The sequence below is a fragment of the Salinisphaera orenii subsp. halophila YIM 95161 genome, from assembly GCF_003732545.1.
GTDB classification, from domain to species: Bacteria; Pseudomonadota; Gammaproteobacteria; order Nevskiales; family Salinisphaeraceae; genus Salinisphaera; species Salinisphaera orenii_A.
Genome location: NZ_AYKF01000072.1, coordinates 1 through 52,687 on the forward strand (window position 1 = coordinate 1; position 52,687 = coordinate 52,687).

Below are 52,687 nucleotides of genomic sequence, written 5' to 3' on the forward strand. Positions count from 1 at the left end.
GCGCGATTTGAGGCCCAACCCTTCGGGACAAGCGCTGTGGTGCGGCAATCCAGTGCTGTCGCACGTTGACGCAGAATGACTGCGCGGCGCGTACGACGCCTCGTCTTGCCGCACCACAGCGCTTGGCGCGGGCTCGTGTGAGGTGTTGACAGGCCCTAGCACGCCGCTCGCAACACCGGCGCGGATCGCGGATATCGCGGCGTCGGGTATCCGCGGCCGCCCGAACACGCCCTCGCGCAGGCAAGCGGCCGGGCGGCCGCTCGCTTGCGTCTTTCGACCGCCACAGGGGCACATCATGCAACGTCGTCACTTTGTTCAGGGGGTTGCCGCACTCGGCCTGCTGTCGCCGTCGCGGCTGCTCGCGGCCGCCGCCGAATCCGGCGGTCCGGGCCCGGTCGGCGCGGATGCGCTGCCCGAGCTGGCGGGCCCGTTGACCGTCTATCTCGGTCGCGGCGAAGGCGGGCTCTACGACGACGTCGTCGCCGCGATCGAAAAGCGCAATCCTGCGCTCAAGCTCAAGATCCGGCGTGCGCCCTCCGCGGCGCTGGCCAACACCCTGCTCGCCGAATCCCGCGCCGGGGTCAAGCGCGCGGATTTGTTCTGGTCGATCGACGCCAGCTCGCTCGGCGCGGTCGCCGGCGCCGGTCTCGGCCGGCCGGTGCCGGACGATATCCAGGGCCAGATCAAGCCGGATTTCCGCTACGACGCGTGGGCCGCGGTGTCGGGCCGGCTGCGCACGGTGCCCTACAATCCGACACGCGTGTCGCGCGAGGCGATACCGGACGACATCATGGCGTTCGCCGACAGCGACCTGCGCATCGGCTGGGCACCGGCCTACGGCGCCTTCCAGTCCTTCGTGACCGCCATGCGCCTGCTGGCCGGCGAAGGCCCCACACGCAGCTGGCTGACCGGCGTCAACCGACACGCCAAGACCTACGCCGGGGAACTCGGCGTGGCCATGGGCGTGGCCCGCGGCGAGGTGGATGTGGGTTTCGCCAACCACTACTACACGCTGCGCCTGAAGAAGGGCCAGCCCGACGCCGACCTGGCTCTGGCCCTGACCGCAGGTGATGCGGGCAGCCTGGTCAACTCGTCGGGCGTGGTCCTGCTCGACGACAATCCGCTGGCGGCGAATTTCCTGCGTTATCTGCTGAGCCGCGAGGTCCAGTCCTATCTGGCCCGGGAGGCCTTCGAGATCCCGATGATCGCCGGCGTACCGGGGCCCGCGGGCCTGCCGACGCCGATCGAGCCCCCGGCCATCAATCTCACCCGGCTCGACGATCTCCAGCCCACGCTGGAACTGCTGCGGGAGACCGGCGTGCTATGAGGCGGACACGCGCCTCGCTGCTCGCGAGCCTCGCCGTCGCGACGGCAGCGCTCGCTCCCATCGCCGCGATCGCGACGCTCGCGCTGGGCGCCGACGTCGCCTTCGACATCCGCAGTCTCGGCATTCTGACGCATACCGTGCTGCTGGCCGGCCTGTCGGTCGCCGGCGCCGTGCTGCTCGGCGTGCCGCTGGCGGTGCTCACGACCTACGCTGATCTGCCGCTGCGCCGGCTCTGGGTCGCGGCCCTGGCCGCGCCGCTGGCCATCCCCAGCTATATCGGCGCCTTCGCCTATTTCGCGGCCTTCGGACCCGGCGGCGAGCTGGATCGTCTCATCGGGCTGCCCTCGCCGCGGATCGAGGGCCTGGCCGGATCCGCGCTCATCATGAGCCTCTACACCTATCCCTTCGTGCTGCTGTCCACGCGGGCCGCGCTGCAGAGCCTGGACGGCAGCGTGGTCGACGCCGCGCGGACGCTGGGCCTGTCGCTGCCGGCCGCGCTCTGGCACGTGGTGCTGCCCCGCGCACGCAACGGCATCGCCGCCGGCGCCCTGCTGGTCGCGCTCTACGCCCTGTCGGACTTCGCGACCCCCGCGATCATGGGGCTCGACACCTTCACACGCATGATCTACGTGGAGTACAACGCCTTCGGCCTCGATCGTGCCGCGATGATGTCACTGCAATTGCTTGCGCTGGTGGTCATCGTGCTGTGGCTGGAGGCCCGCGTGCGGGTGCGCCGCGAGCGCTTCGGCCGGCGCGTGCACCTGCCCCTGTCGACGGGCGCGCGGCGGCTCGCGCTGGCGGTGGCCGCGGCGGTGGTCATGGCCACCGTCGTCGTTCCGCTCGCCGTTTTCGGGCTGTGGCTCGCACGAGAGGGCGCGATAGGCTTCGAGGCGTCGTTCGCATTCAACTCCGCCTACGCCGCAGGTCTTGCCGCCGCGGTCACCCTCGTCGTGGCCGTGCCGGTGGCCCATGCCGCGACCACTGGCGGCCTCGGGCGTCTGTGCGAGCGCATCACTTATCTCGGCTTCGGGGTGCCGGGTATCGTCATGGGGACCGCACTTGTCTACATCGGCCTGCGGCTGCCGCTGCTCTACCAGACACTGGCGCTGCTGGTGCTGGCGTATGTCCTGCGCTTTCTGCCGCTGGCGGTCGGCGCCGTACGCGCCAGCAGCGATCGGGTGGAAGACAGCATGGTCGGCGCGGCGCGCAGCCTGGGCGCCGGCCCCGCCGAGGCCTTTCGACGGGTCAGCCTGCCGCTGATCCTGCCGGGGGTGATCGCGGCGGCTGCGCTGGTCTTTCTGGAGGCGATGCGCGAACTGCCGGCCACCCTGCTCCTGCGCCCGACCGGGTTCGACACCCTGGCCACCTATCTCTGGCGGGTCTACGATGCCGGACAGCTGGGCCGCGGCGCGGTGCCGGCGCTGGCGCTGGTGGCCATTTCCGCGGCGGCGCTGGCGATCATGCTCGCCGGCGAGTCGCGTCGCCGGCGGCTCACGCCACTCTAGACAGCCCCCCGGCCAATACACCGGGCCCGCGAGGAAGACCGCATCATGCTCGAGACACGTCGTCTGACCGTCCGGTACGGCCGCACCACCGCCGTCGACGCGCTGGATCTGGCGCTGGCGGACGACGAGATCGTGACCCTCGTCGGCCCGACCGGCTGCGGCAAGACGAGCGTGCTGCGCGCCGTCGCCGGTCTCCTGCCGCCGAGCGACGGCGAGATCCGGCTCGGCGCGCTCCGCATCGATGCCCGCCACGACGTGCCGCCGGAAAAACGCGGCGTCGGGCTGGTGTTCCAGGATTTCGCCCTGTTCCCGCATCTGAACGTTGCCGACAACGTCGCCTTTCGTCTGCGCGACCGCGGGCCCGCCGAGCACTGGATCGAGCGCCTCGGACTGGCGGCCCATCGGCAGGCCATGCCGGACACGCTCTCCGGGGGCCAGAAACAGCGCGTCGCCCTGGCCCGCGCGCTGGCCCACGCGCCCGCGCTGATGCTGCTCGACGAACCCCTCGCCAGCCTGGATGCCGCACTCAAGGCCGAACTGCGCTGGGAGATTCGCGACGTCCTGAAGGCCGCCGGCACACCGGCGCTGTGGGTCACCCACGATCAGACCGAGGCGCTGTCGGTCGGTGATCGCATGGGTGTCATGCACACGGGCCGGCTGGAGCAGATCGACACCCCGGACGTGTGTTTCCGGCTGCCGGCGACACGCTTCGTGGCCCGGTTTCTCGGCGATGCGGCCTTCGTGCCCGGGCGGCTGGAAGCCGACCGGCTGGTGACCGCCATCGGCCACGCCCCGGCGCCGCGCGACTGCACCGGCGAGCGGGTCGACGTGCTGGTGCGGCCCGATGATCTCTCGCTGCAGCCGGCCGCGGGCGGCGACGGCGGCAACGGCCATGTCGCCTGGGCCCGCTACGAAGGCGAGACCCGGCTCTACGGGATCGGCCTGGATCACGGCGAAACGCTGCGCGTGCGCACCAACCACGAGCACGACTACGCCCGCGGCATGCGTGTCGCCGCCCGGATCTGCGCCGGACATCCGCTAGCCGCGTTCCCACCGGGCGACTGACGCGCTCGCGGCGCGCCCGCCGCCACGGATCGGCAGACGCCCGCCACGCCCCCACCGGCGGTGGCCGCTCCGGCCAAGCCGGACGCCCCGGAGGCCCGACCCATCACCATGAGCGACGCGCTTCGCGCTGCCGCCAGCCGAATGGCGTTGACTCGGGGTTCGAAGACATACGCAGCGCCTCCGAACCGCGTTCGCGATAGCGATTCGCGATCGCGGCACGGGCGTTGCGTAGCCGGCCGCACGCCGCCGCTACCGCTGGCGAATCGGTCGCCAATCCGCGGATACCGAACCCCGGCCGCGGTCGCCCGTGTCTATCCACAGACTTGTGCACGGCAACTGGGGATAACACCGGCCAGCAGTCGACGCTGCCGGCCGGCGCCGACGTTTTCATCGCCGTGTCACCGGTCCGTCATCGGTGCGTCGCATGCGCGGACTAGCCTTGCCGCGATTCACGCAACGGGGGAACCGATGACTTCAAAGACACGCCGCGCGGGCCGGCTGCGCCCGCTTCTCATACTCGCGCTGCTCGCGGCCCTGGTCGGCTGCTCCGACAGCAACGACGACGCCGACATCGATCGTGACGAGGCCCCCGTCGGGGACGCGAGCTATCAACTGCAGCTGCTGCATTTCGCCGACATGGACGGCGCGACCGCCGCGCTCGATAACGTCTCCAACTTCTCGTCCCTGATCAACGCTTTCCGCGACGTGGACGAGCTGGGCGGCAACACTCTGGTGGTCAGCTCCGGCGACAACTACATTCCGGGACCACGTTTCTTCGCCGCCGGCGTGGACACCGAGCAGACCCGCGAGGCACTCGGCGTCCCCGGCAACGGCCGGGGCGACATCGTCTTCACCAACGCCTTCGGCACCGCCGCTTCCGCGGTCGGCAACCACGATCTCGATCAGGGCACCGAAACGTTCGCGGGGCTGATCGCCGCCGACGGCGACTATCCGGGCGCCGCCTTCCCGTACCTGTCGACCAATCTCGATTTTTCCACCGATTCGAATCTGGCGGATCAAGTCGTCGACGACGGCCAGAACCAAGAGGCCGGCGCCGGCGGACTGGCCGGCAGCACCACCGTCGAGGTCGGCGGCGAGACGATCGGTCTGGTCGGCGCGAGTACCCCGGCACTGGCCAGCATCACGTCGACGGGTGGGATCACGATCGCACCGTCCGAATTCGCGATGGACGAAGCCGGCTACGACGCCCTGGCCGCCGAGATCCAGCCCGCGGTCGACGCCCTGGTCGACGCCGGCATCGACAAGATCGTGGTGTTGGCGCACATGCAGCAGATCGCCATCGAGAAGGCACTGGCCGAGCGGCTCGCGAACGTCGACATCATCGTCGCCGGCGGCTCCAACACCCTCCTTGCCGACAGCGACGACGTGCTGCGCGACGGCGACAGCGCCGCCGACGACTATCCGCTCGCCTTCACCGGGCCTGACGGCTCGCCCACGCTGGTGGTCAACGTCGACGGCGACTACAAGTACCTCGGCCGGCTGGTCGTCGATTTCGACGACGCCGGCGTGCTGATCACCGACAGCCTGGACAGCAGCGACAACGGCGCCTGGGCCTCGACGGACGCGGTGCTCGAGATGCTCGCCAACCGGGGCCTCGACACGGCCGCCGACGGCACCGTGCTGGCGGTGCAGTCGGCGCTGCAGGACGTTCTGGCCGACCAGGACGGCAACGTTCAGGGCATCACCGACGTCTATCTGGACGGCCGTCGCGGCCAGGTGCGCACGGAAGAGACCAACCTCGGCAACCTCACCGCCGACGCCAACCTGTTCTACGCCCGCCGGGTCGAGCCGGACGTGCAGGTCTCGCTGAAGAACGGCGGCGGCATCCGCGATGCGATCGGTCAGGTGATCGTGCCGCCGGGCAGCACGGGCGATCCCGAACTCCGCCCGCCGCAGGCCAACGCATCCATCGGCAAGCCGGCCGGCGGCGTCTCCCAGTTCGACATCGCCGGCGCGCTGCGCTTCAACAACAGCCTGACGCTGATCACGGTCACCGCCGCGGAGCTGCGCGACATCATGGAGCACGCGGTGGCGGCCACGACCGACGGCGCCACGCCCGGTCAGTTTCCCCAGATCGGCGGGCTGCGTATCGCCTTCGACCCCGACCGCACCGCGCGCAGCGGCGGCCAGATGAACATGGGTTCGGCGACCAGCGGCAACCGCATCCGCGCCATGGTGCTCATCGACGACGCCGGCAACGAGACGACCCCCCTGGTGACCGACGGCTCGTTCGTGGTCGATCCCGACATGCCGATCCGAATGGTGCTGCTGGCCTTCACCGCGGCCTGCGTGCCCGGCGACAACTACGACGCGGGATCGCAGGAATGCGGCGACGCCTATCCGCTGACGGGGCTATCGGATCCGCAACGCCTCGACCTGGATCCGGCGACCGTCGAAGACCCCGACGCCGTGGACACGGCCTACGATCCCGGCCGCGCGGGCTTCGCCGCCACCGGCACCGAACAGGACGCCTTCGCCGAGTATCTTCAGGCGCGCTACAACCCCGCCAACGGCGGCAGCGCGTTCGCGATGCCGGAGACCGTGCCAGCCGATGACACGCGCATCGTCAATCTCGCCGCACGCCGGGCTGCGCAATAGCGCGGCGCCACTCGGCCGATTGGCGGGATAAGGCATCCCGACAAAAAAAGGCCCGGCGGGCGCAAAGCCTGCCGGGCCTTTATCTTGTTCGGTGGTGGAGCCGGGCGGAATCGAACCGCCGACCTTCGCATTGCGAACGCGACGCTCTCCCAACTGAGCTACGGCCCCTTTTTCTGGCTCACCTCCCGGCGAGCGAGCGGCGTATGATAGCAGCCTTATGTCTGTTGCCAACCCCTTGCCCGCCGATTCGCGGCAAACGATCGCGCCGGCCGAGGTGGCGATCGTCGTCTTCGCCAGAGCCCCGCGCCCCGGCCGCTGCAAGACCCGGCTCGCCGCCGCCGTCGGCGCACGCCGGGCGGCACGCATCTACCACGCGCTGCTGAGCCGGGCCGTGGCCGCGGCAAGCGAAACCGCGGCCGACCATGTCTATCTGGCCTGTGCGCCGGACACGCGGGATGCCCGCCTGCACGCCCTGGCGCATCGGCACGGCGCCACCCGTCTCCGCCAGCCGGACGGCGACCTGGGCGAGCGTATGCACGCGGCGGCCGGGCACGTTCTGCGTCGCCATGCCGCGGTGGTGCTCCTTGGAAGCGACCAGCCGATACTGGACGACGGCTGGTTCGCCGATGCCGTCGCCGCCCTGCAGCGGCCGGGACGCGCGTGGCTTGCGCCCACGTGCGACGGCGGCTACTGGGCGCTGGGCCTGCGGCACGCCGAAGCACGGCCGTTCCGAGGACCGGCGTGGAGCACGTCTCGGGTGGCGGCCCAGACCGAGCGACGCCTGCGCCGCTGCGGCTGGGCTGTCGATCGATACCCGCAGCGGCGCGACATCGACCACGGCCGCGACTGGCATCGGCTGTCCGGCCCGACGAAACACCTGCTGGCGCGTCGGGCCGTCCGCCCGCGGGCCGAGGAGGTCAGCCGGCGTCGTTCGAATCCGCGGCGTTGTCAGCGCGCGCCTGGCGAACGCTGCTGAAGTAGCGATCCAGCCAGCCGTTGAGATCGCGCCACATGCGTTCGAGCTCGGCATCGCCGGGCGGCTTGCGCGCGTGATCGAGCTCGACGGTGATGACCGGAATGCTGTTCATACGGGCGCCGAAGTTGCCGAGCGAGCCCGGATACACACCCAGCTGGTTGAGATCGAGCTGGCCGAGTTTGCGTGGCGCGGGAAAATCGCCGTCATAGTCGAGTACCCCGTACGGCGCATGCAGCGAGATGATCACGTCCGGGCGGAACGAGCGGATCTGCTCGACCAGCCACTCGTTCTCGGGCTCGCCGCCCGGATCCTCGCCGGGATAACGCCGTTTCTCGAACCCCACGCGACGCCAGTAGGCGCGTGATTTCTCGCTCCAGTCCGGGGTCGGCAGGTTTCGATTGAGGTCGACGCCGTTGGCATTGAGACGCGTGGCCGGCTCGTGAAAGACGCCATCCGGATTGAGCGTCGGTGCGACGCGCCAGTCGTAACGGGTGCCCTCTTCCGCCATCAGCTCCATCCAGCCGAACACCGTACCGATCGAACTGGGCTCGTCGCCGTGCGTGGCACTGATGAGCAGGACCCGACCGGCAGCCGGCCCCGAGCTGGCTGCGATCTCGCGCATGATCAGCGGACGGCCCTCGACCGAGCGACCACCAGTGTCACGATAGGCATCGCTCATGCATTCGGGCGACGATACGCCGACCACCCGCGCCTCAAGCTGCTTGCACCAATCCACGACCGCCTGGCTGCGCGGCCGCGGCGACAGCCGGGCGGTCTCCACCAGGCCGAGGGCGCCCTCGCGCGAGAGTGCGTTCACGAGATCGCCACTGCCTTGCCGGCCGCCGTCGCTGGATGTCGCCTCATCGTTCCCGTCGGCCGGGTCCGCCGGAATGATCCTTGGGGCCCCGCCCTCGCCCGACTCGGCGACGCGCCGATCACTCGTCTCATCTGAGTCATCGCCGCCGTCGCGCGCCGATTCGGCCCGGCCATCCCCTGTCGGGGCGCCTGCCGTCCCGGCCGAGGCCGGCGCCTCGACGATCCGCGTGTCCGCGGATTCCACCGCGGGCGCGTCACGCTCGGCGTCGGCGGACGACGCCGCCCCGCCGGTCTGCTCCGAGGCCGGAGTCCGCTGCGCATCGGCAACCCGGTCATCCCCGGCATCACCGCCCGACGGCGTCGACCAGCGCTCGGTCAGCATCACCGCGAACGCAGCGACAAGCACCAGGCTCGCGAGCCAGCCGAGCGCGAGCAGGCCCGGCCGTCGTCCCATGCCATGCATGCTCTTGATCTCGTTCCCCGTACGAAACCACCGCTTTCCCATGTCGCCCCTGTCGTATCTCTAGCCGTGGCGTTGCTGCGCCCGGGCCGTGCTCTCGTCAAGCGCATCGGTCAGGAACCGGTACGCCTCGTCGACCGTGTCCGCGCAATAGAACAGGTCCAGATCTGTATCGGCAATCAGACCGAGTTCCACAAACACGTCGAAATTGATCAGGCGCTGCCAGAAGTCGCGACCGTAGAGCACCACCGGGATCCGAGGCTGTTTGCCGGTCTGGATGAGCGTGAGCATTTCGAACAGCTCGTCCATGGTGCCGAAACCGCCGGGAAAGATGATCAGCCCCTTGGCGATGTTCATGAACCAGAACTTGCGCATGAAGAAATACTTGAACTCGAAGTTCAGCTGGTCGCTGACATAGGGGTTCGCCCCCTGTTCGTGCGGCAGTTCAATGTTGTAGCCCATCGACAGGTCGCGATCGACATCCGCCGCGCCACGATTGGCGGCCTCCATGATGCCGGGCCCGCCGCCCGTGCAGATGTAGTAGTGGTCGCACGGGGCGTGGGTGTCCTTGGTCCAGCGCGCCATGCGCGCGGCAAGGGACCGCGCCTCGCTGTAGAAATCGACCGACTCGGCCACCGGGTCCTTGTCGTGCGGGCGCAGACGCGCCGACCCCCAGAAGATCAGCGCCCGGTTGACCTCGAGCTTCGCCAGCCGGGTCCGGGGTTCGAGATATTCCGAGAGCACGCGTATCGGGCGTGCCTCGTCGCTGAGCATGAACTCGGCATCGTTGTAGGCCTTGGTCATCGAAGCCCCTGGAATCGAAAAGATGGAGTGTCGAAAGCGTCGCTCGCGCGAGTATATCAGCGCGTTCAGAGGCCTCGGGGCGCGTCGCGTATTGTATGTTTCAAACAGTGGTTGAAATGTCGCCCGGCGGACCTATTCATCAGGTCAAGCGATACGCGGCACGAAAGGACAGGCCGCGACCGAACAGGAGAGATCCAGAATGCGAATGGACAAGCTGACCAGCAAACTGCAGTCGGCGCTCGGCGAGGCCCAGAGCCTGGCGGTGGGCCGCGACCACAACGAAATACAGCCACAGCATCTGCTGACGGCCCTGCTCGACGCCGAGGGCGGCACCGTGCGGCCGCTGCTCGACGGCGCCGGGCTCGACGTACGGGCGATCCGCAATCAGTTGCTCAAGAGCCTCGACGATCTGCCGACCGTGGCGGATGCCAGCGGCGACGTCAGCCCCGGCCAGGCGCTGATGCGGGTGCTGAACCTGGCCGACAAGTTCGCCCAGAAGCGCGGCGATGCCTTCATCTCGAGCGAACTGGTGGTTCTGGCCATGCTCGAGGACAAGTCGGATACCGGCCGGATCCTCAAGAACGCCGGCGCGACCCGCGACGCCCTCGATGCCCAGATCGAGACCATGCGCGGCGGCGAGAACGTCAACGACGCCAACGCCGAGGAACAGCGCGGCGCGCTCGACAAGTACACCACCGATCTCACCGAGCGCGCCGAGCAGGGCAAGCTCGACCCGGTGATCGGGCGCGACGAGGAGATTCGCCGCGTCATTCAAGTGCTCTCGCGCCGGACCAAGAACAACCCCACCCTGGTCGGCGAACCCGGCGTGGGCAAGACCGCGATCGTGGAAGGCCTGGCCCAGCGCATCGTCAACGGCGAGGTGCCCGAGTCGCTGCGCGACAAGCGGGTGCTGGTACTCGACCTGGCCGCCATGATCGCGGGCGCCAAATACCGCGGCGAGTTCGAGGACCGCCTGAAGGGCGTGCTCTCGGATCTGGCCAAACAGGAAGGCCGCATCATCCTGTTCATCGACGAGATCCACACGCTGGTCGGCGCCGGCAAGGCCGAGGGCGCGATGGACGCGGGCAACATGCTCAAGCCGGCGCTCGCCCGCGGCGAACTGCACTGCATCGGGGCAACCACGCTCAACGAGTATCGCGAGAACATCGAGAAGGATGCCGCGCTCGAGCGCCGCTTCCAGAAGGTCATGGTCGACGAGCCGGACCTGGAGGACACGATCGCGATCCTGCGCGGGCTCAAGGAACGCTATGAAGTCCACCACGGCGTGGATATCACCGACGGCGCGATCATCGCCGCGGCCAAGCTCTCGCAGCGCTACATCACCGACCGCAAGCTGCCGGACAAGGCGATCGACCTGATCGACGAGGCCGCCTCCAAGATCCGGATCGAGATCGACTCCAAGCCGGAGGAACTCGATCGACTCGACCGGCGGCTGATCCAACTCAAGATCGAGAAACAGGCGCTGTCGAAGGAGTCGGACGACGGATCAAGGGCGCGGCTGGAGAAACTCGACGAGGAGATCGCCGATCTGGAACGCGAATACTCCGACCTCGAGGAAATCTGGAAGGCCGAGAAGGCCAGCGTCGCCGGGGCCGCGAACAAGCGCGAGGAACTTGACCAAGCCAAGCGCGATCTGGAAGCCGCGCAGCGCGCCGGCGACTACGAGCGTATGGCCGAACTGCAGTACGGCAAGATCCCGCAGATCCAACGCGAACTCGAGGAAGCCCAGGCCGCCGAAGAAAAGCCGACCGACCACAAGTTGCTACGCAACAACGTCACCGACGAGGAAGTCGCCGAGATCGTGTCTCGCTGGACCGGCATTCCGGTCAATCGCATGCTCGAGGCCGAGCGCGACAAGCTGCTGCGCATGGAGGATTCGCTGCACGAACGCGTGATCGGTCAGAACCAGGCCGTGACCGCCGTTTCGGACGCGATCCGGCGCTCGCGGTCCGGTCTGTCCGACCCGAATCGGCCGATCGGCTCGTTTCTGTTCCTCGGCCCGACCGGCGTGGGCAAGACCGAGTTGTGCAAGGCGATCGCGAACTTCCTGTTCGACACCGAGTCCGCGATGGTGCGCATCGACATGTCCGAGTTCATGGAGAAACACTCCGTGGCCCGGTTGATCGGCGCCCCGCCAGGCTATGTCGGCTACGAACAGGGTGGCTATCTGACCGAGGCGGTGCGGCGCAAGCCCTACTCGGTGATCCTGCTCGACGAGGTCGAAAAGGCCCATCACGACGTGTTCAACGTACTGCTGCAGGTGCTCGACGACGGCCGCCTGACCGATGGTCAGGGGCGCACGGTGGACTTCCGCAACACCGTTATCGTGATGACATCGAATCTGGGCAGTCAGCTCATCCAGGAACTGTCCGATTCGGGCTACGAGACGATGAGGGAATCGGTGATGGAGGTCGTCGCGCAGCATTTCCGGCCCGAGTTCATCAATCGCATCGACGAGTCGGTCGTGTTCCATCCGCTGGAGCAGAACGAGATCCGCAAGATCGCGCGCATCCAGATGCGTGAACTCGAAGCCCGGCTGGCCGAGCGGGAACTCACGCTGGATATCAGCGATGCGGCCCTGGACCGGCTCGCCGAGGCCGGCTTCGACCCGGTCTACGGCGCCCGCCCGCTCAAGCGCTCGATCCAGACGCTGGTGGAGAATCCGCTGGCCCGACGGATCCTCGCGGGCGATTTCGTGGCCGGCGACACCGTGCACGTGGATCTCGGCGACGGGGACGCGCAGGGCCTGGCCTTCGACAAGGCGGCCTGAGCGCGTCGCCGAACGGCGCTGTCCGAGTCGTCACGCCCGCGGCACCCGCCGCGGGCTTTTTCGTGCGCACCGGCGCCACCTGACGCGCGGCGTTTCGACCGTTGCCATCACGGCGTCGGCCTCGAGCCGCGCGCTCACCCGAGACGCCGGGAGTGTCTCAGCCGACACCGGCGGCCAACAGGCCGCGGCGTCGACGTCGCTCGATCGGCTCTGCCGACACGGTGGCGACGGCGAGCGCGCCGCGAGGGCGCGTCGTAATGACGCGCCCCTCCCCGGCGGCCGCGGGCTGACAGTCGCGCCGCGGATCGGCCCGGGCGCAGCGCCGCCCGCCGTTTTTCGCTACATTCGCCGAAGCCAGACAACGATCGTCCGCGTCTGCGTCGTCGCAGCCGCTCAACAGGAGGGAAAACGCCGTGACTCGCTTCAACTACGGTCGCCGCAGAATCGTCCGGGCCGGGTTCGGCCTGGCGCTGGCCGGGGCGCTGCCACTCACCGGCTTCGCCCGCGCGGCCGATGACGCGCCCGAAATCCGCGTCTACAAGGATCCGGACTGCGGCTGCTGCAGCGCCTGGATCGATCATCTGAACGCCAGCGGTTTCGCGGCGACCGGCGAGAACCGGTCCGACATGGCCGCTATCAAGGCACGCTTCGGCGTACCGCCGACGTTGCGCGCCTGCCACACCGCGGTCGTCGACGAATACGTCGTCGAGGGCCACGTGCCCGCCGCCGACATACGCCGCCTGCTCGCCGAGCGACCGCGCGCACGCGGTCTGGCCGTACCCGGCATGCCACTCGGCTCGCCGGGCATGGAGGCCGGCGGTCGACGCGAGGCCTTCAGAACCTGGCTGCTCGGCGCCGATGGCGCGACCGTATTCGAGGAGCATCCCGCCTAGCCGACGCCTGAATCGTCCGCCCCGACCGGCCCGCCCGATGCCCAGCCGCGCCGCTGGCATGCGCGGGACGCCGGGCGTCGACTAGAGATCCCGGATCGTATCGCGCATGCGCTTGCGCATCGCGGCATCCGGCAGCGCGCCGTAGCCGGCGTGCATGTTGTCGACCAGATGCTCCGGATCGCTGGTTGCCGGAATCACCGCCGTGACTGCCTCGTTCGCCAGCACGTATTTGAGCGCGAACTGGGCCCAGGAATTGCAATCGAACTCGCGTGCATAAGCGGGCAGCTCCTGATCGCCGACCCGACCGAAGATCGCGCCGTCATTGAAGGCACGGTTAACCAGCACGGCGATGCCGCGATCGGCGGCCAGCGGCAACAGCCGCTCCTCGGCCTCGGGCGTCATGATCGAATAGTTGAACTGGACAAAGTCCATGTCCTTGCTCGACATCTGGTGCTCGAGTTCATCGAACGCGCTGGTCAGGTAATGGGTGAGGCCGATGTAGCGCACCCGACCCTCGTCCTTGAGCTGCTTGAGCGTTTTCCACTGACTCTCGAGGCCGATGAAGTTGTGGATCTGGAGCAGATCGATCGGTTCGCCGAGCTTGTCGATCGACGCCCGGAACTGGTCCAGCGTCTGCTCGCGGCTATCCTTGCGCACCTTGGTGGCCATGAACAGCTCGTCGCGCACGCCAGTCTCGCGCGCTACCTCGCCGATGTGGGTCTCGGCCCGGCCGTACGACGGCGACGTGTCCACGAGCGTGCCGCCCATGGCCACGAACTGCTTCATCACCGTGCGCAGCGCCTCGGCGTTGTCGGAGGTCATCCGCTCGTAGGAGCCGGACGAGCCCATGCCCACGACCGGCACCTGCTCGCCGGTCGCAGGAATGGCGCGCTGGCGCATGCGCTGCTCGGCGTTGTCATCGCCCGCACCGGCGGCCAGCGATAGCTGCCAGGGCGCCAGCGCCAGGCCGGCGCCGGCGGCGCCGGCCTGCAGCACGCGGCGGCGCGTGACATATCGGTCCGCAGTCGTTTGGTTGTCCGTCATGGTGTCGTCCCTCCGCAGGGTGTTGGCTTCAGTCCGCCGTGTTCTCACCCAGCCCGTCCTCGCGGCGCCGGCGGGCGCGGCCGAGTGCGAGTCCGAGCACGGCCCAGAGCCCGGCCAGCGGCACGGCCGTGAAGGCCAGTGCGGACAGTCCGAGCCCGATCGCCGAGAGGCCGGTGAACAGCCAGCCGGACGCCGCGTCGCCGCCGCGATAGACCACTGTGTCGATGAAGTTCTTGGCCTTGTACTTGTCCTCGGGGCTGACCACGGAGAACAGCATCTCGCGCGCCGGCTTGGTGATCGCGTAGTTGCCCGCGCGCCGCACCACCTGAAACACGACGAGCACCGCCAGTGTCGGCGCGAGCCCCAGCATGCCGAAACCCGCGGCCACGGCCAGCGGAATCAGCGCGAGCGCCACCGGCAGGCCCAGCCAGGCGACCAGGCGCGCGGTGGCGAAGAACTGCAGCCCGAGTGTGAGCGCGTTGGTGATCAGATCCATCACCGCGAACACCTGGGTGCGCTGACCGCTGTCGGCGAAGGCGTCCTCCACGATTCGCGCCTGCTCGAAATAAAGGAACGTGGACAGCGTCGAATACAGGACGATGAAGCCGCAGATGCCCAGGAGATACGGCGACCGCGCGACGTGGGTCGCTCCCGCCCAGACGCTCTCGCGCACGCGATCGGCACGGGCGCGCACGCCGCCGGTTCCGGCCCAGTGCATGATCACCAGCGCACAGACCACGGCCGCGCCCAGCAGCACCGCCGAAAGCGGCAGCAGGTTGGTCGGGCCGACGCGCTCGGCCAGCACCGCGGTCAGCCCCGGCCCGACGATCGCCCCGAGGCTGCCGCCGGCGGCGATCAGGCCGAACAGCCGCAGGGCCTGCGTCTGCGAGAACACGTCGTTCATCACGCTCCAGAACAGCGAGATGACGAACAGATTGAACACGCTGACCCAGATGAAGAACGCCCGCGCGGTCCACTCCGGCGCCACGCCGGCCCGCAGCAGCGCGAAGAAGACCAGTAGATTGACGATGAAGAAGCCGTAGCTCGCGATCACCAGCCCCCGGCGCGAGAAACGTCCGACCGCCCAGCCGAAGGCCGGCACCACCGCCAGCATGAGCACGAAGGTGCCGGTGAAGACCCACGCCAGCGCGTCCACGCCGCCCTGAATCCCCATTTCATCGCGCACCGGTCGCAACACGTAATAGCCGGACAGCAGAAAGAAGAAATACGCGAACGACCAGACTACGGGCGTGAGCTCGCCCGGCTCCAGTTTCAGCGCCGTCGCCATGCGTCCCGCTACCGCCATGGTGTCTCCGTGTCGACGGTCATCCGGACCGCATCGACGAATCGTTGAATCGTTGAATCGCCAGTAACAGACCTTACCTAAAACACCGTGTCCTCACAGGAGCAGACGATGCAGTACGTCAACGCCAACGGCGCGACGATTCCGGCGCTCGGTTTCGACACCTTCGAACTCGCCCCGGCCGACGCCGAAGCGATGGTCGCGCACGCACTCGGGGCCGGTTATCGCCATATCGACACCGCCCAGATGTACAACAACGAGGAAGCGGTCGGCCGCGGTCTCAAGGCCGGCGGCGTCGAACGCGGCGACCTCTTCCTGACCACCAAGGTCTGGACCGATCGCTTCAACGACGGCGACCTGCAGGCCTCGGTGCGCGAAAGCCTGGCCCGACTCGACACCGATTACGTCGACCTGCTGCTGCTGCACTGGCCCAATCCGGACGTCGCGCTCGACGAGACCATCGCCGCGCTCAACGACGTCCGCGCCCAGGGTCTGGCCCGGCACATCGGCGTGAGCAACTTCACCACGCCGCTGATCGACGCGGCCGTGACCCATTCGAGCGCGCCGCTGGTCACCGATCAGGTCGAGTACCATCCCTTTCTCGATCAGCGCCCGGTGCTGGACCGGCTGGCCCACCACGGCATGGCACTGACCGCCTATTGCCCGCTGGCGCAGGGCCGCGTCTTCCGCGAGCCGACGCTGGAGCGGATCGGTCGGGCGCACGGCAAGAACGGCGGCCAAGTCGCCCTGCGCTGGCTGCTCCAGCACGATGACGTCGTCGCGATCCCACGCTCAACCCGGCCGGCGCATATCGAGAACAACTTCGAGGTCTTCGACTTCGAGCTCACCGAAGAGCAGATGCGCGAGATCGCCGGCCTGCACACCGCCGATGGCCGCATCATCGATCCCTCGTTCGCCCCGGACTGGGACACCGCGGCCTGAAGGCCGCGTTCGGCGCCCGCCCCGGGGGCGTGTCACCCCGGGGCGGCGGATCCGTGGACATCTACCGCCCCGCGGCGATGCGCTCGCGCGCAATCCGCAACGCCGTGGCCGCCGGCGTCTCGCCGTGTGCAGCGGCCTCGGCGAAGATCGTGTTGAGCGTGCTCTCGATCCCGGCGACACGAAAGCGGACTCGCTCGACGCTGTAGCCGTCCGGATCCAGCTCGTCGCTGACGTTGATCAGACCGCCCGCATTGATGACGAAATCGGGCGCGTAGACGATGCCGCGCTCGGCCAGACGCCGGCCGTCGCTGTCGGTGGCGAGCTGATTGTTGGCGGCGCCGGCCACGATCGGGCACGCAAGCGACGGTATGGTGTCGACGTTAAGCACGCCGCCGACACCGCAGGGAGCGAGGATGTCGACCGGCTCGCGCAGGATCGCCTCGTTGTCCACGATCGTGGCCCCCGCCGCGCTCGCCCGCTCGCAGGGCTCGGCGGCGATGTCGGAGGCGACAACGCTCGCGCCCGCCGCGAGCAGCCGTTCGATCACCGCGAGGCCGACGCTGCCGGCACCCTGCACCGCCACTCTCAGACCGTCGAACGCCGGCTCGCGTCCGGCCGCGCGCAATGCCGCGCGCATGCCCGCGATCACGCCGTCGGCCGTATACGGCGACGGATCGCCGGAACCGCCGGCCGTCAGACTCCGGCCGACCGCGTGCCGGGTCACCTCGTTGAGCAGCGCGATATCGGATTCGCCCATGCCCATGTCCTCGGTGGCCACGTAGCGCCCGCCCAGGCTCTCCACCGTCCGCGCCAGCGCGTGCATGCCGGCGGTCCGATCCGCCGGAAACGGCGCCATCACGACCGCCTTGGCGCCACCGCAGTGCAGCCCGGCACAGGCGGCCTTGTAGCTCATCGCCTCCGAGAGCCGCAGCACGTCGGCCAGCGCCGCCTCCTCGTCATCGTAGGCGCGGATGCGCACGCCGCCGACGCCGGGCCCGCGCGCCGTGGAGTGGACCGCCACGATCGCCCGCAGGCCGGTATCGGCATCGAAATAGTGGCAGACCTGCTCGTGGCCGGGCGCGGCCATGGACGCAAAAACGCTCATTCGGAGACTCCAGCAACATTGTAGGGACCGACGCTCGGCGCGATTCTCGCCCCCGCACCGGACGCTGTCGACCGCAGAAAAGGCGCGGCGCTTGCGCGACATGGCAGGGGCCGCAATACTGTAGGCATAACTATAGAAAGAATTTCCAGCGACTCACGCCCGGCCGCGCCGGGCTGCGGGGGGCCGCGATGCCGCAGACACGGGACACACTATGCTGACACGCGCAACGGTCGCGGCGCTCGGACTGTTTCTGGCCGCAAGCGCCATGGCCCAGACCGACAGCGATTCGAGTCCGGACCAGGATGCGCGTGCCGCCGCGGCGTCCGACCCCACCTCGATGTCGCGGGACAGCGACGAGGCGTCACCGCCGGACGATGAGCCGAGCGGCGGCGTCCGCGCGGCGCGGTCGGCGGGCGGCATCGAGGTCGAGCTCAACAAGCTCGAGCCGGTCGATGGCGCCTGTCGCGCCTACCTCGTGACGCAGAACCTCACGGAGTCGCGTTTCGAAAGCGTGTCGCTGGATGTCGTCATGTTCGACAACGACGGCATTGTCGCTCGCCGGTTGGCCGTTCAGATCGCGCCGATGCCGCCGACCAAGACCGGCCTCAAGGTCTTCGACATTCAGGACCTGGCCTGCGACGACATCGGTCAGCTGCTGCTCAACAACGTGATCGAGTGCCGCACCGATACCGGCGGCCGCGACGACTGCCTGTCGTTGCTGTCGGTGTCGCAGCGGGGCTCGGTCCCCTTCATCAAGTAGGCCCGTCATGTCGCGCCCGCCGATTCCCCCAGGCCCGCACCATGCGACCGAGTCCACGTCGCCGGGATCGCCGCGATGAGCGGCCTACTGGAAACGCTCGGCGGGCTGTTCTCGGGCCTCAACCGCACGCTGGCGCTCGGCGGCCCGGTGGTGCTCATCCTGATCGCCATGTCGATCCTGGCGCTGACGATCGTGGTGGCCAAGCTGCTGCAGTTTCGCCGCGTGCGCATCAACGATCGGCGCACCGCGCGCAGCGCGCTCGGCGTCTATCGCTCCGGCAATGCGGCCGGCGCCGTAACCATGGCGCGACGCTCGCCCAACCCCGCGGCCCGCGTACTGGCCCGCGCGATTCAACTGCGCAGCCGCCAGAACGCACCGGAACCGATACTGCGCGAGGAGATCCTCCAGTACGGCGGCGACATGCTCGAGTCGCTGCGCAGCCATCTGCGCCCGCTCGAGGTCATCGCCGCGCTCGCGCCCCTGCTCGGCCTGTTCGGCACCGTGCTCGGCATGATCGAGGCGTTTCGCGATCTGGAGACCGCCGGCAGCCAGGTGAACCCGGCTTTGCTGTCGGGCGGCATCTGGCAGGCCCTGCTGACCACCGCGGTCGGTCTGGCGGTCGCCATGCCCGTCATCGTCGCCCTGAACTGGCTGGAGCGCACCATCGACCGCGCTGCGCACGAAATGGACAGCGTGGTCACTCGCGTATTCACGGTCGATCTCTCGCGCTCGCCGAGCGCGGCGCTGGGCAACGATGACGACGAGTCGGACCACAGCACCCCGTTCATTTAGCGACCACGGCAGCGCCCGCCGGCGCCGCTCGCTCGTCAGCCTGACGCCACTGATTGATGTGGTGTTCATCCTGCTGCTGTTCTTCATGCTGGCTTCGAGCTTTGTCGACCTGCGCTCGATCACACTCGATACGCCCGCCGCGGGCGGGGGCGCACCGTCGATCGAGGGCGCGCTGCTGATCGAGGTGCGCGTCGACGGCGTGCGTTTTGCCGGTCGCTATCTCTCGCTCGACGACCTCGCGGCACGCATCCGCGGCCAGCTCGCCCGTCAGCCCGACCGGCGTGTTCTGGTCCAGCCGGCGGCCGGGGTGGATCTGCAGGCCACGGTGCGGGTTCTGGATCGGCTGTCGAACGCGGGGGTCCGCAACCTCTCGCTGATGGACCAGGGCGCGAGCGGCGGCGGCGGAGGCTGATCCATGCACTTTCCCCGCAACCGCCGCCGGGCCAGCAACGACGAAGCGATCCTGCCGCTGACCAACGTCGTGTTCCTGCTGCTCATCTTCTTCATGCTGGCCGGCCGGCTGGTCACACCCGAGCCGTTCGACATCGATCCGCCAGCCTCCCAGAGCGAGACGAACGCGCGCGCGGACGGCCTGGAGATTCAACTGGCCGCCGACGGCCGCCTCGCCCTCGACGGCGAGACGGTCACCCTCGACGCCCTGGTGGAGGCCGTGCGCGCCAGACTCGAGGCGCGGCCCGGGATGCCGATTCGTCTGCGTGCCGACGGCGCCGGCGATGCGACACGCGTCGTGGCGATCATGCGCCGTCTGCATGACGCGGGGGCGGAGCGACTGCGCCTGATCACGGTTGCACCGCAGCGCTGATGGGCATCTCCTCCCGGCAATGGCTGCTCGCGATCGCGGCCGCCGTGGTCGCGCATCTGCTCCTGCTGGCCGGACTCTGGCTCGGCGACACGGCCAACGACAGGCCTGCCGAGACGCCGCGGGGCGTGATGGTGTCGCTCGAGGAGCTTGACGCCGGTCCGCCTCCGGCACCGACGACGCCCAGCCAGCCAGTCGAGGCGCCCGAGCCGGCCAGTGCCGCGGCTCCCGCTCCTGCACCGTCGGCTGCGGAGGTGCCGGCCGTCGAGGACAGCGCGCCGACGCCGGCGCCCGCGGCCGAAGCCCAGCCGGCGCCCGTGCTGGCGGACGCGATCGAACCCGCGCAATCGCAGGGCCCGGCCATCGCCGAGGCGGCGGAGATCGCCCCGGCGACCGCCGCGGAACCGTCACAGGCGGCACCGGTCGAGATCGGCCCCGGCGACAGCCTCGAATCCGTGTCTCCGAGCGAGCGCGTGACCGCGCATACGCCGGAGCTGGATACGCCGGCGGCGCGAACGGACGAAACACCCGGCAACGGAGCCGGCGGGACGAGCGACCAGGCGACGGACGACTATATCGTGCGGCTGCGCGCCTGGCTGTCGCGCCACAAGCAGTATCCACAACAGGCGCGCAACGACGACATCGAGGGGACGGTACGGCTCTATATCGTCGTGGACCAGGATGGCCAGGTGATCAGCCACCACATCGAGCGCAGTTCGGGTTCAGCCGTGCTCGACGCCGCCGCAGAGCAGATGCTGCGTCAGGCCCAGCCGTTGCCGAGCATGCCGCAGCGCATGCGGCGCAACCGGCTCGAGCTGATCGTGCCGGTGGTATTCTCATTGCGCTAGCCGGATGGCCGGGCGCGACGCGACCTGTTTGTCCGGGCACAGAACTGCCGGCGCAAGCGGTTCCGGTGTACAAGGTCCCTTCCGCGAGCGGCCGACACGGGCAAGGGTGCATCACCCGTGCGGCGCGGACTATTCGAACGAATCGCCCCGACGCGCGCTGACACGGCCCGGCGACGCGACGTCGCGGCCTACCAGGCGACCAGCTCCACGCGGCGATTCTTGGCCTGCCCTATATCGCTTTCGTTACTCGCCCGCGGCGCGGTGTAGCCCACGCCCCACGGCTTGAGCCGATCCGGATCGACCCCGTAGCGGGCGGTCAAGGCCTCCACGACCGCCTCGGCCCGCCGCTTGGACAGATCGATGTTGTAATCGAAACCGCCGCGGCTGTCGGTGTGGCCGACCACGAGCAGACGCCGATCCGGCTGTTCCGCCATGAGTTTGGCGATCTCGCCGAGCGTGGACTGAGACTCGGACTTGATCTGCGCACTGTCGGTATTGAAGAAGATGCCGTAGAGCGCCACCCGGCCCTTGGTGTCCAACTCATCGGCCATCTCGGCGGCGTTGACCGAGATGGCGCCGATCTCACGGGCCTGCACCTGCAGCGTATCCAGCTGAACGGCGACGACGCCGTTGCCGATCGGCGTCACCTGGACGGCCGCATAGACGTCGCCGCCACCGGCTGAGCGCCGGACCGCGCGATAGTACGACCCGCTACGGCGAGAAAAGAGATCGGCGGCGGCGCGGGCGCCCGGCGAGGCGCGCTCGAACATCGGCCCGCAGGCCTCGGCTTCGCACGCGTAGAGCGTGTCGAAACCGGCGCGGGCGAGACGCGTCGCGTAGCCCTCGGCGATCGATTCCGCATCCGCGGCCTCGGCCAGCCGATAGGTACGGCGCGCGAGCGCGCCCTCGACCGTGCGTGTCGCCGATATATTGCCCTGAATACCGCCGCGTTGAACGATACGATCGGTGATCAACGGGTAGGTGGCGAACGCTTCCCGGGACTCGCCCACGATTTCGGCGCCCTCGGGCGGCGAGACGGCCGGCGCCACGTTCTGTGCAACGGCGGCCGGCGCCGCCATCAGCAACAGCAAAGACAGAAACCAACCGAGTCGGACAACGCATCGCATGCCGCGATAGTAACCGCGTCACCGCCTGCTGTCAGCGTTTACCGCGGGCAATCGATTGTCCCGCAAGACAAAGCGGGGCCGGCGACAGGCCGGCCCCGGAACGACTCGCGAGCGAGCGGCGAGCGCTCAGTCGACGCGTTCGATCACCGTGGCGATGCCCTGTCCCATGCCGATGCACATGGTCGCCAGGCCGAGCGTGGCGTCCTTGTCCTCGAGGATGTGCGTCAGCGCGCCGGTGATGCGCGCCCCCGAGGTGCCCAGCGGATGGCCCAGTGCGATCGCGCCGCCGCGGATGTTGATCGAGTCCTGGCGGTCCTCGATGCCCAGCTCCCTGAGCACGGCGAGGCTCTGGGCGGCAAAGGCCTCGTTGAGCTCGATATAGTCGATATCCGAGAGACTTACGCCTGCTCGTTCGAGTGCTTTCTTGCTCGCCGGCACGGGGCCGCGCCCCATCACCGACGGATCGCAGCCGGCCACGGCCATGCCGCGAATGCGGGCCATCGGCTCAAGGCCCAGCGCCTTGGCCTTGTCGGCGGACATGACGAGCACGGCGGCCGCGCCGTCGGAGATGGCCGACGAATTGCCGGCCGTGACCGTGCCACCGCGCGGGTTGAAGGCCGGACGCAGCGCGCCGAGGCCTTCCATGCTCGCGTCGCCGCGCACGACTTCGTCGAAGTCGCACATGCGGGCATGGCCCTTCGCGTCGTGGCCCTTGACGGGCACGATCTCCTCGGCGAACTCGCCGTCGACGTTGGCGCGGTGCGCGCGCTGATGCGAGGCCAGCGCGAACTTGTCCTGGGCTTCACGATCGATGCCGTGGATGTTCGACAGCATCTCGGCGGTGAGGCCCATCATCGCCGCGGGCTTGGCGACGTATTTCGACAGCTGCGGGGCGATATCCACGTTGTAGTCCATCGGCACGTGGCCCATGTGCTCGACGCCGCCGCAGATGAAGACGCCGTCGATACCGGCCGCGATCTGGCCGACCGCGGTATGGATCGACTGCATGGACGAGCCGCACAGGCGGTTCACGGTCTGGCCGGCGACCGCATGCGGCAGGCCGGCGATCAGCGCGGCGTTGCGGCCGATGTTGAGCCCCTGTTCCTTGGTCTGCTGCACGCAGCCCCAGATCACGTCCTCGATGGTCTCGGGGTCGATCGCGGCATTGCGCTCCAGCAGCGCTCTCATCAGGGCCGCGGACAACTCTTCGGCGCGGGTGTTACGAAACATGCCGCCCTTCGAGCGGCCCATGGCGGTACGTACCGCGTCAACTATCACGACTTCGTTATTGTCGTTGGCTTGCATGATGTTCTCCGAAAGATCGGTGAGCCGATCGGTGGTCGCCGGCCCGCGCGGTCGCGCGCCGGCCGGCCATTCGCACCGATCGCCTTACTGTGCGTAGTAGGTTTCGCCGTTGGCGGCCATGTCGCGCATGCGCGCGGTGGGCTCATAGAGCGTGCCGAGATGGCTGTACCGGTCGGCCTTGTCGCAGACCGTGGCCAGCCCCTGCGCATCGGCGTACTTGAGCGCGCCGCCGCGGAACGGTGGAAAGCCCAGACCCATGATCAGGCCCATGTCGACCTCGTTGGGCGTTTCGGCGATGCCTTCCTCGAGCGCGCGCGCCGCTTCGATGATCATCGGGATCATCATGCGGTCGACGATCTCGTCGCCGTCGAAGTCCTTCTGGCCGTCCTTCTGGACCGTGGCCACGAGCTCGTAGGCCTTGTCGTCCTGCGTCTTGTTGGGACGGCCTTTCTTGTCCTTTTCGTACTTGTAGTAGCCGGCACCGGACTTCTGACCGAGACGGTCGTTCTCAACCATCACATCCAGCGAGGACTTGCCTTCGGTCGACATGCGGTCGGGATAGCCCTCGGCGAGCACTTCCTCCACGTGCTGCGAGGTGTCCATGCCGACCACGTCCGACAGATAGGCCGGGCCCATCGGCCAGCCGAACTTCTCCATGACCTTGTCGATCTTGGCGAAGTCGGCGCCGTCGGTGATCAGCTGCTGGAATCCGAAGAAATACGGGAACAGGATCCGGTTGACCAGAAAGCCGGGGCAGTCGTTGACCACGATCGGTGTCTTGCCCAACCGATGGGCGTAATCGACGATGGTGGCGATCGCCTCTTCGGAGCTCTTCTCGCCCTTGATCACTTCCACCAGCGGCATCTTGTGCACGGGGTTGAAGAAGTGCATGCCGAGAAAATTCTGCGGGCGCTTGAGATCCGCGGCCAGCGTATCGATCGAGATGCTGGAGGTGTTCGAGGCCAGGATCGTGTCCTCGGACACCGCCTCTTCGGTCTCGGCGAGGACCGCCTTCTTGACCTTGGGATTCTCGACCACGGCCTCGATCACGGCGTCGACGTTGCCGAAGTCGCCGTAGTTCAACGTCGGGCGGATGCGCGACAGCCCTTCGGCCATCTTGCGCGCGTCCAGCTTGCCGCGCTCGACGCCCTTGGCGAAGTGCTTGGAGGCTTCGTCCAGCCCCTGCTCGATGGCCTCGTCCTTGATGTCCTTCATCAGGATGGGCACGCCCTTGGAGGCCGACTGGTAGGCGATACCGCCGCCCATGATGCCGGCGCCGAGCACGGCCGCCTGCTCGATGGTGTGGGCGATCTTGCCGTACTTCTTGCCCTTCTTCTTGATCAGCTGATCGTTGAGGAAGATCTGGATCAGCGCACGCGCCTCGGAGGTCTTGGCCAACTTGATGAAGCCTTCGGTCTCCTCGGCGATGGCCGCGTCACGTCCCATGCCGGCGGCCTTGGCCATGCGCTCGATGGCCTCGATCGGCGCCGGGTACTGGCCCTTGGTCTGGCCGAGCACATAGCCCTTCGACGTCTCGAAGGTCATCGCCGCTTCGGTCTGGTTGAGCTTGAGCGGCGCCGTCTTCTCGGCCTTGCGCGCCTTCCAGTCGAACTCCCCGGCGATGGCGCGATCAAGCAGATCGCGTGCGGCCGCCTCGAGTTCGTCTTCGGCCACGACCGCATCGACCATGCCTACTGCGAACGCCTTGTCGGCGCGACGCGGCTTGCCGTCGGCGATCCACTCGATGGCGTTGTCCGCCCCGATCAGGCGCGGCGCGCGCACGGTGCCGCCGAAGCCGGGATAGATGCCCAGCTGCGTCTCGGGGAAACCGATCTGGGCCTTCTCGCCCATCACGCGGTAATCGGTGGCCAGGCACATTTCGAGGCCACCGCCGAGCGCCATGCCGTTGATCGCGGTCACACTCGGAAAATCGAGATCCTCGATGGTGGAGAACATGCGGTTGGCATCGGCCATCCACCGCTTCATCTCGTCTTCGGGCGCCTTGAAGCGCTCGCCGAATTCCATGATGTCGGCGCCGACGATGAACGCCGGCTTGGCGGACTTGACCAGCAGGCCCTTCACATCGCTCGCCTCGGCCAGCGCTTTCGCAGCGGCGTTGAGATCGTCGATGGTGGCCTGGTCGAACTTGTTGACCGATCCGTCCCGTGCATCGAAGCACAGCACGGCTATCCCGTCGGTCACTTCGACCGACAGCCTGGATCCCTCATAAAGCATGGACGAACTCCACTGACATTGAATGATGCGCCCGGCCACGACGGCCGGGGCAGTAAACTCGGCGCACAGTACGGTAGCGTACTGTGCAGGCCCGAACAACGCGGCAAAGGCCCGCGGCACGGGCGCTCGGCGAAAATGATGCAGCGCAGCGCGCGAAGGCCGTTTTCACACACACCGTGTTTTGACAGCCCTCGGCGTGCATGGTTTTCTAACCCCACTGTTTCCGCACCGCGTGAATCCCATGACGAAATCGGACAATCGCATCACCCGGATCCGCAAGGACATCGACAAGCTCCGCCGCAATTACACCGGCGCCTTCGCGTCCGCCAACCGCGCGGTGTACGACGGCATCGAACAGCTCGCCGAGCACGAACTCGCCGCCATACGAACGCACTATGAAGAAGCGCTCGAGAATCTCAAGCAGCTGCGCCGGGGCGGCTCGCCGCGCGATCTCGCGGCCAGCCAGCTCGAACTGCTGCAGCAGACGGTCGACCGCATCCTCGACAACGCCCGCGAGAGCCTGACGATCCTCGATCAGACCCGGCGCCAGATCAGCGTCGAGATCCGGCAGAACCTGGACGGCAGCGAGGCCGCGATGACGGATGCGGGCGAACAGACCGAGGCCGCGGCGCGCACCGCGGCCGGCAAGGCCCGCGACGAGGCCGAGCGCCGGGCCGGGGACGTCGAAGCCGAGACCCGGGCGGCCACACGCGAGGCACGCGACCGGGCCAAGGACGTCGCCGCGGAAACGGCCGACACGGTTGCGGCCGCGGCCGACACCACCGCCCGCAAGGCCGAGGCGGCCTCCCCACGCCCGGCCTCGTCGACCTCCACGACCGCCAAACGCCGCAGCACGTCGGGCCGCAGTTCGGGGAGCACTTCGAAACAGTCGAAGGCGAGCGGCTCGAAGGCGAGCGGCTCGAAGTCGGCCGGAAAGAGCGGCGGCGGGACGGGCGGTGGCAAGACCGCCAGTACGGCCAGGTCCAAGAGCTCGACCCGGACGAAACGAGCGAGCAGCGCCAAGAAGTCGGCGACGAACGGCCGTTCGACCGCCAAGTCGAGCACGACAGGCAAGTCCGGCGGCACGACGAAGTCGACGACCAATCGCGCGGCCTCTGCCAGCAGCGGAGGCGCCAAGAAGACGTCGGGCACGAAGAAATCCGGGTCGGGCAGCTCGACAGGCCGATCCGGGACCAAGGCGTCTTCTTCGGGCAGCGGCAGGTCCGGCGGCTCGAGCGCCGGCAAGCGCAGGGGCTCGGGGACGTCGGAAACCTCGTCCGCGCGCGGATCGGGCAAGACCGGCAGCGACTCGGATAGCTGAATAGGCTATCCTGTGCCCCAGCCGCTCGGGAACGGGCGGCTTTTTCGTTGGTGCAGCGCGGGTCCGAGGGCCGGCGCGTCGGTTTCTCGTTTCGAACCTGCATGCTCGACCTCGCCGCCAGCACCCAGATACTGCGACTGCTCGCCGAACCCACCCGGCTGCGGCTGCTCCTGCTGTTGATCGACGAACCCCTGACGGTCGCGGAGCTGACGGCCGTCACCGGCCTCATCCAGAGCCGCGTATCCAGCCACCTCGGGCGTCTGCGCGAGGCCGGCCTGGTACAGGACCGCGCCGCGGGCAACGCCAACTACTACGCCGTGGACACCGCCCGCTGGCAGCGCGACATCCAGCCGCTGTGGGGCGCGCTGATCGACCAGCTCGACGATACCCGCGTCCACCGCGACCGCGAGCGGGCCGCGGAGATCGTGCGCCGGCGCAGCACGCGCGGGGGCTGGGCGGAGTCGGTGGCCGGACGCATGGAGCGCCAGTATTCCCCCGGACGCACGTGGGAGGCCATGAGCCGTTCGCTCATCGAACTGCTGGACCTCGGCGACGTGCTGGATGTGGCCTCCGGCGACGGCGTGCTCGCCGAGCTGCTGTGCCGGCGCGCGCACAGCGTGACCTGCCTGGACATCAGCACACGGGTGCTCGAAGCGGCGCGCAGCCGCCTGAGCAGTCAGGACAACATCTTCTACAAGAACGGTGACATGCATGCCCTGCCCTTCGAGTCCAACGCCTTCGATCAGGTGTTCGTGCTGCACGCACTGAGCTACACGCGGACACCGGAGGCGGTGCTGGCCGAAAGCGCGCGGGTGCTGCGTTCCGGCGGCCGCCTGATCGTGGCGACCATCGCCCGGCACGACCACGAGGCGACCGTCGCCGCCTACGATCACGTCAACCTCGGCTTCGAGGTCGAGCAGATCGCGGCCTGGCTGCGCGAATCGGAGCTTTCGGTGGCCGATTGCGCCGAACGTGCACGCGAGCCGCAGCCGCCGTATTTCCGCCTGATCACCGCCAGCGCGTGCAAGCCATGAGCGCCGCGACGCGGGGCCGCAACGTCCGCATCGTCGCCGGGCTGATCTGGGGGCTGGCACTCGCGGCGGCGGCCGGCTGGATCTACGCCCAGGGGCTGTCGATACGCGAGATCACGGGTCTCGTCTACGACTATGTGGTCGACAATCCGATCGCCCCCATCGTCTACATCATCATCTACAGCCTGCGCTCGTTCACCTTTTTCCCTGCGATGTGGCTGACCATCGCGGCCGGCAGCCTGTTCGGTTTCCTGCCGGGCCTGATCTACGCCCTGATCGGCGAGAACCTGTCGGCCAACATCGCCTATGCGCTGGCGCGCTTCTTCCGGCGCGAAGGCGACATGCGCGAGGCCCGCAATCCGCGCATCGCCGCCTTCCGCCGACTGCTGGTCGAGCAGGCGTTTCCGACCACGGTCGTGCTGCGCGCCTCGTTTCTGCCCTTCGACTTGGTGAACTACGCCTGCGGCCTGCTGCGGGTCCCCTGGCTGCCCTACGCCCTGGCCAGCATCGTCGGCATGCTGCCGCCGATGATCACCTTCGTGAGCTTCGGGGCGACGGTCAATCTGCCGGAGCTGCTGGCGCAGCAGTCGTTCTCGCCGGAACAGCTCATCGACTCGCGGCAGCTGCTCATATCGGCCGGTCTGCTCGTGGCCAGCGCCATCATCGCCTGGCTCGCACACCGCCGGCGCAAGCGCCTGGCCGCCCGCGCCGGCGAACGCTCGGATTGACGGGGTGAACCCCGCTTTGTAACCTCTCGGTTGGCACTGCTTCCGGGGGCGACGTGCGCTACCTGCTCGGGTTGATCGTGGGCCTGGCAGCCCTCTGGCTGCTTCTGTCGGGCCACTACTCGCCGCTGTTCTACGCCTTCGGCACCGGATCCTGTCTGCTGACGGCCTGGATCTGCTGGCGGATGCGGATCGTGGACAACGAAACCGTGCCGCTGCATCTGCTGGCGCACGCGCCGGTGTATATCGCCTGGCTGGGCTGGGAGATCGCCAAATCCAACTGGGACGTGGCGCGCCGCATCCTGTCGCCGGGCCGTTCGATATCGCCGACCATGACCACGCGCCGCGTCGGTCCGGCCACCGATCTGGGCCGTACGATCTACGCCAATTCGGTCACGCTCACGCCCGGCACGGTGACCGTGGGGCTGCGTGACGGCCTGGCCGAGGTGCATGCCCTGACCGACGTCAACGCCAAAGACATCGAGGAAGGCGACATGGATCGACGGGTACAGGCATTCGAGCGGCGCGGCGGCGTACGCCACGACCACAGCCACGACGGGGGTTGAACCCGTGTTTCTTGCCGCGATCATCGGCGTGGCCGTGACCATGCTGCTCATCCTCATCCGGGCGCTGCTCGGGCCGTCGGCCTACGACCGCATACTGGCGCTGAATCTGTTCGGCACGAAAACCGTGCTGTTCGTGTCCGTGCTCGGCTTCCTCAACGGCCGGCCGGAATTTCTCGACCTCGGGCTCGTCTACGCCCTGATCAACTTCACCGGGACGATCGCCGTGCTCAAGTTCATGCAGTACGGCGACCTGGGCTGGGACGAAGCCAGCAAGGACGAACCCGATGTATAGCCCCCGGCGAGCACGCGCGGCGACGGAGATCGCATGACGGCCCTCATCGACATGGCGAGCTGGGTGCTGCTGGCGGGCGGCGCCGTGTTCAGCGTCATCGGCGGCATCGGCATCCTCCGCATGCCCGACTTCTACACCCGCATGCATGCGGCCTCGATCACCGATACGGCCGGCATGGCCCTCATGCTCGCCGGCCTGATGCTCCAGGCCGGCCTGACGCTGGTCACCGCGAAGCTGGTGTTCATCATGGTCTTTCTGATCATCACCAGCCCGACCGCCACCCACGCGCTGGCGCGGGCGGCGCTGCATGACGGGGTGCACCCCCAGCTCGACCACGATCGTCGTCGGCACAAGGAGATCGAGCCGTGACTGTCGATATCGTGCTCAATATCCTGCTGCTGAGTTTTCTGGCGATCACCGGCCTGGCGATCGCGCGGGTTCGCAATCTGTTTCCGGTGGCGATGCTGACCGGCCTGTACAGCCTGCTCTCGGCCAGCCTGTTCCAGTTGCTCGACGCCGTCGACGTCGCCCTCACGGAAGCCGCCGTGGGCGCCGGCGTGATGACGGTCCTGTTCCTGGCGACCTTCGGCCTGACCCGGGCGCGGGAAAAGTCGGTGCCGCGATCGCGCACGGCCATCGGCCTGGTGGTGACCGGGCTCACGGGCGCGGCGCTGTTCTACGCCAGCCTCGACATGCCCCACTTCGGCGCCGCGGACACCCCCGTTCAGGAGCATCCGCTGCGCGAGCGCTATCTGGAGACGGTTCGCGAGGAGATCGACGTGCCCAACGCCGTCACCGCCGTGCTGGCCAGCTACCGCGGCTACGACACCCTCGGCGAGGTGACCGTGGTGCTCACGGCCGGGGTGGGCGTGCTCATGCTGCTGGGCGTGAGCCGCCGCGGCCGCCACGACGACGACAAGGAGCCCTGATGCGCGAGCACACCGTCCTGCGCGTCGTGGTGAAGCTGCTCATCGCGCCGATTCTCATCTTCGCGCTCTACGTGCAGTTCCACGGCGACTACAGCCCCGGCGGCGGCTTCCAGGCCGGCGTGATATTCGCGGCGGCGATCATTCTCTACGCCCTGATCTTCGGTCTGGCCGAGGCCCGCCGGGCGGTGCCGCCGGGCGTGCTGCGCGTGATCGGCGCCCTGGGCGTGCTGCTGTACGCGGGCACCGGCGTCTACGCCATGCTTAGCGGCGGCAATTTCCTCGACTACGATTATCTCGCCCACGACGCCGTTCACGGTCAGCACTACGGCCTGTTGCTGGTCGAGTTCGGCGTCGGTCTGACCGTAAGTTCGGTGATCACCAGCGTCTTCTACGTCTTTGCCGGCCGCGGCCGGCGGCGGGAGCAGTCATGAGCCTGGCCACGATCGCCGACGCGTTCTTCGGCCTGTTCAACTACTGGATCGTCATCGTGCTGATGATGATCGGCTTCTACATCGTCATCTCGCACGACAACCTGGTGAAGAAGCTGATCGGCCTGAACCTGTTCCAGACCTCGGTGTTCATCTTCTATATCAGCATGGGCAAGATCGCGGGGTCGACGGCGCCGATCCTCACCGAAGGCGACGAGGCTGTCTACGCCCACCCCCTGCCGCACGTGCTGATCCTCACCGCCATCGTGGTCGGGGTGGCGACCATGGCCCTCGGCCTCGCGTTGGTCGTGCGCATCCACGAGGCCTACGGCTCGATCGAGGAGGACGACGTTCTGGCCGCGGATTTCGAAACCCAGGACAGCGAGGCGGCGACCGAGCGCGCCCGGCAGCGGTCGGCCGAGGCACGACAGCAAGCCGGCGCCCGCGACGATGCCGATGACGGCCACCGGGCCGGCGGCGAACGCGCGGCCGACGGCCACGGGGACGAGCGCACGTGATCACGCAGTTTCTCTCCCAGATGCCGGTGCTGCTCGTGGTGCTGCCGCTGCTGGCGGCGCCCGTGTGCGTGATCGTCCACCGTGCGGCGCCGAGCTGGTTCATCTATGCGCTGACCTCCTGGGCCTGCTTCGCGATCGCCTTCCTGCTGTTCGTGCAGGTCCGCATCGGCGGCCCGATCAGCTACGTCCTGGGCGGCTGGCCGCCGCCGTTCGGCATCGAGCTGCGGCTGGACGCGCTGAACATGCTCGTCGTCCTGCTGGTGACGGGCATCGCCGCGATCGCCTCGATCTATGCGCGCGCGAGCATCGCCGCCGAGATCCCACGCGAGCGGGCCTACCTGTTCTATGCCGCGCTGCTGCTCTGCCTCTGCGGGCTGCTCGGCATCAGCATCACGGGCGACGCGTTCAACCTGTTCGTCTTTCTCGAGATCTCGTCCCTGTCCTCCTACAGTCTGATCGCGATGGGGGCGAAGCGGCGGGCGCTGCTGTCGGCGTTCCAGTATCTGATCATGGGTACGATCGGCGGCACCTTCCTGCTGATCGGCATCGGTTTCCTCTACATGATGACCGGCAGCCTGAACATGGCCGACATCGCCGATCGCCTGCCCGCGGTCTCGGACACGCGCACGGTCGAGGCGGGCCTGGCGTTCATCGTGATCGGCCTAAGCCTGAAGTTCGCCCTGTTTCCGCTGCACATCTGGCTGCCCAACGCCTACACCTACGCGCCCTCGGCGGTCAGCGCGTTCATCGCCGCGACCGCCACCAAGGTCGCGGTCTACGCACTGATCCGGTTCCTGTTCACGGTCTTCGGCGCGGCCTACGCCTTCGGTCAGCTGCCGCTGGGCGAGGTACTGATGGTGCTGGCCGTCGTGGCGATGCTTTCGGGATCGGTGGCGGCGATCTTCCAGACCGATGTCAAGCGGCTGCTGGCCTGGTCGAGCGTGGCCCAGATGGGCTACATCGTGCTCGGACTGTCGATGGCCAGCGCCACCGGCCTGACCGCCGCACTTGCCCACATCGTCAATCACGGCATCATCAAGGGCGCGCTGTTCATGGTGGCCGGCGCGCTGTTCTGGCGCATGCGCGCGATCTCGATCAACGACGTGGCCGGTCTCGGCCGGCGCATGCCCCTGACCGCGGCGGCCTTCGTGGTCGCCGGACTCGCCCTGATCGGGGTGCCCGCCACCGGCGGCTTCATCAGCAAGTGGCTCCTGCTCGAGGCGGTCATGGAGGACGCGCACTACGGCCTGGCGGCGGCCATTCTGGTCAGCTCGCTGCTGTCGGTCATCTACATCGGGCGCGTGGTCGAGGCCCTGTATTTCCGCGATCCCGCCGATAATGACGGCAAGACCGCCGAAGCGCCGGTGTCGATGGTGGCCGCCACGTGGGTGCTGGTCGGCGCGAGCGTGGCACTCGGCCTGTACGCCTCGCCGCTGGTGGAAACCGCCGAACGCGCGGCAGCCGGGCTGCTCGGGAGCGGGGCATGACCGCGCTCTGGCTTCCCCTGCTGGTCGCGCTGCCGGCCGTGATGAGTCTCGTGGTCGCCGTCAGCGGCCGCTGGCCGAACCTGCGCGAGGGCGTGAGCGTGGCCACCGCACTCGCGCTGCTGGCCGGAATCGCCGGTTTCATCGGCGACGTCACGGCCGGCGCGCGGCCCAGCTTCACCCTGTTCGAGATCCTGCCCGGCGCCAGCCTGACCTTCACGCTGGAGCCGATCGGCCTGCTGTTCGCGATGATCGCCTCGGGGCTGTGGTCGCTGACCACCGTCTACGCCGCCGGCTACATGCGCGGCAACGCCGAACATGCGCAGACGCGTTTCTTCGTCTGCTTCGCGCTGGCGATCTCGGCGGCCATCGGCATCGCCTTCGCGGGCAATCTGATGACGCTGTTCATCTTCTACGAGATGCTCACGCTGTCGACCTATCCGCTGGTCACCCACCACGGCGACGCCGAGTCTCGCGACGGCGGGCGAGTGTATCTCGGCATCCTGCTCACGACCTCGATCGGCTTCTTCCTGCCGGCGACCGTGGCCACGTGGCTGCTCACCGGCAGCATCACCTTCACCGACGGCGGGTTGATGGCCGGCTCGGGCCTGGGCGCGCTCGGAGCCGGACTGCTGTATGCGCTGTTCCTGTACGGGACCGGCAAGGCAGCGCTGATGCCGTTTCACCGCTGGCTGCCGGCGGCGATGGTCGCCCCCACCCCGGTCTCCGCGCTGCTGCACGCCGTGGCCGTGGTCAAGGCCGGCGTGTTCATCGTGCTCAAGCTGACGGTGTATGTCTTCGGCGTCGACTTCCTCGCCGAGACCGGCGCCTCGCAGCCGATGATGTGGATCGCCACGATCACGGTGCTGGGCGCCTCGCTGATCGCGATGACGAAGGACAATCTCAAGGCAAGGCTGGCGTATTCCACCGTCAGCCAGCTGTCCTACATCGTGCTCGGCGCCACCATGGCCTCGAGCCTGGGCATTCTCGGCGGCTCCATGCACATCGCCATGCACGCCTTCGCCAAGATCACGCTGTTCTTCTGTGCCGGCGCCATCTACACCGCCACGCATCGCAAGAACGTCAGCGACCTCGACGGCCTCGGCTATGCGATGCCGATCACCTTCTCGGCGTTCTTCATCGCCTCGCTGTCGCTGATCGGCATCCCGCCGATGGGCGGGATCTGGAGCAAGTGGTATCTGATGGAGGGCGCCGCGGACGCGGGCCACATCGCGATCATTCTGGTGCTGTCGCTGAGCTCGCTGCTCAACATCGTCTATCTGCTCGAGATTCCGACCCGCGCGTTCTTCCACAATCCACGCCCGGACACGCCGCGCAACTGGCAGGAGGCACCCTGGGCCTGCGTGATCCCGCTGTCGATCACGGCAGCCGGCTGCATCGTCTGGTTCCTGTATCCCCTGCCGTTCACGGCGCTGCTCTCGCCGTGGGCGCCCCAGTGATTCGAGGTTGGTCATGCTGATCGAACGCAATCCGCAGTCGTTGCGCCGCCCGAGCACGCCGGCGCGTCGGCGCGCCGCCTGGCTGCTGTACGCGGTCTGCGCCCTGACGCTGGTACCGAGCCTGTTCATTCACCCGCACGCCAAGTTCGGATTCGCCGAGCTGCCGGCGTTCCACGCCCTGCTGGCCTTCGTCACCGGCTGCGTGCTGGTGCTGGCCGCGATCATCCTGCGACGGCTGATCATCCGCGGCGAGGACTATTACGAGCATCGGACCTGACATGCCCGCATGGCTGAACAATCCCGGCATGCTGCTGATCATCGCCGGCTGCATCATCCCCCTGCTGCCCTATCGCGCGCGCATGGTGGTGCTGCTCGGCGCCCCGGCCGCCGGGCTGGCGTGGCTGTGGCAGATTCCGCTGGGCACCACCACGCAGATGGCGCTGCTGGAATACACCCTCACGCCGCTGCGGGTCGACGGGCTCGCGTTCACGTTCGGCGTGATCTTCCACATCGCCGCCTTTCTGGCGGGTGTCTACATGTGGCACACGCGCAGCCGGCTGGAGCCGGCCGCGGCGCTGATCTATGCCGGTTCGGCCATCGGGGCGGTGCTGGCGGGCGATCTGATCACGTTGTTCATGTTCTGGGAGGTGACCGCGATCGCCTCGGCGCTGCTGCTGGTCATCCGCGGCCTGCGCGACGCGATGATCGTGGCCCGGCGCTATCTGCTGGTGCAGACCGGCTCCGGCCTGTTCCTGATGGGCGGCGCCGCGATCCACATTCACGCCACGGGAGACGTCGCCTTCACCCACCTCGGCCTCGACGCACCGGGCAGCTGGCTGATTCTGTTCGCCTTTGGCATCAAGGCCGCCTTCCCCCTGCTGCACAACTGGCTGCAGGACGCCTACCCGTCGGCTAGCCCGACCGGCACGGTGGTGCTGTCGGCCTTCACCACCAAGATGGCCATCTACGCGCTCGCACGCGGCTACGCGGGCACCGAGCTACTCATTCCGATCGGCGCGGTGATGACGATCTTCCCGATCGTCTATGCCATGCTCGCCAACGATCTGCGCCGCGTGCTCTCCTACAGCCTCAACGTGCAGCTGGGTTTCATGGTGGTGGCCGTGGGGATCGGCACCGAACTGGCGATCAACGGCGCCGCGGCCCATGCCGTGACCCACATCCTGTACAAGGCGCTGCTGTTCATGTCGATCGGGGCGGTACTGCATCAGACCGGGCACGTCCGGGCGACCGAACTCGGCGGGCTGGCCCGTCAGATGCCCTGGACGGCCGCGTTCTGCGTCATCGGCGCGGCCTCGATCAGCGCCTTCCCGCTGATGGCGGGGTTCGTGAGCAAGTCGCTCATCCTGTCCGCCGTGGCCGAGGAGAAATGGGCCGGCACCTGGGTGACGCTGACCGCCGCTTCGGCCGGCGCGCTGCTCTATGTCGGGATCAAGATCCCCTACTTCGCCTTCTTCGCGCCGAACGACCAGATCAAGGCCGATCCCGCGCCGCGCAACATGCAGATCGCCATGGGCCTGACCGCGACGGCCTGCATCGCGCTCGGCCTGGCGCCCGGGCTGCTGTATTCGATCCTGCCCTACCCCGTGGACTATCAGCCCTACACGGTCGATCACGTGGTGACCCAGATGCAGCTGCTCGCCTTCTCCGGGCTGGCGTTCTGGCTGGCCTGGCGGGCGGGGCTGTACCCGCGCCCGATGCGCGCGGTCCATCTGGACACGGACTGGCTCTATCGTCGCGTTCTGCCGGCGCTGGGTCATGTCGGCGAACGGCTGTTCCAGACCGCCAACCGCCGCTTCAGAGCCGGCGCCGGCTCGCTTGCGGACACCGCCATGACGCGGCTGCGCGTGCGCTACGGGGCGACCGGGGTACTCTCGCGTACCTGGAGCACGGGCTGGATGGCGCTCTGGGTGGCGATTCTGCTCATCGTCTATCTGGCGCTTTACTACTAGCGTCGCCCGACGCCGGTGCAAGCATCGCGCCGGCCGGATCGACGCCATCGAAGCCTGCCGCGGCCTCTCGGCGCGATCGAGGCGCGACCGACCGAGCGGGGCCGTGGGGGCGGGATCGCCCTCAGCCGTTCGTCTGCGCGGCTTCCATCGCCTGCCAGAGACAGGGCTGGCCACTGGCCTCGGACAGCATCTCCAGATAGCGCCGGTGGGCCGCCTGCTCCGCCTCACTGGCGCGCGTCACACGCGGGCGGCGGCCGGCGCCGGCCAGGTGCTCGGCCAGACCCGCGGTCGCCACGGCCGCCGCCCCGGCCTCCGATTCCGCGGCAAGGGCGATGTCGATCTGACCGCCGGTCATCGACAGATACACGTCCGCCAGCAGCTGGGCGTCGAGCAGCGCACCGTGCAGTTCGCGGTTCGAGTTATCGATCTCGAAGCGCTTGCACAAGGCATCCAGGCTGTTGCGCTGGCCGGGATAGGCCTGGCGGGCCTCCACCAGGGTATCGATCACCGACTGCCGCTCCTCGAGCGCGGTATGCCCGGCGTCGACCAGACGGAGCTCGTGGTTGAGAAAGGCCAGATCGAAGGGCGCGTTGTGAATGATCAGCTCGGCCCCGGCCAGGTAATCGGTCAGGGTTTCCGCGATCTCGTGAAAGCGCGGCTTGTCGTCTAGAAACTCGAGCGTGATGCCGTGCACGTCGATCGCGCCCTGATCGATATCGCGATCCGGGTGGATGTACAGATGCAGGTCGTTGCCCGTCAGCCGGCGATCGGCCAGCTCCACGCAGCCGATCTCGATGATGCGGTGGCCCTGGGCCGGCTCGAGGCCGGTGGTTTCGGTGTCCAGCACGATCTGACGCATGCTCGGTTTCTCCTGGCCTGTGGCCGGCGATCAGCCGCCCGCGCGCGGCAGTTCGTCGATACCGCGGTTGGCGAGCGCATCCGCGGCTTCGTTGCCGTCGTTGCCGCTGTGTCCCTTGACCCAGTGCCACTCGATCTCGTGGCGTTCGCAGGCGGCGTCGAGGGCCCGCCACAGATCGGCGTTCTTGACGGGTTTCTTCGCCGCGGTCTTCCAGCCGTTGCGCTTCCAGTTGGCCAGCCACGACATGATGCCCTGACGCACGTAGGTGGAATCGGTGTGCAGCTCCACCCGGCAGCCGCGCTTGAGCGCGGACAATGCCTCGATGGCGGCGGTGAGCTCCATCCGGTTGTTGGTGGTCTCGCGCTCGCCGCCGAACAGTTCGCGCGTGCGCCCGTCGCAGCTCAGCAGCGCGCCCCAGCCGCCGGGGCCGGGATTACCGCGGCAGGCGCCGTCCGTATAGATCACAACCGTTTTCGTCATCGTCGATATGGTAGCCCACCGGTGCCGGTGCGCGCCAAGGCGGCGGGCGCTGCGGCCCGGCTGCGTGCGGTTCGCCCGTGCTCCCGGTTGCGCGACACCACCTGCCGTCGCGCCAGTACGGCGTACGCCTGCGCGGCGCATGCCAGCGGCTCCAGCCAGCGCTTGCCGCTGCCGACGGCATAACGACCACCGAACAACGGAAAGCCGAGGCCGTAGCGCCAGAGCAGATCCGGCTCGAACTCGAGCAGCCGCAGCCAGTCGAACAGCCGGCCGGCGCTCGGCGGCGGTGCGCACGGCGTGAAGCGCGGTGTGCGCCGTCCGGGCATGCCCTGCCACAGCGCCCAGAGCGACCACGGATTGAACACGAGCACGATCAACTGGCCGCGCGCGCTCAGTACTCGCGCGCATTCACGCAGTAGCGCATGCGGGGCCGCGACCTGCTCCAGGCTGTGTGCCAGCACGAGCGCATCGACGCTGCCGGAGGCCAGTGGCAGATGCCGGCCGTCGAACACGGCATCGGCATCCGGGCCCGCCGACCAGGCGAGCCGCCACTGGCGAAGCGTACCGGCATGATCGAGCAGGGCGCGATCGATGCCCCAGCGGCCGACCTGAACGCAGCGATACCCGGTGAGCCTTGGCAGCAGCTCACGCAGGAGTCGCTGCTCGTACTGCAGGAAAAGACGCGCTCTCGGGGTCTCGAGCCAGTCCCGCGATTCCGTGTATCGTGCAGGTAGAAAGCGTAACAATTGATTTTGGCTCAGGCCGTTGGCAACATCTTCCGATGATCGACATTAAACCGCTATCGGCACTGTCCGACAACTACGTGTGGATTCTCGGCCGCGAGGGGGACGACCGCGTCGTGATCGTCGATCCCGGCGAGGCCGCGCCGGTGCAGCGTTTTCTGGCCGAACAGGGCAAACGCGTGGGCGCCTACCTGATCACGCATCACCACGGCGATCACATCGGCGGCCTCGATGCGCTGCTCACCGAGCACGACGCCCCGGTCTACGGGCCGCGCGCGGAGGCGGCGACCATCCAGCGGCTGACGCATCCGCTGGCCGGGGGCGACCGCTTCAGCCTCGACTGCCTCGACACCGAATTCGAGGTCTTCGACGTGCCGGGCCATACCCTGGGTCACATCGCCTATCTCGCGCCGGGCGAGCTGCTGGCCGGCGACACCCTGTTCCGCGGCGGCTGCGGCCGCGTGTTCGAGGGCACGGCCGCGCAGATGCAGGCGTCGCTGGCCACGCTGCGGGCACTGCCGGCGGATACTCGGGTCTATGCCGGACACGAATACACGCAGAAGAATCTCGCCTTCGCCCGCATGGTGGAGCCGGACAACACGGCGATCATCGACGCCGTGGCGGCCGTCACGGCCCTGCGGGATGACGACCGGCCGAGCCTGCCCGGCTCCCTGGCCGAAGAGTTCGAAACCAATCCGTTCTTACGCTGGGACAAGCCGGCGGTGATCGCCGCTGCCAGCGAACGCGCCGGTCGCGATCTGACCGACCCGGCCGAGATTTTCGCCACGCTGCGCGAATGGAAGAATGCCTCTTAGGCGCCGTCGCCACGCCGGCGCAGCCGCGGTCCTCGCGCTGCTGATCGCCGGCTGCGCCACCGAACCACCCGAATCGACTCGCACCACCCCGTCATCAGACTCGTCCATCGCACGGCCTTCGCCCGAGCCGACGCAGAACACGGACGCGCCCGCCGAAACGTCGGTGGCGCGCGAGGACTACGAGCCGCAATCCTGGCGCGATCCGTCCGTGGATCTGTGGGCGCAGGTGCGCGACGAACTGAGCCTCGACCCGCACGCACAGCGTCGCGAGGTGCGGGAGTGGACGCAGTACTACGCCACGCATCAAGGACATGTGGACGCCTCGCTGGAACGGGCCCAACCCTACCTCTGGCATGTCGTCCGCGAAGTCGACGCGCGCGACCTGCCGGGCGAGCTGGCGCTGCTGCCCATCGTCGAGAGCGGCTACAACGCCGCCGCCCGCTCCTATGTCGGCGCCAGCGGCCTGTGGCAGTTCATGCCGGGGACCGCGGACCACGTCGGCCTGGCGCGCGACTGGTGGTACGACGGCCGCAACGACGTCATCGCCTCCACCGACGCTGCGCTCGACTACCTCGAGATGCTGGTATCGCGCTACGACGGTGACTGGCTGCTGGCGCTGGCCGCCTACAATGCCGGGCCCGGGCGCGTCGACGCGGCCCTCGAGCGCGCCGCCGCCGAGGGCATACCGGCCGACTACTGGCATCTGGAACTGCCGCGCGAGACCACGGAATACGTGCCCAAGCTGCTCGCCATACGGCGCATTCTCGTCTCCCCGCGCCGCTTCGGGATGACCTGGCCGTCGCTGGACAACGAAGCCCGCACCCGTGCGGTGGCGCTATCGAAGCAGATCGAGCTCGCGGTCGCCGCCGACATGCTGGACATGTCCGAGGCCGCGCTGCGGCGCCTGAACCCCGGGATGCGCCGCTGGGCGAGCACGCCGGACGGCGGGCGCACACTGCTGGTACCCGCGGACAAGGCGGCCGCCTTCAGCCGGCAGCTCGCCGACGCCGAACCCTCCGAATTGGTCCACCGCCGCACCCACACCGTGCGCCGCGGCGAAATCCTGGGCCGGATCGCCAACGCCTACGGCGTGAGCGTTTCGGCCCTGCGTCAGGCCAACAATCTGGCCGGCGATCGTATCCGCGCGGGGCAGACGCTGCGAATCCCGCGGGACGGCAAGGCGCCCCCGGCGGAGCCGACCCGGCGCTACGTGGTCCAGTCGGGCGATACGCTCTGGGAGATCGCGCAGCGCTACAACGTGGCGGTCGAGGCGCTGCGGCGTGCCAACGCCGACGTGGACACGCTCCGGCCGGGCGCTTCGCTCACGATTCCGGGCGCCGCGACACCGCCGGCGCCGACCACGCATGTCGTGCAACGCGGCGAGTCGCTGTGGTCGATCGCCGACGCCAACGACGTCGCCATCGCCGATCTGCGGCGCTGGAATCGGCTGGAGCCGGGTGGGAAACTGGAGCCCGGCCGTGAGCTGGCCGTCGACGGGCCCGCGCCGCTGCCGGATTTCTACGAAGTCGAGTCCGGCGATTCGCTCTGGTCCATCGCGAGTCGTTTCTCGATGCAGGTGACCACGCTGCGCAGCTTGAACGACATGAGTTCCAACAGCACCATTCAGCCCGGCCAGCGGTTACGGCTGCAGCCGGCCGTGTCCGGCTAGCACGGCCTTCCCACGGCAGAGGCATTCGAGGAGACGACATGGGATTTCTAGACGGCAAGAAGGCGCTGATCACCGGTCTGGCCAGTGAGCGCTCGATCGCGTACGGCATCGCCCAGGCGATGCGCGACCAGGGCGCGGAACTCGCGCTCACTTATCAGGGCGACAAACTCAAGGCGCGCGTGGAGAAGATGGGCGCCGCGCTCGGCACCGATATCGTACTGCCGCTGGACGTCGCCGAGGACGAGCAGATCGACGGGCTGTTCGAGCAGCTCGGCCAACACTGGGATCAGCTCGATGTTCTGGTTCATGCCATCGGCTATGCGCCGCGCGAAGCGCTGGCCGGCGGTTACCTCGACAGCCTGACGCGCGAGGCCGCCCACGTCTCGCACGACATCAGCGCCTACAGCTTCGCGGCGCTGGCCAAGGCCGGGCGCGGCATGTTGTCGGACAACGCCTCGCTGATCACCCTCACCTATCTCGGCGCCGACCGCGCCATGCCGGGCTACAACATCATGGGTCCGGCCAAGGCCAGCCTCGAGTCGAGCATGCGTTTCATCGCCTACGACCTCGGACCACGCGGCATTCGCGCCAACGCGATCTCGGCCGGTCCGATCAAGACGCTGGCCGCGGCGGGCATCCGCGGCTTTCGCTCCATGCTGAGCCACGCCGCGGCCGGCTCCCCCCTGCAGCGCAACGTCACCCAGACCGAAGTCGGCAACGCCGCGGCCTTTCTCGCCTCGGATCTGGCTTCGGGCATCACCGGCGAAGTGCTCTATGTGGACGCCGGATACCGGATCATGGGCATGACCCCGGGTGCTGAGTCCGACGACTAGACCGCCGCTCGGGGCGCAGACGCGGACACGGCGGCCGGGGCGACCCGGCCGCCTTTTTTTCGTTCAGTCGATGCGATTCTCGTCGATCTCGACGTCGGCCTGATCACGCAGATATGCGTTCAGCGCGCCGTATTCCTGGCGTGCCACGTACTGGCGCTGCTGATCGGCGAACTGCTCGCGCGGCGTGGCGCTGTCCTCGCGGGCCCGCACGCCGTCGACCACAACCAGGGCGACCCGGCCGTCGGCAGTCGCGGTCACGTCGAGACGCCGCGTTTCGTTCTCCGGGCTCGGCAGGCCGAAGGCGGCCTCGCGCACGCGCGGATCGACCTCGCGGTCGGAACGGCGGATGAAACCGGGCGACTCGAGCGTCGGCCCGTTCTCGCCGGTCAGCGAGTCCAGCGATTCGCCCGCCTCGAGGGCGCTCATCGCCTCGCGTGCCGCCTCGCGTGCGCGGTCCTCGGCCTTCTGCTGCGCCACGCGCTCGCGCACGGTGTCGCTCACCTCGTCGAGGGGGCGACGCTCGGCCGCCTCGTGCGACTCGACCCGCAGCACCACGCGACGGTCCGAGCCGAGCTGCATCGGCGTACTGTTGAGTTCGTCCTGCAGCACCGAATCCGAGAAAGCGGCCTTGCGGATCGCATCGTACTGGCCGATGCCGTCACCCCCCTCGCGGGTGATCCAGCCGGTTTCCTGGATCTCGAGATTCAGCTCGTCGGCCAGCGTTTCCAGGTCGTTCGGCGCCTCGTAGGCCAGCGTCTCCATCCGATCGCTCTTGTCGCTGTAGGCCGTGACCTCGCGCTGCGCGGATGCGATCGACTTCAGCTGGGACTGGACCTGCGGATCGTCGAACGACGGCGTGCTCGCCTCGGTGACGTCGCCGACGCGCAGCAGATACCAGGCCTGCTCACCGCGCACTGGAGTCGACGTCTCGCCGGTGTCGAGATCGAACAGCGCTTCGGCGACGGCGTCGGGCAGATCCTCGCGTGCAGCGCCGTCAATGCGGCTGTATTCGGCCCCGTCCACCGATCCGGCGGCCGTCTCCAGATCACCGTCCTGCACCGTCGAGGCGAGCTCCTGAATGCGATCGCGCGCCGCGCCGCCGTCGCCCTCGATCGGCACGCGCACCTGCGCCCCGCTGCGCCGCTCCGGCTCGCCGAACTGAGCCTCGTTCTGCTCATAGAGTTCGCGCAGGGCCGCCTCGTCCGGGGCGGCATCGCCGGCCGCGGCATTGCTGCGGGACAGCGACACATAGGAGAGCTTCACACGCTCGGGCCGCTGGAACTGGTCCGCATGATCCTCGTAGTACGACTCGAGCTCGGCATCGCTGACATCGACCTCGTCGATATAGCGCTGGGCATCGTAGGCGAGATAGCGCACGCGGCGTTCCTGGTTCACCAGACGATAGGCCTGATCGACCTCGGCCGGCGAAGCGAAGGCACTCGTGGTCACGTCACGGCGCAGCTGCTGGCTCTTGAGATCCTCGCGCAGACGCGCCTCGTAGCGCCCGGCCGGCATACCCGCCTGTGAAAGCAGACGGCGATAGCGCTCGGGCGAGAACTGGCCGTCGACCTGGAACTGCTCGTTGCTGCGCAGGGCCGCCAGCAGACGCGCGTCGGTCACGCGATAGCCGGCCTCGTCGGCGTACTGCGTGAGTACCGCTTCGTTGATGAGGCCCTGCAGAACCGTGCGGCGCAGTTGCTCCGGCGGGAACATGTCGGCGTCGAAGTTATCGCCCATCGCCTCGCGCAGGCGCTGGTACCGCTGATTGTAGGATTGCTGGAGCTGATAGCGCGTGATGTCGGTGCCGCCGACGCTGGCCACCACCGGGTCCGACGACGGCGTGAAATAGGAACCGATGCCCCAGACACCGAAAACCACCGCGATGATCGCCACCACCACATAGGCAAGCGGTCCGCTCGCGTTGTCGCGAATTCTCTGCAGCATTGGTCTCGCTCCCGCGTCCCTCAGTCCTTGAATGCGATGACCGGTGCGGCCGTTGGGCCGGTACCGGCCGCCCATTGTGCCGCATGGGCGTTCGCGCGGCAGCCTTCGACTGCATCACGCAGTGGTTGCACGCATAAAAAAAGGGCGCCCGAAGTGCGCCCTTTTCTCGATATGTACCGATCGTTCCGATCGGCATCCATCGTATGGCGGAGCGGACGGGACTCGAACCCGCGACCTCCGGCGTGACAGGCCGGCATTCTAACCAGCTGAACTACCGCTCCGAAAACTTTTTTTTTGGTGGGTGCTGACGGATTCGAACCGCCGACATTCGCCTTGTAAGGGCGACGCTCTACCAACTGAGCTAAGCACCCTGCCCGGCGTGTCGGCTTTCGCCGTTCACCCAGCGAAGGCGCGCTAGTTTACAGCGTCTTTGAGTGCTTTACCAGCCTTGAAGCCAGGAGTTTTTCCGGAAGGGATCGTGATCGACTGACCGGTCTTCGGGTTGCGGCCCTGACGGGCGGCCCGCTCGCGCACGGAGAACACGCCAAAGCCGACCAGCGATACCTTGTCGCCCTTCTTCAGTGCATCGGTGACCGAATCGATCATGGCGTCTACGGCCCGGGAGGCGTCCGCCTTCGACAGGTCCGCATCGGCGGCGACCGCATCGACAAGTTCGGTTTTGTTCATAACTAAATCCCCTGAGGAGTGAATACGATTTTGAACCCGCGGGACCGGGCCTTCAAGCAACGCTCGATCGCGAATGCATCGCCGACCATGCGCACCCGCGCCGCCATGATCAAGCCGGGCGGTGCGAGCATAAGCGGCTGTTATACCAAGCGCCTCTTTGCAGCGTCAACAAAGGCTTTCGCCGGCTCGCGCATCCTCCGGCCCGGTGGTGATCAGTGCGCACGCACGCCCGCCGGATCGTTCTTGCCCGTCGTCTCCGCTCCGGCACTGTCCTCGGCCAGCGGCTGAGGCTGACGCGTCAGCGCGATCTCGAGCACTTCGTCGATCTTGCGGACCGGCCGGATATCCAGCCGGTTCTTGATGTTGGCCGGAATCTCGGCCAGATCCTTCGTGTTCTCGTGCGGAATGACCACGATTTTGATGCCGCCGCGATGCGCCGCCAGCAGCTTCTCCTTGAGCCCGCCGATCGGCAGCACGTCGCCCCGCAGCGTGATCTCGCCGGTCATGGCGACGTCCGCCCGGACCGGAATCTGGGTCAGGGCCGAAACCATGGCCGTGCACATCCCGATGCCCGCACTGGGCCCGTCCTTGGGCGTCGCGCCCTCGGGCACGTGGACGTGCATGTCGACCTTCTGCATGAAGTCGCGCTCGATGCCGAGCGCCGTCACGCGCGAGCGGATGACCGTGAGCGCTGCCTGGATCGACTCCTGCATGACGTCGCCGAGCGAGCCGGTGTGCAGGGGCTTGCCCTTGCCCGGCACGACCGCGGACTCGATCGACAACAGTTCGCCGCCGACCTCGGTCCAAGCCAGACCGGTCGCCTGGCCGACGCTGTCCTGCTCCTCCGCGCGACCGTAGCGATACTTCGGCACGCCCAGATACTTGTCCAGGTTGCGCTTGGTCACCTGCGCGGTGCCCTGCTTCTCTTCGCTGATCAGTTCCTTGACCACCTTGCGGCAGATCTTGCTGATGTCGCGCTCGAGATTACGCACACCGGCCTCGCGCGTGTAGCGGCGGATGATGTCGGTCAGGGCGTTGTCGGAGACGGACAGTTCCGAGTCCTTCAGCCCGTTCTCCTTCATCGCCTTCGGCAGCAGGTAGCGCTCGCCGATATTGACCTTCTCGTCCTCGGTGTAGCCCGACAGCCGGATGACCTCCATGCGGTCGAGCAGCGGCTCAGGGATGTTCATGGTGTTGGCCGTGCACACGAACATCACCTGCGACAGATCGTAGTCGACCTCCAGGTAATGATCGCCGAAGGTGTTGTTCTGCTCCGGATCCAGGACTTCGAGCAGCGCAGACGCCGGGTCGCCCCGGAAATCCATCGCCATCTTGTCGACCTCGTCGAGCAGGAACAGCGGGTTGCGCACGCCGACCTTGGCCATGTTCTGGATGATCTTGCCCGGCAGCGAGCCGATGTAGGTGCGCCGGTGGCCGCGGATCTCGGCCTCGTCGCGCACGCCGCCCAGGCTCATGCGCACGAACTCGCGATTGGTCGCGCGCGCGATCGAGCGCCCCAGCGAGGTCTTGCCCACGCCCGGCGGGCCGACCAGGCACAGGATCGGCCCCTTGATCTTCTTGACGCGGCTCTGCACCGCGAGATTCTCGATGATGCGCTCTTTGATCCGCTCGAGGCCGTAGTGGTCGGTGTCGAGCGTCTCCTGCGCCTTGGCGAGGTCGATCTTGGTGCGGCTGCGCTTCTTCCACGGGATGTCGACCATCCAGTCGAGATAGTTGCGCACCACCGTCGCCTCGGCCGACATCGGCGACATGCTCTTGAGCTTGTTGAACTCGTTGGTGACCTTCTTCTTCACCTCCTTGGGCATGCCGGCCTTCTCGATCTTGTCCTCGAGTTCATCCAGATCGTTGGGCGCGTCGTCGATCTCGCCCAGTTCCTTCTGGATGGCCTTCATCTGCTCGTTGAGGTAGTACTCGCGCTGAGACTTCTCCATCTGCTGCTTCACGCGGCCGCGGATCTTCTTCTCGATCTGCAGCACCTCGATCTCGGCGTCGGTCTTGGCCACGACGTGCTCGAGCCGGGACTGGGCATCGGCGATCTCGAGCACGTCCTGGCGCTCGTCGAGCTTGAGGTTGAGATGGGCGGCGATGGTGTCGGCCAGCCGGCCGGGCGAGTCCATGCTGGAAAGCGACGGCAGCAGTTCCGCCGGCACTTTCTTGTTGAGCTTCACGTACGATTCGAAGGTCGACACCGCCGAGCGCATGAGCGCGTCGATTTCGGCGTTGTCCTCTTCGGCATCCTCGATGATCGCGTAACCGGCCGCGAGGCTGCCCTCGTGCTCTTCGAGACCGGACAGACGGGCGCGGTCGGCGCCTTCGACCAGCACCTTCACCGTGCCGTCCGGCAGCTTCAAGAGCTGCAGGATGGACGCGAGCGTGCCGACTTCGTAGATATCGTCGGCGCCCGGGTCGTCGATGTCTGCGGCCTTCTGCGCGACCAGGAGGATCTTCTTGTCCTCGGCCATGGCCGCCTCGAGGGCGTTGATCGATTTCTCGCGGCCGACGAACAGGGGAATGGCCATGTGCGGGAAGACAACGACGTCCCGCAACGGAAGAACCGGCACCTGGGCATTCTCTGCCATTGGAAGCCTCGCGTAAAAAGCGGCCGGCATTGCGCCGGCCCCTGTGAATTTGCTTGAAAAATGCGGGCGCCGGGGCCGATTTCAATCGACGCCGGCGCCGCCCGGCCGCGACCGGGCCTTCGGGTCACGCCCCCGCGCGGCTGGCGTCGGCGTTCTCGTAGACGATATAGGGCTGAGCATCGCCTTTGACCACCGCCTCGTCGACGACCACCTTGGAGACGTTCTCCATCGCCGGCAGTTCGTACATCACGTCGAGCAGGATCGATTCCAGGATCGTGCGCAGGCCGCGGGCGCCGGTCTTGCGTTCCATCGCGCGGTGTGCGATCGCCCGGAGCGCATCCTCGCGCAGCTCGAGCTCGCAGTTCTCCATCTCGAAGAGCTTCGCATACTGCTTGGTCAGCGCGTTCTTGGGCTCGCGCAGAATCGAGATGAGCGCGGTCTCGTCCAGCTCTTCGAGCGTGGCCACGACCGGCAGCCGACCGACGAACTCGGGAATCAGCCCGTACTTGACCAGATCCTCGGGCTCCACGGTGGCCAGCATCTCGCCCAGCGAGCGTTTTTCGGACGCGCCCTTGACCTCGGCCGAGAAGCCGATGCCGGAGCGCCCTTCGCGGGTCTGGATCGTCTGATCCAGGCCGGCGAACGCGCCGCCGACGATGAACAGGATGCCCGAGGTATCGACCTGCAGGAACTCCTGCTGCGGGTGCTTGCGCCCGCCCTGCGGCGGGATCGAGGCCGTGGTGCCCTCGATCAGCTTGAGCAGGGCCTGCTGCACGCCCTCGCCCGACACGTCGCGGGTGATAGACGGGTTCTCCGACTTGCGCGAGATCTTGTCGATCTCGTCGATGTAGACGATGCCGCGCTGGGCCTTGTCGACATCGTAGTCACACTTCTGCAGCAGCTTCTGGATGATGTTCTCGACGTCCTCACCGACGTAGCCCGCTTCCGTGAGCGTGGTGGCGTCGGCGATCGCGAAGGGCACGTCCAGCAGCCGGGCCAGGGTTTCGGCCAGCAGCGTCTTGCCGCAGCCGGTCGGTCCGATCATCAGGATGTTGGACTTCTGCAGCTCGACGTCGTCCTCGGCGGCCTCGGCGTTCAGGCGCTTGTAATGGTTGTACACGGCGACGGCCAGAATCTTCTTGGCCGGCTCCTGGCCGATGACGTAGTCGTCGAGCACGCGCCGGATCTCCTGCGGGCTCGGCAGGCCCTGCTTGGCCGGCTTGCTCGCAAGCTCCTCGCGCATGATGTCGTTACACAGATCGACGCACTCGTCGCAGATGAATACCGACGGGCCGGCAATCAGCTTGCGCACCTCGTGTTCGGACTTGCCGCAGAAGGAGCAGTAGAGCGTGCGCCCCGAGTTGCCGTTGGAGCCGCTGTTGCCGTTGGATTCTTCTGCCATGGTCTGGGACCTCTCAAAAAACAGGCGGTCGATATACCCTGTATGGCATATCGCGCGAACGCTTGTCACGAAGTTTCAACCGTCAAACCCGCATCGCGCCGCGGCGCGGCCGATCGAACATCGGCCGGGCCGCGGGCGTGCCGAATGAACGGCGTGTGACTACTTCGACTTCTCCGCAAGCGCCGCACGCGAGGTGAGCACATCGTCCATGACGCCGTATTCGGTGGCGTCCTTCGCGCTCATGAAGTAGTCGCGCTCGGTGTCGCGCTTGATCCGGTCGAGCGGCTGGCCGGTGTGATGCGCCAGCACCTCGTTGAGACGCTCGCGCGCATGCAGGATCTCGCGCGCGTGGATCTCGATGTCTGTGGCCTGACCCTGGAAGCCACCCAGCGGCTGATGGATCATCACGCGGGAGTTGGGCAGGCCGTAGCGCTTGCCCTGCGCGCCGCCGGCCAGCAGCACCGCGCCCATGCTCGCGGCCTGGCCGAGACACATCGTGGCCACGTCCGGCTTGATGAACTGCATGGTGTCGTAGATCGACATCCCGGCCGTGATCACGCCGCCGGGCGAGTTGATGTAGAGCTGGATGTCCTTGTCCGGATTGTCGGACTCCAGGAACAGCAGCTGCGCGACAATCAGATTGGCCATGTGGTCGTCGATGGGACCGACCACGAAGATGACGCGCTCCTTGAGCAGGCGCGAATAGATGTCGAACGAGCGCTCGCCGCGGGCGGTCTGCTCGATGACCATGGGGATGAGGCCCAGATTCTGGGCCGGCATGTTGTCGTCGTTGCGATCTGCCATAACCGTTGCTTCCTCGATCGCGCGGCGGTTAGCCGTCCTCGCGATTGGCGTTGAGTAGTTCGTCGAGCTCGACCGTCTTTTCGGTCACGGTCGCGCCCTCCAGCAGCTTGTCGATGACCTGCTCTTCCATGACCATGGCCTGCAGGCCCTGCATCAGCTGCGGATTCTGCTGATAGTACTGCTTGACCTGCTCGGCCTGGTCGCCGTAACCGGCGGCCACCTCTTCCATCTTGGCGTTGACGCGCTCCTGATCGAGTTCCAGCTCCTTTTCGGAGATGACCTCGGCGATCAGCAGACCCAGGGCCACGCGGCGTTCGGCCTGCTCGCGCAGCGCTTCGTCGGGCAGCAGCTGCTTGGCCTGCTCCTCGTCCTGCTGCATCTCCTGCGGCATCCGCTGCATGGCCTCCTTGCGCATGCGCTCGATCTCCTGCGCCACCATGGACTCGGGTACGTCGATCGGATTGGCGCCGTGCAGCGCGTCCATGGTCTGGGTCTTCACGCGCGTGTCGGCGGCGTGGCGCGCCTCCTGCTCCAGCGACTCGCGGACCTTGGACTTGAGCTCGTCCACGCCGCCCTCTTCGATGCCCATCTGCTGCAGGAAGGCCTCATCGATCTCGGCCGGCTTGGGCTCCTTGATGTCCTTGACGGTGACCTCGAAATTGGCGGTCTTGCCGGCCAGATCCTTGGCCCCGTAGTCGTCGGGGAAGCTCACGTCGACGTCGAATTCCTCGCCGGCCTTGCACCCGACCAGCGCGCGTTCGAGATCCGGCAGGAACTGCTGCTCGCCGAGATTGACCTCGATATCCTCGCCCGAGCCGCCCTCGAACGCCTCGCCGTCGATCCGGCCGACGTAGTCGACCACGGCCTGATCGCCGTCACGGGATTCGCGCTCGACGCTCTCCCAGGTCTTGTTCTGATCACGGATGCGTTCGATCGTCTTGTCGACGTCGGCATCCGTGACTTCGGCCACGGGCTTTTCGACCGCGATATCGTCCAGGCCCTTGAGTTCGATTTCGGGATAGACGTCGAAGGTCGCGGTGAACTCGAGCGGCTCGTGCTCCTTGACCTCGCCGAGTTCGATCTGCGGCTGGCCGGCAGGCTTGAGCTCGCTCTGCTCGATGGCTTCGGGATAGACGCTCTGCACGAGTTCGCCGGCGGCTTCCTGGCGCGCCTGCGCCCCATAGCGCTGATACAGCACCTTAGTCGGCACCTTGCCCGGACGAAAACCCGGGATCTTGGCGTGTTCGCCCACGCGCCGGACCTTGGCGTCGACGGCCTCGGTCACGCGCTCCGCCGGGATCTGCACCTTGAGCCGACGGGCCAGGCCACCGGGGTTTTCTACGGAAACGTCCATCAATTACCTCGAATTATCCAGTATCTGCGTTGAATCAAGCCGACCGGACGGCGGCGGCGCGCGCGTCGATCAACCTACGAGTATATCAAGCGTGGGGAAGGCCATTATTCCGGGCCATCACCCGCGCGTCGGCGGTGCCATGAATTCTGGCCCCACCGGATCGGTCACATGCGTGTTCACGATGCGCTCGATCTCGCCGCGGGCATCGTCGTCCACATGCCAGTCCCAGACGCCGTCGACCGGATCGAGCTGCGCGGGCTGGCGCGCGCCCCACAGGGCCACGCTCCGCGGGTACTGATCGAGCACCCAGCGGATGGCCAGTTCCAGCACATGCTTGCCGAACTGCTCCTGGGCGAAGGTCTCGAGCGCGTCGACCGCGGCGAGATACTGACCGAAGCGCGGCTGCTCGAACTTCGGATCGGCATTGCGCAGGTCATCGCCCGGGAACTCGCGATCGGCGTGCATGCGCCCCGACAGCAGGCCGCGGCACAGCGCCCCGTAGGCGAGCAGTCGGGTGTCGTGTTCGCGGATCCACGGCAGCACGTCGGCGTCGATCTGGCGCTCGAACAGATTGTAGGGATTCTGCGCGACATCCACCGGCGCGATCTCGCGGAACGCATCCAGCTGCTCGGGCGAGAAATTCGAGACACCGATCGCGCGGATCTTGCCGGCTTCGCGCAACTCCGCCATGGCTTCCGCGGTCTCGCGCACGTCCACCTGCGGGTCGGGCCAGTGCACCTGCAGCAGATCGATGACGTCGGTCTGCAGCCGACGCAGGGAATCCTCGGCCTCCTTGACGATGCGCTTGCGGCTGGCGTTGCGCGCGACGCGCTCCTCGGCGTCCCATTCCAGCGCGCATTTGGTCGCGAGCACGACTCGATCGCGCATGCCGCCCTGCTTCACGGCCTTGCCGACCAGTTCCTCGGAGGCGCCGAAACCGTAGACCGGCGCGGTATCGATCAGCGTGACGCCGTGATCGGGCGCGCTCTGAATGGTGCGGATGGATTCGGCCTCATCGGTGCCACCCCACATCCAGCCGCCGATCGCCCAGGTGCCCAGGCCGATGCGCGACGCCGTCAGACCGTTGCCGTCGAGATCCAGCGTTTCCATGCGTGACTCCTTGATCCGATACACCCGGGAGATGGGATCAAGCGACACGCATTCAACCGCAGGGCGGCGGCCGAGCGGCAATCGGGCGGGAAAATGGTGGGCCGCCGAGGACTCGAACCTCGAACCAATTGATTAAGAGTCAACTGCTCTACCATTGAGCTAGCGGCCCGACCGTCAAGGACAAGCGATGTCCTTCTCGCACAGAGATGGGGTGGACGATGGGACTCGAACCCACGACGACCGGAATCACAATCCGGGGCTCTACCAACTGAGCTACGCCCACCATCGACATCTGTCCGCGCGCTGTCGCACTGCTGCGCGACAGGCGGCGTATTCTAGCCATCTTCGCGCACGATGCCAACCTTCCGGCATCACTGACGTATGCCCGACATGATGGCGGGCGCCGAATCGCGCCGCGTTATACCAAACGGTGCACGGCCCTGCCCAAGAACTTGCGCCATACGGCGGATCCGGACGCGCCCTACCGCTCAGGTCGTTCCTGCGGCTGTCGTCGCAGCACGAGACGGGAGCCCGGAACCCGCAGCGCAAGGCACGCTGGATCCGAACGGATGGGCAGACAGGTGTCACCGTCGCCGAGTCTTCCCGCCGGCGCCGGCGATCGGACGGCTCTAAACGCCGCGGATTCGGGCGCGGATCGCGATCGTCGCGTCGATATCCAGCGCTTGACCGTGGCCCGTTGCAAGGCCACCGAATCGATGCCCGGCCGATGCGCTCACGACCAGCGCTTCGCATCATGCCCCCAGGCCAAGCGCACCCCGCACCGTGAGGAAGAGAGTATTTGCCAACGCGACGGGTTCAGCGCCGGGAAGCGCCGTGGCAAGCCGCGCGGCCGTCGCGACAGCCGGTCTCGACGACGCATCACCGACGCGCTCGCTGACGCGTCCTCCGAACAAGCCACGAGTTTCCGCCAACCCGGCTCTTTTCGTTGCTCCTCAAAGCCCACTGAAAGACTGCGCCCGGCTGGATCACTCGCGGCTGCGCCGCTCACGCTTCGGGCCAGTGCGGCTGACGCCGCACTGTCCGGACGCGCCTGGGCGCATCCGTCGAACCATGCTCATTATCCGTCGCTGGTTCGAATGCTGGTTGGAAAAGCCATTGCCAGAGC

47 protein-coding genes, 5 tRNA genes and 1 pseudogene are annotated in these 52,687 nt (G+C 67.7%); 30 read left to right on the plus strand and 23 right to left on the minus strand.

The window, feature by feature from the left end; translation table 11 throughout:
• The first annotated feature begins 295 nt into the window (after positions 1-295).
• The 4 genes from SAHL_RS06945 to SAHL_RS18330 all read left to right on the plus strand — a co-directional run bounded on the left by SAHL_RS06945 (position 296) and on the right by SAHL_RS18330 (position 6,516).
• A complete protein-coding gene (locus SAHL_RS06945) occupies positions 296-1,327 on the plus strand; it encodes a substrate-binding domain-containing protein (protein ID WP_123590684.1) in 1,032 nt (343 codons plus the stop codon).
• On the plus strand, positions 1,324-2,832 hold the full coding sequence (locus tag SAHL_RS06950) for an ABC transporter permease (protein WP_123590685.1): 1,509 nt from the start codon (positions 1,324-1,326) through the stop codon (positions 2,830-2,832). Before SAHL_RS06945 ends, SAHL_RS06950 begins: the two co-directional genes overlap by 4 nt.
• 45 nt (positions 2,833-2,877) lie before the next feature.
• Positions 2,878-3,897: an ABC transporter ATP-binding protein gene (locus SAHL_RS06955; protein WP_123590686.1), complete on the plus strand. Its 1,020-nt coding sequence runs from the start codon at positions 2,878-2,880 to the stop codon at positions 3,895-3,897.
• 468 nt (positions 3,898-4,365) lie between these two features.
• Positions 4,366-6,516 (plus strand): 5'-nucleotidase C-terminal domain-containing protein, encoded by a 2,151-nt coding sequence (locus tag SAHL_RS18330; RefSeq protein WP_123590687.1) that lies wholly within the window; start codon positions 4,366-4,368, stop codon positions 6,514-6,516.
• A gap of 92 nt (positions 6,517-6,608) precedes the next feature.
• Here the strand turns inward: SAHL_RS18330 and SAHL_RS06965 are convergent.
• A tRNA-Ala gene (locus SAHL_RS06965) sits at positions 6,609-6,684 on the minus strand.
• Between the two features lie 49 nt (positions 6,685-6,733).
• Here SAHL_RS06965 and SAHL_RS06970 point away from each other — a divergent pair.
• Entirely contained in the window at positions 6,734-7,492 is a 759-nt protein-coding gene (locus SAHL_RS06970) for a TIGR04282 family arsenosugar biosynthesis glycosyltransferase (protein WP_123590688.1), read from the plus strand.
• Here the strand turns inward: SAHL_RS06970 and SAHL_RS06975 are convergent.
• On the minus strand, positions 7,434-8,762 hold the full coding sequence (locus SAHL_RS06975) for a M14 family zinc carboxypeptidase (RefSeq protein WP_184947471.1): 1,329 nt from the start codon (positions 8,760-8,762) through the stop codon (positions 7,434-7,436). The genes SAHL_RS06970 and SAHL_RS06975 overlap by 59 nt on opposite strands.
• Before the next feature lie 69 nt (positions 8,763-8,831).
• Positions 8,832-9,572 carry an LOG family protein gene (locus SAHL_RS06980; protein WP_123590690.1) on the minus strand — a complete coding sequence of 247 codons (741 nt, stop codon included), beginning with the start codon at positions 9,570-9,572 and terminating at the stop codon, positions 8,832-8,834.
• A 205-nt stretch (positions 9,573-9,777) separates the two neighbouring features.
• On the opposite strand from SAHL_RS06980, the gene clpB reads away from it, so the two are divergent.
• A complete protein-coding gene (gene clpB / locus SAHL_RS06985) occupies positions 9,778-12,363 on the plus strand; it encodes an ATP-dependent chaperone ClpB (RefSeq protein WP_123590691.1) in 2,586 nt (861 codons plus the stop codon).
• 413 nt (positions 12,364-12,776) lie between these two features.
• Complete coding sequence (locus SAHL_RS06990) at positions 12,777-13,256, plus strand: DUF411 domain-containing protein (RefSeq protein WP_221177872.1); 480 nt, start codon at positions 12,777-12,779, stop codon at positions 13,254-13,256.
• Positions 13,257-13,337: 81 nt separating this feature from the next.
• On the opposite strand, the gene SAHL_RS06995 is transcribed toward SAHL_RS06990, so the two are convergent.
• Positions 13,338-14,300, minus strand: coding sequence for an aldo/keto reductase (locus tag SAHL_RS06995; protein ID WP_123590692.1), 963 nt, complete (start codon positions 14,298-14,300; stop codon positions 13,338-13,340).
• A 28-nt stretch (positions 14,301-14,328) separates the two neighbouring features.
• The gene (locus SAHL_RS07000) at positions 14,329-15,606 is read right to left on the minus strand and encodes an NTP/NDP exchange transporter (protein ID WP_123590693.1); all 1,278 of its coding nucleotides are present in this window, start codon (positions 15,604-15,606) and stop codon (positions 14,329-14,331) included.
• Positions 15,607-15,714: 108 nt separating this feature from the next.
• Between SAHL_RS07000 and SAHL_RS07005 the strand changes: the two genes are divergently transcribed.
• A complete protein-coding gene (locus SAHL_RS07005; protein WP_123590726.1) occupies positions 15,715-16,545 on the plus strand; it encodes an aldo/keto reductase in 831 nt (276 codons plus the stop codon).
• A 61-nt stretch (positions 16,546-16,606) separates the two neighbouring features.
• Here the strand turns inward: SAHL_RS07005 and SAHL_RS07010 are convergent, their stop codons facing one another.
• Entirely contained in the window at positions 16,607-17,650 is a 1,044-nt protein-coding gene (locus SAHL_RS07010; RefSeq protein ID WP_123590694.1) for a Glu/Leu/Phe/Val dehydrogenase family protein, read from the minus strand.
• A 211-nt stretch (positions 17,651-17,861) separates the two neighbouring features.
• Here SAHL_RS07010 and SAHL_RS07015 point away from each other — a divergent pair, with 211 nt between their 5' ends.
• The 5 genes from SAHL_RS07015 to SAHL_RS07035 all read left to right on the plus strand — a co-directional run bounded on the left by SAHL_RS07015 (position 17,862) and on the right by SAHL_RS07035 (position 20,870).
• On the plus strand, positions 17,862-18,410 hold the full coding sequence (locus SAHL_RS07015; RefSeq protein WP_123590695.1) for a hypothetical protein: 549 nt from the start codon (positions 17,862-17,864) through the stop codon (positions 18,408-18,410).
• 75 nt (positions 18,411-18,485) lie between these two features.
• Positions 18,486-19,202 (plus strand): MotA/TolQ/ExbB proton channel family protein, encoded by a 717-nt coding sequence (locus SAHL_RS07020; RefSeq protein ID WP_123590696.1) that lies wholly within the window; start codon positions 18,486-18,488, stop codon positions 19,200-19,202.
• Positions 19,165-19,614, plus strand: a complete 450-nt coding sequence (locus SAHL_RS07025; RefSeq protein WP_123590697.1) for an ExbD/TolR family protein — start codon at positions 19,165-19,167, stop codon at positions 19,612-19,614. Before SAHL_RS07020 ends, SAHL_RS07025 begins: the two co-directional genes overlap by 38 nt.
• A 3-nt stretch (positions 19,615-19,617) precedes the next feature.
• Positions 19,618-20,025, plus strand: a complete 408-nt coding sequence (locus SAHL_RS07030; RefSeq protein ID WP_123590698.1) for an ExbD/TolR family protein — start codon at positions 19,618-19,620, stop codon at positions 20,023-20,025.
• Positions 20,025-20,870, plus strand: coding sequence for an energy transducer TonB (locus SAHL_RS07035; protein WP_123590699.1), 846 nt, complete (start codon positions 20,025-20,027; stop codon positions 20,868-20,870). The genes SAHL_RS07030 and SAHL_RS07035 overlap by 1 nt, the downstream gene beginning before the upstream one ends.
• A 188-nt stretch (positions 20,871-21,058) precedes the next feature.
• On the opposite strand, the gene SAHL_RS07040 is transcribed toward SAHL_RS07035, so the two are convergent.
• The 3 genes from SAHL_RS07040 to fadB form a co-directional block, all read right to left on the minus strand.
• Positions 21,059-21,961, minus strand: a complete 903-nt coding sequence (locus SAHL_RS07040; protein WP_123590700.1) for an OmpA family protein — start codon at positions 21,959-21,961, stop codon at positions 21,059-21,061.
• Between the two features lie 162 nt (positions 21,962-22,123).
• Positions 22,124-23,302 carry an acetyl-CoA C-acyltransferase FadA gene (gene fadA / locus SAHL_RS07045; protein ID WP_123590701.1) on the minus strand — a complete coding sequence of 393 codons (1,179 nt, stop codon included), beginning with the start codon at positions 23,300-23,302 and terminating at the stop codon, positions 22,124-22,126.
• Between the two features lie 84 nt (positions 23,303-23,386).
• Positions 23,387-25,537: a fatty acid oxidation complex subunit alpha FadB gene (gene fadB, locus SAHL_RS07050; RefSeq protein ID WP_123590702.1), complete on the minus strand. Its 2,151-nt coding sequence runs from the start codon at positions 25,535-25,537 to the stop codon at positions 23,387-23,389.
• Between the two features lie 241 nt (positions 25,538-25,778).
• On the opposite strand from fadB, the gene SAHL_RS07055 reads away from it, so the two are divergent.
• The 13 genes and pseudogenes from SAHL_RS07055 (at position 25,779) to SAHL_RS07115 (ending at position 36,261) form a co-directional block, all read left to right on the plus strand.
• The gene (locus SAHL_RS07055) at positions 25,779-26,858 is read left to right on the plus strand and encodes a phasin family protein (RefSeq protein ID WP_123590703.1); all 1,080 of its coding nucleotides are present in this window, start codon (positions 25,779-25,781) and stop codon (positions 26,856-26,858) included.
• A gap of 101 nt (positions 26,859-26,959) precedes the next feature.
• The gene (locus SAHL_RS07060; RefSeq protein ID WP_123590704.1) at positions 26,960-27,892 is read left to right on the plus strand and encodes a metalloregulator ArsR/SmtB family transcription factor; all 933 of its coding nucleotides are present in this window, start codon (positions 26,960-26,962) and stop codon (positions 27,890-27,892) included.
• Positions 27,889-28,617 carry a TVP38/TMEM64 family protein gene (locus tag SAHL_RS07065; RefSeq protein WP_123590705.1) on the plus strand — a complete coding sequence of 243 codons (729 nt, stop codon included), beginning with the start codon at positions 27,889-27,891 and terminating at the stop codon, positions 28,615-28,617. The genes SAHL_RS07060 and SAHL_RS07065 overlap by 4 nt, the downstream gene beginning before the upstream one ends.
• Positions 28,618-28,670: 53 nt before the next feature.
• Positions 28,671-29,180, plus strand: a complete 510-nt coding sequence (locus tag SAHL_RS07070) for a Na+/H+ antiporter subunit E (RefSeq protein WP_123590706.1) — start codon at positions 28,671-28,673, stop codon at positions 29,178-29,180.
• Positions 29,181-29,184: 4 nt separating this feature from the next.
• On the plus strand, positions 29,185-29,472 hold the full coding sequence (locus SAHL_RS07075) for an MrpF/PhaF family protein (RefSeq protein ID WP_184947473.1): 288 nt from the start codon (positions 29,185-29,187) through the stop codon (positions 29,470-29,472).
• A gap of 33 nt (positions 29,473-29,505) precedes the next feature.
• Positions 29,506-29,841, plus strand: a complete 336-nt coding sequence (mnhG, locus tag SAHL_RS07080; protein ID WP_123590707.1) for a monovalent cation/H(+) antiporter subunit G — start codon at positions 29,506-29,508, stop codon at positions 29,839-29,841.
• Positions 29,838-30,401, plus strand: a complete 564-nt coding sequence (locus tag SAHL_RS07085) for a DUF4040 domain-containing protein (protein ID WP_184947475.1) — start codon at positions 29,838-29,840, stop codon at positions 30,399-30,401. Before mnhG ends, SAHL_RS07085 begins: the two co-directional genes overlap by 4 nt.
• Complete coding sequence (locus SAHL_RS07090) at positions 30,401-30,832, plus strand: Na(+)/H(+) antiporter subunit B (RefSeq protein WP_123590708.1); 432 nt, start codon at positions 30,401-30,403, stop codon at positions 30,830-30,832. The genes SAHL_RS07085 and SAHL_RS07090 overlap by 1 nt, the downstream gene beginning before the upstream one ends.
• Positions 30,829-31,209, plus strand: a pseudogene (locus SAHL_RS07095) (cation:proton antiporter subunit C); the annotation flags it as partial. The gene SAHL_RS07090 and the pseudogene SAHL_RS07095, both read left to right, overlap by 4 nt.
• Positions 31,210-31,367: 158 nt before the next feature.
• Complete coding sequence (locus SAHL_RS07100; protein WP_123590729.1) at positions 31,368-32,834, plus strand: monovalent cation/H+ antiporter subunit D family protein; 1,467 nt, start codon at positions 31,368-31,370, stop codon at positions 32,832-32,834.
• Positions 32,831-34,291 carry a proton-conducting transporter transmembrane domain-containing protein gene (locus SAHL_RS07105; RefSeq protein ID WP_123590710.1) on the plus strand — a complete coding sequence of 487 codons (1,461 nt, stop codon included), beginning with the start codon at positions 32,831-32,833 and terminating at the stop codon, positions 34,289-34,291. Before SAHL_RS07100 ends, SAHL_RS07105 begins: the two co-directional genes overlap by 4 nt.
• A gap of 13 nt (positions 34,292-34,304) precedes the next feature.
• Positions 34,305-34,568 (plus strand): hypothetical protein, encoded by a 264-nt coding sequence (locus SAHL_RS07110; protein WP_123590711.1) that lies wholly within the window; start codon positions 34,305-34,307, stop codon positions 34,566-34,568.
• A 1-nt stretch (position 34,569) separates the two neighbouring features.
• Entirely contained in the window at positions 34,570-36,261 is a 1,692-nt protein-coding gene (locus tag SAHL_RS07115) for a Na(+)/H(+) antiporter subunit D (RefSeq protein WP_245968434.1), read from the plus strand.
• 121 nt (positions 36,262-36,382) lie between these two features.
• On the opposite strand, the gene dnaQ is transcribed toward SAHL_RS07115, so the two are convergent.
• Genes dnaQ through SAHL_RS07130 form a run of 3 tightly spaced genes read right to left on the minus strand, consistent with a single transcriptional unit; the run spans position 36,383 to position 38,346 of the window.
• Positions 36,383-37,120, minus strand: a complete 738-nt coding sequence (gene dnaQ / locus SAHL_RS07120; RefSeq protein WP_123590712.1) for a DNA polymerase III subunit epsilon — start codon at positions 37,118-37,120, stop codon at positions 36,383-36,385.
• A gap of 30 nt (positions 37,121-37,150) precedes the next feature.
• The gene (gene rnhA / locus SAHL_RS07125) at positions 37,151-37,600 is read right to left on the minus strand and encodes a ribonuclease HI (RefSeq protein ID WP_123590713.1); all 450 of its coding nucleotides are present in this window, start codon (positions 37,598-37,600) and stop codon (positions 37,151-37,153) included.
• Complete coding sequence (locus SAHL_RS07130; protein ID WP_184947477.1) at positions 37,597-38,346, minus strand: class I SAM-dependent methyltransferase; 750 nt, start codon at positions 38,344-38,346, stop codon at positions 37,597-37,599. The genes rnhA and SAHL_RS07130 overlap by 4 nt, the downstream gene beginning before the upstream one ends.
• A 35-nt stretch (positions 38,347-38,381) precedes the next feature.
• On the opposite strand from SAHL_RS07130, the gene gloB reads away from it, so the two are divergent.
• The 3 genes from gloB to SAHL_RS07145 all read left to right on the plus strand — a co-directional run bounded on the left by gloB (position 38,382) and on the right by SAHL_RS07145 (position 41,660).
• On the plus strand, positions 38,382-39,158 hold the full coding sequence (gloB, locus tag SAHL_RS07135; protein WP_123590715.1) for a hydroxyacylglutathione hydrolase: 777 nt from the start codon (positions 38,382-38,384) through the stop codon (positions 39,156-39,158).
• A 163-nt stretch (positions 39,159-39,321) separates the two neighbouring features.
• The gene (locus SAHL_RS07140; RefSeq protein ID WP_184947479.1) at positions 39,322-40,827 is read left to right on the plus strand and encodes a LysM peptidoglycan-binding domain-containing protein; all 1,506 of its coding nucleotides are present in this window, start codon (positions 39,322-39,324) and stop codon (positions 40,825-40,827) included.
• 38 nt (positions 40,828-40,865) lie between these two features.
• Entirely contained in the window at positions 40,866-41,660 is a 795-nt protein-coding gene (locus SAHL_RS07145; RefSeq protein WP_123590717.1) for an enoyl-ACP reductase FabI, read from the plus strand.
• 63 nt (positions 41,661-41,723) lie between these two features.
• Here SAHL_RS07145 and SAHL_RS07150 read toward each other — a convergent pair whose 3' ends face one another.
• The 11 genes from SAHL_RS07150 to SAHL_RS07200 form a co-directional block, all read right to left on the minus strand.
• A complete protein-coding gene (locus SAHL_RS07150; RefSeq protein ID WP_184947481.1) occupies positions 41,724-43,604 on the minus strand; it encodes a SurA N-terminal domain-containing protein in 1,881 nt (626 codons plus the stop codon).
• A 204-nt stretch (positions 43,605-43,808) separates the two neighbouring features.
• Positions 43,809-43,885 (minus strand) — tRNA-Asp (locus SAHL_RS07155).
• A gap of 14 nt (positions 43,886-43,899) precedes the next feature.
• Positions 43,900-43,975: transfer RNA gene (locus tag SAHL_RS07160), tRNA-Val, on the minus strand.
• Positions 43,976-44,018: 43 nt separating this feature from the next.
• Positions 44,019-44,291, minus strand: a complete 273-nt coding sequence (locus tag SAHL_RS07165; RefSeq protein WP_123590719.1) for an HU family DNA-binding protein — start codon at positions 44,289-44,291, stop codon at positions 44,019-44,021.
• 212 nt (positions 44,292-44,503) lie between these two features.
• Entirely contained in the window at positions 44,504-46,891 is a 2,388-nt protein-coding gene (gene lon / locus SAHL_RS07170; protein ID WP_184947483.1) for an endopeptidase La, read from the minus strand.
• Positions 46,892-47,015: 124 nt separating this feature from the next.
• The gene (gene clpX / locus SAHL_RS07175) at positions 47,016-48,293 is read right to left on the minus strand and encodes an ATP-dependent Clp protease ATP-binding subunit ClpX (RefSeq protein WP_123590721.1); all 1,278 of its coding nucleotides are present in this window, start codon (positions 48,291-48,293) and stop codon (positions 47,016-47,018) included.
• 159 nt (positions 48,294-48,452) lie between these two features.
• On the minus strand, positions 48,453-49,097 hold the full coding sequence (clpP, locus tag SAHL_RS07180) for an ATP-dependent Clp endopeptidase proteolytic subunit ClpP (RefSeq protein ID WP_123590722.1): 645 nt from the start codon (positions 49,095-49,097) through the stop codon (positions 48,453-48,455).
• Between the two features lie 28 nt (positions 49,098-49,125).
• Positions 49,126-50,451 (minus strand): trigger factor, encoded by a 1,326-nt coding sequence (gene tig / locus SAHL_RS07185; protein WP_123590723.1) that lies wholly within the window; start codon positions 50,449-50,451, stop codon positions 49,126-49,128.
• Positions 50,452-50,568: 117 nt separating this feature from the next.
• A complete protein-coding gene (locus SAHL_RS07190) occupies positions 50,569-51,561 on the minus strand; it encodes an aldo/keto reductase (protein ID WP_123590724.1) in 993 nt (330 codons plus the stop codon).
• Positions 51,562-51,655: 94 nt separating this feature from the next.
• Positions 51,656-51,730: transfer RNA gene (locus SAHL_RS07195), tRNA-Lys, on the minus strand.
• 38 nt (positions 51,731-51,768) lie between these two features.
• Positions 51,769-51,844 (minus strand) — tRNA-His (locus SAHL_RS07200).
• A 551-nt stretch (positions 51,845-52,395) separates the two neighbouring features.
• Here SAHL_RS07200 and SAHL_RS17995 point away from each other — a divergent pair.
• Positions 52,396-52,687 (plus strand): hypothetical protein (locus tag SAHL_RS17995; RefSeq protein WP_221177874.1); only part of this gene is annotated, 292 nt, incomplete at its 3' end.

Excerpts from the sequence above, each read along its gene's own strand:
- clpX (WP_123590721.1), bottom strand. The coding sequence starts at position 48,293 with ATGGCAGAAGAATCCAACGGCAACAGCGGCTCCAACGGCAACTCGGGG.
- SAHL_RS07105 (WP_123590710.1), top strand. The coding sequence starts at position 32,831 with ATGACCGCGCTCTGGCTTCCCCTGCTGGTCGCGCTGCCGGCCGTGATG.
- SAHL_RS06980 (WP_123590690.1), bottom strand. The coding sequence starts at position 9,572 with ATGACCAAGGCCTACAACGATGCCGAGTTCATGCTCAGCGACGAGGCA.
- fadA (WP_123590701.1), bottom strand. The coding sequence starts at position 23,302 with ATGCAAGCCAACGACAATAACGAAGTCGTGATAGTTGACGCGGTACGT.
- SAHL_RS07115 (WP_245968434.1), top strand. The coding sequence starts at position 34,570 with ATGCCCGCATGGCTGAACAATCCCGGCATGCTGCTGATCATCGCCGGC.
- clpP (WP_123590722.1), bottom strand. The coding sequence starts at position 49,097 with ATGGCAGATCGCAACGACGACAACATGCCGGCCCAGAATCTGGGCCTC.
- SAHL_RS07035 (WP_123590699.1), top strand. The coding sequence starts at position 20,025 with ATGGGCATCTCCTCCCGGCAATGGCTGCTCGCGATCGCGGCCGCCGTG.
- SAHL_RS07110 (WP_123590711.1), top strand. The coding sequence starts at position 34,305 with ATGCTGATCGAACGCAATCCGCAGTCGTTGCGCCGCCCGAGCACGCCG.
- SAHL_RS06995 (WP_123590692.1), bottom strand. The coding sequence starts at position 14,300 with ATGACGGACAACCAAACGACTGCGGACCGATATGTCACGCGCCGCCGC.
- SAHL_RS06945 (WP_123590684.1), top strand. The coding sequence starts at position 296 with ATGCAACGTCGTCACTTTGTTCAGGGGGTTGCCGCACTCGGCCTGCTG.
- SAHL_RS07060 (WP_123590704.1), top strand. The coding sequence starts at position 26,960 with ATGCTCGACCTCGCCGCCAGCACCCAGATACTGCGACTGCTCGCCGAA.
- SAHL_RS07025 (WP_123590697.1), top strand. The coding sequence starts at position 19,165 with ATGACGACGAGTCGGACCACAGCACCCCGTTCATTTAGCGACCACGGC.
- clpB (WP_123590691.1), top strand. The coding sequence starts at position 9,778 with ATGGACAAGCTGACCAGCAAACTGCAGTCGGCGCTCGGCGAGGCCCAG.
- lon (WP_184947483.1), bottom strand. The coding sequence starts at position 46,891 with ATGGCAGAGAATGCCCAGGTGCCGGTTCTTCCGTTGCGGGACGTCGTT.
- SAHL_RS07190 (WP_123590724.1), bottom strand. The coding sequence starts at position 51,561 with ATGGAAACGCTGGATCTCGACGGCAACGGTCTGACGGCGTCGCGCATC.
- SAHL_RS07090 (WP_123590708.1), top strand. The coding sequence starts at position 30,401 with ATGCGCGAGCACACCGTCCTGCGCGTCGTGGTGAAGCTGCTCATCGCG.
- SAHL_RS07145 (WP_123590717.1), top strand. The coding sequence starts at position 40,866 with ATGGGATTTCTAGACGGCAAGAAGGCGCTGATCACCGGTCTGGCCAGT.
- SAHL_RS06975 (WP_184947471.1), bottom strand. The coding sequence starts at position 8,762 with ATGGGACGACGGCCGGGCCTGCTCGCGCTCGGCTGGCTCGCGAGCCTG.
- fadB (WP_123590702.1), bottom strand. The coding sequence starts at position 25,537 with ATGCTTTATGAGGGATCCAGGCTGTCGGTCGAAGTGACCGACGGGATA.
- tig (WP_123590723.1), bottom strand. The coding sequence starts at position 50,451 with ATGGACGTTTCCGTAGAAAACCCCGGTGGCCTGGCCCGTCGGCTCAAG.
- SAHL_RS07055 (WP_123590703.1), top strand. The coding sequence starts at position 25,779 with ATGACGAAATCGGACAATCGCATCACCCGGATCCGCAAGGACATCGAC.
- SAHL_RS07065 (WP_123590705.1), top strand. The coding sequence starts at position 27,889 with ATGAGCGCCGCGACGCGGGGCCGCAACGTCCGCATCGTCGCCGGGCTG.
- SAHL_RS07020 (WP_123590696.1), top strand. The coding sequence starts at position 18,486 with ATGAGCGGCCTACTGGAAACGCTCGGCGGGCTGTTCTCGGGCCTCAAC.
- mnhG (WP_123590707.1), top strand. The coding sequence starts at position 29,506 with ATGACGGCCCTCATCGACATGGCGAGCTGGGTGCTGCTGGCGGGCGGC.
- SAHL_RS07015 (WP_123590695.1), top strand. The coding sequence starts at position 17,862 with ATGCTGACACGCGCAACGGTCGCGGCGCTCGGACTGTTTCTGGCCGCA.
- SAHL_RS07165 (WP_123590719.1), bottom strand. The coding sequence starts at position 44,291 with ATGAACAAAACCGAACTTGTCGATGCGGTCGCCGCCGATGCGGACCTG.
- SAHL_RS18330 (WP_123590687.1), top strand. The coding sequence starts at position 4,366 with ATGACTTCAAAGACACGCCGCGCGGGCCGGCTGCGCCCGCTTCTCATA.
- dnaQ (WP_123590712.1), bottom strand. The coding sequence starts at position 37,120 with ATGCGTCAGATCGTGCTGGACACCGAAACCACCGGCCTCGAGCCGGCC.
- rnhA (WP_123590713.1), bottom strand. The coding sequence starts at position 37,600 with ATGACGAAAACGGTTGTGATCTATACGGACGGCGCCTGCCGCGGTAAT.
- SAHL_RS07100 (WP_123590729.1), top strand. The coding sequence starts at position 31,368 with ATGCCGGTGCTGCTCGTGGTGCTGCCGCTGCTGGCGGCGCCCGTGTGC.
- SAHL_RS06950 (WP_123590685.1), top strand. The coding sequence starts at position 1,324 with ATGAGGCGGACACGCGCCTCGCTGCTCGCGAGCCTCGCCGTCGCGACG.
- SAHL_RS07005 (WP_123590726.1), top strand. The coding sequence starts at position 15,715 with ATGCAGTACGTCAACGCCAACGGCGCGACGATTCCGGCGCTCGGTTTC.
- SAHL_RS07000 (WP_123590693.1), bottom strand. The coding sequence starts at position 15,606 with ATGGCGGTAGCGGGACGCATGGCGACGGCGCTGAAACTGGAGCCGGGC.
- SAHL_RS07010 (WP_123590694.1), bottom strand. The coding sequence starts at position 17,650 with ATGAGCGTTTTTGCGTCCATGGCCGCGCCCGGCCACGAGCAGGTCTGC.
- SAHL_RS06955 (WP_123590686.1), top strand. The coding sequence starts at position 2,878 with ATGCTCGAGACACGTCGTCTGACCGTCCGGTACGGCCGCACCACCGCC.
- gloB (WP_123590715.1), top strand. The coding sequence starts at position 38,382 with ATGATCGACATTAAACCGCTATCGGCACTGTCCGACAACTACGTGTGG.
- SAHL_RS07150 (WP_184947481.1), bottom strand. The coding sequence starts at position 43,604 with ATGCTGCAGAGAATTCGCGACAACGCGAGCGGACCGCTTGCCTATGTG.
- SAHL_RS06970 (WP_123590688.1), top strand. The coding sequence starts at position 6,734 with ATGTCTGTTGCCAACCCCTTGCCCGCCGATTCGCGGCAAACGATCGCG.
- SAHL_RS07030 (WP_123590698.1), top strand. The coding sequence starts at position 19,618 with ATGCACTTTCCCCGCAACCGCCGCCGGGCCAGCAACGACGAAGCGATC.